Origin of the sequence: Nocardia beijingensis NBRC 16342, assembly GCF_001612785.1 — a bacterium.
Classification (GTDB): Bacteria; Actinomycetota; Actinomycetes; order Mycobacteriales; family Mycobacteriaceae; genus Nocardia; species Nocardia beijingensis.
In genome coordinates this window covers 1-57,671 of the sequence record NZ_BDBC01000062.1, presented here as the reverse complement: position 1 = coordinate 57,671, position 57,671 = coordinate 1, and the positions used below count along the sequence as shown (strand labels likewise).

Genomic DNA, 57,671 nt, shown 5'->3' with positions numbered 1-57,671 from the left:
CTCTCCCGCGGTGCGCTGGGCGCGGTGGTCCTCGTCGACACGCGGCGGCTGGCGGACTGCTTCGCCGCCGTGGACTATTTCGAGTCCCGCCGCATCCCGTTCGTGGTCGCGGTGAACTGCTTCGACGGGGCCGACCGGTACGCGCCCGCGGAGATCAGCGCTGCGCTGTCGTTGCCGCCGCACGTGCCGGTGCTGCTCTGCGACGCCCGCGACCGGCAGTCGTGCAAGGAGGTGCTGGTGTGCCTGTTCGAGTACATCGTCGCCGCCCGGCGCGGCAGGCCGAGCCCGGTCGGCTGAGGCCGAGGGAACCCGGGACGTGGAACCTGTTCGTCGGGCCGGGCACACCAAGCTGGCGGAAGAATATTTTATATAGTACACATTGTTGTGGCGTAGCCTGCGTCACAGCGTGAGAGGAACTTTCCATGACGAAGTCGGTCGAGATCGGGGTACTGCCCGCGCACCCGGAGGCGTCCTACATCGATGGCCGCTGGGTGCCGGTGTCGTCACCGCAGACCTTCGACGTGCTCAACTGCGGAACCGAAGAGGTCGTGACCACTGTCGGCGCCGCGAGCGCCGACGACGTGGACGCTGCGGTAGCCGCGGCGCGCGGGGCCTTCGACAGCGGTCCGTGGCCGCGGCTCTCGCCCGCCGAACGCGCGGGCTACCTGCGCGCGATCGCCGCCGAATTGACCCGCCGCGGCGACGATTTCGCGCGATTGTGGTCGATCGAGTCGGGCATCGTCTACTCGCTGGCCAAGACCCGGCTCCCGCTGTTCCTGTCCGGGGCGTTCAACGCCTACGCCGATATGGCCGAGACCTTCGCCTTCCGCGAGGAGCACACCCCCATGGCCGGCGGGACGGGTCTGCTGATCCGCGAGCCGGTGGGTGTCGTCGCGGCGATCGTGCCGTGGAACGGTCCCGCCGGGCTCATGGCCTACAAGTGCGCGCCCGCCCTGCTCGCCGGGTGCACGGTCGTGCTCAAGCCCCCGCAGGAGGCACCCACCTCGGCCTACCTGTTCGCCGAGATCTGCGACGCGGTCGGGTTGCCGCCGGGGGTGCTCAATGTGGTGACCGCCGATCGCCGGGTGTCGGAGTCGCTGGTACGCCACCCGGGCGTGGACAAGGTGACCTTCACCGGTTCGACGGCAGCGGGCCGGGCCATCGGCGCGATCTGCGCCGATCGTATGGCCCGCTGCACCCTCGAACTGGGGGGCAAGTCGCCCGCGCTGGTGCTCGACGACTACGACATCGGCGCCGCGGCCAAGGCGCTCGCGGGCGGCATCAGCTATCTGTCCGGGCAGGTCTGTCACAGCCTGACCCGCGTCATCGTCAGCGAGCACCGGCACGACGAACTCGCCGAGGCGCTGGGCGCTGCCATGTCCGCGGTGAAGGTCGGCGACCCGTTCGACGAGACCGTGCAGATGGGCCCGCTCGCCTCGGCCCGCCAGCGCGAACGCGTGGAGTACTACATCGCCGCCGGGACCGCGGGCGGCGCCAGGCTCGTCACCGGCGGCGGCCGCCCGGCCGGGCTGGAGCGCGGCTTCTTCGTCGAGCCCACCGTCTTCGCGAATGTCGACAATTCTTCGGTGATCGCGACCGAGGAGATCTTCGGCCCGGTGCTGGCCGTTGTCCCGGCCGAGAACGAGGACCACGCGGTGGCCCTGGCCAACGACAACCCCTACGGGCTCAACGCCGCGGTCTTCACCACCGACAGTGATCGCGCCTACCGCGTGGCCCGGTCCCTGCGCACCGGCACGGTGGGGCACAACGGCCCGCGCACCGACTTCTCCATCGCCTTCGGCGGTTTCAAGATGTCGGGTATCGGCCGGGAGGGCGGTTCCGAGGGCCTGCTGCCGTTCCTGGAGACCAAGACGCTGGTGCTCGACAGCGCCCCCAGCGACACCGCGGGATTCGGTAACTGATTCCCGCACAGAACTTTTTCATCACCGAGTAAGACAACAGGAGAGAGATCCATGGCTGGAATCGACGGGCGCTCGATCATTGTGACGGGCGGCGCGAGCGGTATCGGTGAGGCGGCCGCGCGCCTGTTCGCCGAGAACGGCGCGAAGGTCACCATCGCCGACGTCACCACCGGAGCGGGGGAGGCGCTGGCGGAGAAACTGACCGCCGAGGGCTACACCGCGCAATTCGTGACCGTCGACATCACCGACGAGGATCAGGTGAAGGCGATGGTCGATGCCGCGGTGTCGGCGTACGGCAGGCTCGACGGCGCCTTCAACAACGCCGGGGTGCCCAACAACGGCAAGAAACTGGCCGACATCAGCCGCGAGGAATTCGAGCGGGTGTTCCGGATCAATGTCACCGGTGCGTTCCTGTGCATGAAGCACGAGATCCCGGCCATGATCGAGGCCGGTGGCGGTTCGATCGTCAACACCGCTTCGGTCGGTTCGTTCATCTACATTCCGATGGCCGCCGAATACAGCGCCTCCAAGCACGCGCTGGCCGGTCTGACCAAGGCCGCGGCCGCGGAATACGGCGAGGTGGGCATCCGGGTCAACGGCATCGGCCCCTCGACCGCCAAGACGCCGATGTACCTCGAGTACCTGGAGAAGAATCCCTCCTACGCCGACACCGTCGCGGCCACGCACGCCCTGCGCCGTGCCAGCGAGCCGGTCGAGCACGCCGAAGCGGCCATGTGGCTGCTGTCGGACGCGGCCTCGTTCGTCACCGGCACGACCATTCCGGTCGACGGCGGGTACACGCTGTACTGAGCGAATTCCGAGAAGGCCTTCCCGATTACGGTCGGGAGGGCCTTTCTGCTGTCCGGATCGGCTCGCGAACAGGGTGCAGCCGAAATTTCTCGACTGTCCAGAATTCTGGACAGGGAAAGTACTGCGAGCTGCCTACCGTCACATCTGGAAATGGCGTCCAAGCATTCACGCCCATTTCCTTACCTGCGCATACCGCGCGCGTTCTATTCGGCTGGGGGCAGCGGTGCTCGCCGGTCGGTTGGAGGTAGTACAGATGTTCCGGACCACACGTCGTTCACGCCGGGCCGCCGCCGGGCTCGCAGCCGCGTTTCTCCTCGCCTCGGCGGGCTGGCTGAATACGCCCGTCTCGGGCGCCGACCCGGGTGCCAGGTTCTTGGTGATCGGCGGCGCGGGCTCGTCGAACATCAGTGTGCTCGGTCTCGATCGGGCGGGCGCCCTGTCTCGGGTGGCCGGGTCCCCGTTCCCCGCCGGGACCGGCGGCTTGTCGCTGTCGGTCACCTCCGACGGGCGGAAAGTGTATGCGACCAACACGGTTTCGGGCACCGTCGAGGGATACGCGCTCGCCGCGAACGGCACGCTCAGCCCGGTCCCCGGCGCGCACCTCGACCTCGGCGGGCCGGGCGTCGGAGTGCTGCCGTCGCCCGACGGCCGGACGCTGTTCGTCACCACCGGCACCGTGACCAACGAGATCCGCTCCTATCGCATCGCCGCGTCGGGCGCCCTGGAACCGACCGGCGCCGCTCCGGCGCGGATTCCGGGAGTGAGCGGACTCAGTATGCCCGCCATCACCCCCGACGGCCGGTTCCTGTTCGCGGTCGGCTGGCTCGAGGCGACCGTGTTCAGTTTCGCGGTCGGCCCGGACGGTGCGCTGACACTGGTGGATTCGGCAGCCGCGGGTCTCATGTCGACCATTCCCGGCGTCACCCCGGACGGTCGTTTCCTCTACACCAGCAATGAGGCCCAGGGCGACATCTCGGCCTTCGCGATCGGGGCCGATGGCCACCTGAATCCGGTCCCCGGGTCCCCCTTCCGCACCGGAGTGATGCCGCTGCCGCACGGCGCGATGTTCACCTCGGACGGCAGGCGGATGTACCTGGCCGAATCCATGGCAGGTGGCATCGCGGGCTTCTCGGTCGCCGGCGACGGCGCGCTGACACCGCTGCCCGGCTCGCCCTACCCGGCGCCGATGGGGGCAATGCCCGGCCGTGTCCTGGTGGACTCGGTGTCGCAGCGGGTCTTCCTCGTCGACGCGCTCACGGTCGCGGGAACGTCTCGCGTGCACACCTATGCGATGGCCGCCGACGGACGGTTGACCTCCGCCGGAGAGCCCGTGGACACGGGCCTTATCTTCTCGGACGGTCCGTCCGCGGGCATCGCTACGCAGGGTTGATACTTCATATATTATATTTTGTCGTACCGACAGGGCTGCTGCCAAGGGAGAACCACGATGAAACCGTACCGTTCGATGCTCTTCGTTCCCGGCCACAAGGCCGCCTGGGCCGACAAGGGGGTCGCCTCCGGCGCCGACGCGCTGATCCTCGATCTCGAGGACTCGGTGCCCGCCGCCGACAAGGCCGAGGCCCGCGGCATCGTCGCCGCCACCATCGATCGCCTCACGGCCGAAGGGGTGCGCCCCGATCTGTGGGTCCGAGCCAACCCGGAGGTCAGCGGGCTGCTCGGCGCCGACCTGGAAGCGATCGTGCGCCCGGGTCTGGCGGGCCTGTTCCTGGCCAAGGTGTTCACCGCCGCCGAGATCGTGCGTCTGGACGCGGTGCTCGGGCACATCGAACAGCGTGAGGGCATCGACGTCGGCACCGTCCGGCTGATCGTGTCCTACGAGACGGCGGTCTCGATGGCGCACTGCGAGGAGATCGCCGCGGCGAGTCCGCGGGTGGCGTCGCTCCTGGGCGCCACAGGGCCGAATGCCGACGTGGGCCGTGAACTCGGCTTCGAGTTCACCCCGGCCGGGCTCGAGACCCTGTATCTGCGCAGCCGGATCGTGTTGGCAGCGCGGTCCACCGGCCTGCACCACCCGCTGGCGGGCGTGTGGCAGGACATCAAAGATCTCGACGGCGCCCGCCGGTTCTGCCTCGACAACCGGCAGCTGGGCTACCGCGGGCTGGTCGCCATCCACCCCTCCCACGTGGCGATCGCCAACGAGGTGTTCTCCCCGTCACCCGACACGGTCGACTTCTACCGGCGCATGATCGAGGCGTTCCGGACGGCCGAAGCGGCCGGCAGCGCGGCAGTCGACTTCGAGGGCCAGCACATCGATCTCGCGCACGTCAAGACGGCGGAGGGCGTCATCGCCCTCGCCGACGCGCTGGCCGCCCATCGCTGAGCGGCCTCGGGTGGGTGTCCAGAAATCTGGACATCCGCCCGGCGAATGTCCGCGCAGCATGGGTGGCGCAGGACGCCTGCATACGTCAGGACAGAAAGGCAACGTTCACCGATGAGCAGCACACCGGACCAGGCCACCAGGGATCTCGCCGAGAACTGGGTCAAGGCCCTCACCGACATCGATCTCTTCATCGAGATCAGCCATGACGACTGCCTCGTCTGGCACAGCGCCGACGACAAATGGGTCACCGTCCGCGACGCCGTCGCCGCGGTGTACGAGCGCTCCGGTGACGGTGCGGTGCCGACCTTCGTGCCCGGCGGGATCACCTTCACCGAGCACGGCTTCTTCAACGAGTGCACGACGGAGGTCACCATCGGCGGTCAGGAGATGAAGCTGCACCTGCTGCAGATCGTCGACGTCCGCGACGGCAAGGCCGCCCGGGTGCGGGAGTACATCGGCCCGGAGATGGGCGTTCAGCCCTGATCCCGGCTCTGCCGGTCCATCGCTGTACCGCCCGGGAGCCGGGCACACAACCATCCGAAAGGTTCACCATGAGCGACCTGCTCGCCCTCGTCGAGACGCACTACGAGGGACTGGAAGCCGGCGATCTCGAGCGCGCCGCGAGCCCGTTCACCGACGATGTCGCGGCCGAGTTCCCGTCCGGCCCGATGTCCGGCATCGAAGCGCTGCGTGGCCTCATCGGCGCCTTCATCACCGCATTCCCCGGGATGAAGATCGAGCGCCGCAACATCTGGACCGACGGCGACACCGCCATCGCCGAACTCGTGTTCACCGGTGTCCAGACCGGGCCGCTCGCGACCGCCCAGGGCGAAGTCCCTCCGTCGGGCCGCACGGTCACCTTCCCGCTCATCGACACCTTCACCGTGCGCGACGGCAAGGTCGCCGAGCACCGGGTGTACTGGGACAACGTCAGCTTTCTGACCCAGCTGGGCCTGATGCCCGCCCAAGCCGACGCCTGAGCACCGCGCCGAGACCCGAACCCCTCCGGCCCGTGGCCGGAGGGGTTCGTGCTGTGTGCCGAGTTGCCGGAGGGGCTGCCCGGTGTGCAAATTGCTGGACATCCGCGCAGAGCGGGAAACCATAGCCTCCCAGACATGACCTTTGATTCGACGTCGACAGGTGGTCGGGGAGTGTGGCGCAGGCGGGTTCTGATTCCCGCACTCGCCGCGATCGTGCTGCCCGGCTTCACAGCGACAGCGCCGCCCGCCGCAGCTGACACCGCCGGCTATCACCTTTACGCTCACGGTTTCCTCAGTGCCGGCCTCGCGGGCTACAACGCGACCGACTCCGGGCAGCCGACACCCATCGCGGGCCGCCCGACACCCGGCGCGCTGAACTGGCCGCAGGCGGCCACCCCGGACGGTCGCTTCCTGTTCGCCGCTCCGGGCAGCGATCCGCGTCTGATCCCGTACGCGATCGGCGCCGACGGTGAGCTCACACCGGGGACGGCGCTGCCGCTGCCGGACGTGCCTGTCGATATCGCCTTGGCCCCGAACGGCCGGGACGGTTACGTATTGGTCGGGCTGCACAACGCGCGGATCGTCCCCGTGCGAATCGGCGCCGACGGCACGCCGGTCGCCAACGGTGCGCCCGTCCCGTTCGGTGACGCCGCCGACGGCGTCGCCTCGGGCGCCGTCTCTCCGGACGGCCGCCAGCTCTACGTCGCCAGCCTGCTATTGCGCCAGGTGCTGGTGTTCGACATCGGCGCCGACGGTTCCGTGTCGCCGGTGCGGCAGCGGGTCGGCACCGGCCTGAACCCGATCTTCCCGCGGGTGTCCCCGGACGGCAGGCACGTCTACGTGGTGAACGAGATCAGTGGTTCGGTCTCCGGCTACGCCCGCGCCGAGGACGGTACCCTCACCGAGATCGCCGGGTCGCCGTTCCCCACGGGTCTGCTGCCGCATGTCACCAGCATGACCCCCGACGGCCGGTTCCTGTACGTGCCGAATATGGGCTCGGGACACATCAGTTCGTTCGCGGTACAGCCCGACGGGGTCCTGATTCCCCTGCCCGATGTCGATTTCGCGCCCGGCAAGCCGGGGACGTGCGCCGAGGCCACGGTGCTCTCGCCCAGCGGCACGACGTTGTGGGCGCTCGGCACCGACCCTCTGCGCGGTGGTGAGGAGATCCTGCACCGCTTCCGGATCGGTCCCGACGGCGTCCTCGACCTGGACGAGTCGGTGGACAGCTACACCGGCACCTATGTCGCCGACGGCCGCACGCTGTCGCTGGCCGCTACTCGCTGACCGACGCGCACCGGCCCGCCGGGATCGATCGATCCCGGCGGGCCGGTGGTTGTCCGGTCAGCGACGAGACGCGCGGCGGCCTTTCCACGTTCGTCCTGGCTGCCGGCCGATGACACGTCCGCCCCATGTGCTCGGTGAAGGTCGGCGACTTCGCCGGTCGGCAGGTTCACAGCGGCCACTGCAGGTGCTTGACTTCGAAGAACTCGCGGAAGCCTTCTTCGCCGCCTTCTCTGCCGATGCCGCTGTGGCCGGGACCGCCCCAGGGGGCGTCGGCCCGCATGCCGCCGCCACCGTTGATGGTGACGGTGCCCGACCGCAGCCGCCGGGCGAATTCGATGGCCTCAGGGGTCGGCCCCCAGACATTGGCGTTGAGTGCGTATTTGACGTCGTTGGCGATGCGGACGGCATCATCGAGGTCCGTGTAGGGCATGATCACACCCACCGGTGCGAACAGTTCCTCTTGGGCGATCTCGGCTTCGTTGGGCACACCGGTCACCAGGGTCGCCTCGAGGAAGAATCCGTTGTCGAGGCCCGCAGGCCGGCCACCACCGACCGGGATATCGGCGCCGGCATCGCGGGCTCGGGCGAGAAAGCCTTCGACGTCGACGCGGTGTTCGCCGGTGATGAGTGGCCCCAGGACGGTGTCCGGCGCGAGCGGGTCACCGACGGTGAGGCTGCGCAGGAACGCGCCCGAACGTTCGACATACTCGTCGAAATCTCTCTGCGGCACCAAACTTCGCGTCGTCGCGCCGCACGCCTGGCCGCTGTTGCGAGTGAAACGCAACGCCGAGGCGGGAACGGCGCGTTCCAGATCGGTACCGGGCAGCACGATGTTGGGTGACTTGCCGCCGAGTTCGAGGACCACCTTCTTCAACGACGGCGCGGCCAGAGTGAGGATTCTGCTGCCGACGGCGGGGGAGCCGGTGAAGGTGACCATGTCGACTTCATATGCGGTGACGACCTGTTCGGTGACCGCGGGCGGGCCGAACACCAAATTGACCGCGCCCGCCGGGAATCCGGCTTCCTCGATCAGCTCGACGAACGCGGTGGTGAGCAGCACGGCCTTGGGCGAGGTGACCAGTATCGCCGAACAGCCTGCGGCGAGTGCCGCGCCGAGTTTATAGGCGCTCATCATGATCGGCACGTTGTAGGCGACGATCGCCGCGACCACGCCCGCGGGTTGGCGCAGCAGCATGCTGCTGGTGGTGATCGGATCGTGGTCGAGCGGCATCGGCTGTTCGTAGCCGTCGCGTGGTCCGCGAACGGCGGCGTCGGCGAACCAGCGGAAGAATTTGGCGGGCAGGTCGACGTGGAGGGTGGCGCCGCTGCCGACCGGGGTGCCGATCTCGGTGGCGGCGAGCCGGACCAGTGCTTCCCGGTTCGCCTGGAGGAGGTCGGCGAGGCGGTGCAGCAGAGCACCGCGTTCGGCGGGGCGGAGCCGGCTCCATGCCCCGTCGTCGAACGCGCGTCGAGCCGCCGACAGCGCCGCGGCCACCTGGACGGGACCGGTGGCGGGAGTGAGCGCCACCTGGAGACCGGTCGCGGGGTTGATCGTGGCGATCGGGTCGCCGTCGCCGCCGGTCCAGCGACCGTCGATGTAGCTGGAGGCCGCACGGATCGGAGTAGTCATGCGCGAATCCTTCGCGGGTAGAGATCGGATGGGGGAGAGCGCTCAGCCGACGCGGGAAGCGGGCCAGTCCCTGGCGGGAGAGCGCCAGGCGGGCCAATGGTCCTCGGGCTCCGGGCGGGTCACCGATACGTGGTGAAAGCACTGCTGGCATTTCACGACCATGCGCGGGCCGAGGAAGTTGGCGACGGGATAGCGGGCCAGCTTCGCCGCACCGCAGGCCGGGCATACGCCGTCCACGCGTATCCGTTCGACGTAGACGCGCTCGGCCTCGGGGCGGGGGAACAGGAGTCGATCGACTGACATGGGTTCGTCCTCGTCTTCAGAGTGTCCAGGTGCGGGGAGTGGCGACCGGCACCTGCCAGCGCCCTTGGGCGCGCTCGCTCGCCAGGCGCGCGCGCAGTGCCGTCGTGGCCGCTTCGTCCACTTCGCCGTCGTTGAACACGACGCCGTAACCGGCGGCGGCGAATTCGGTGCTCACCAGTCCCGCGCGCACGTCGGCCGCGACCCGGTCGGCCTCACGCTCGAGCGGATCGCCCCAGCCGCCGCCACCACCGATGACGAACCGCAGGGCGTCGCCGGCTCGCAGGAGCAGACCGGAGAACTTACCCGTCCGATAGCGCGCGCCCCGCCCGAATTCGCCGTGGTTCGGGTCGGGCCTGCCGTCGGCGTCGAACATGCCGAACAACGGCTCGATGCCGCGCAGATCCAGCGGATCGGCGTGCCGAGCGAGATCGAAATCCTCGATGTACCAACCGAATGCGGGAGCGCCCGCGCCGCCTCCGTTCGAGCCGGGCGCCCCGACGCGGATCCGGTCGGCGGTGACGGTGACCATCGTGTCGGACTCGGCGTAGATCGAATACACCGAGCCCGCGCCACCGCGATACCGACCGGCGCCTGCCGTATCGACCACCATTTCGTGCTGGACGACGACCAGCGGGCTCTCGATCTCGAGATGCTCCTGCACGGAGGTGCGGCAGTTGCCGATCGGGATCACGCAGAACGAGACACCGTCTTCCTTCCAGGTGCCGCCCCAGCCGCCGCCGGCGAGCGCGAACGCGCCCCACGGCGTCCCCTCGTGCCCGGCCCGGGTGTCGATGCCGCCGAGGCTGACGACCACCGCGGTGCCGGTGTCGCAGGCGAAGGCCTCGTCGGTGGCCCGGCTGAGCGCCTGGGTCACCACATTGATGCCGCGTGCGCCGATATCGGCGTGGTTGGAGCAACTCGACGGTGGCAGGACCTGCACCACACTGCCGGACGGCAGGATCGTCTCGATCGGACGCAAGGTGCCGCTGTTGACCGGCGTGGACGGGTCGACCATCAGCTTGACCGCCTCGATGCAGCGGCTGGCCTCGCACCAGGCGGTGCCGCAGTTGCCCAGCGGCTGACGGCCGGAACCGGAGAAGTCGATCTCCATCGAATCCCCGCGGACCTTCACCGTGACGTGCACGGGGATCGCTTCGCCGCTCACGCCGTCCTCGTCGAGGAAGTCCTCAGCGGTGTAATCGCCGTCCGGAATGCTGGCGATACCGCGGCGCATGCTCGCCTCCGTCGACTCGATGGCATATCGCCCAGCGGCCCGGATCCGGTCCAAACCGCTACGGGCGACGAGTTCCCGCAACTGCCGTTCGCCGACGACCAGGCAGCCGTGTAGTGCGCGCAGATCGCCGAGCACGAGCTGCGGCACCCGGTTGTTCTCCAGGAGGAAGTTGAAGGTCGGCCGCACCGGAACGTCGTTGGCGTACAACAATGTCGGCGGCAGCTTGAGCTGTTCCTCGAAGTGCGTCTGCGTGCCGTTGGAGAAGCCGCCGGGGATCGCCCCGCCGAGGTCGACCAGGTGCGAGGTCGAGTGCAGCAGGAACTCCACCCGGCCGTTCACGAATACCGGACGCAGCAGGTTCACGTCGGACTGGTGGATGGTGCCACGCCACGGGTCGTTGACGAAGATGACGTCGCCGGGCTGCATCGTGTCGATGTCCCAGTCGTCCATCACGAAATTCGCGATGTGCGGCGCGGTGAAGGCGTGCTGCATGCAACCCTCCCACAGCGCGACCGTCTCCCAGCCGTCGTCGGTGCGCATGTGGATGGCGCTGGTGCAGTCGAGGATGTCGCGGCAGACCGGCGAGAAGGCGCTGCGCATCAGGGAATCCAGCATCTCGCGGGCGACTTCGATGAGGCCGTAGCGCAGGATGTCGAGCTCGACGTCGACCGCGGGGCCGGGGGTATCGGTGGTGCTGGTCATGGTTGCTCCTCAGGCCTGCGGCTCGATGATGAGATTGGTGTCGTCGTCCACGTGGGCGGCGCGGCCGGGCAGCACCAGGGTGGTCGCGAACTTCTCGGCGATCAGGGCGGGCCCCGGCACCGGGCGATGCGGCGCGAGACGTTCACGGACGTGGATCGGCGCCTCGACGGGTTCGGTGGTGCCCGGCACGGTCAGCCGGGTGGTACGCAGGAAGGACCCGCCCTCGTCCGGTGTGCGGTCGGCGGCGCGGAGTTCGCGCGGGATCACCGCGGTCACCTCGACGGTGGACACGACCACGGGGATCTCGGGGGCCGCGAAACCGTAGGAGTCCTGGTAGAACTCGTGGAATCGAGGGATCAGCTCGCCGACCCGCTCGGGTGTGAGCGCGGCCGCCTCGATCGGCAGCCGGTTGTCCCAGGTCTGGCCCCGGTACATCGCGAACACGGCGCGTTCGAAGCGCAGGCGCGACACATCGATGCCCTGATCCCGCAGATCGGTTCTGATGCCGTCCTGCAACGCCGTGAACGCGGCTTCCACCGCCTCGGCGTGGTCGGGCGCCAGCGGAGTCATGATGGATCGCGCGCGCGTCACCATGAGGTCGCTGCGCAGCAGACCGAGAGCGGAGAACTGGCCGGGACTGCGCGGCACGATCACCTTGTCCACGCCGAGGATCTGACCGACCCGGTCGGCGAGCATCGGCCCCGCCGACCCGGACGGTTGCAGAGCGAACTCACGGATATCGAGGCCGCGGTACACCGAGATGCTGCGCACCTTCGCCGCGATGTCCTGGCAGGCGATCTCGTAAGCGGCCGAGGCGAGTTCGAGTGCCGACATGCCCCACTGCTTGCCGGTTGCGCGCAGCGCCTGGACCGCGGCGTCCACGTCGAGCCGGATGGCGCCGTTGGCGAACAGGTCGGGCGCCAGGATGCCGAGCGCGGCGCAGGCGTCGGTCAGTGTGGGCTCCACGCCGCCACGCTGGTAGCAGACCGGGCCGGGATTCGATCCGGCCGAGGCCGGGCCGACGGCGACGGTGCCGAGCGCGCTGGGGCGGATCAAGCTGCCCGCGCCGGAACCGATGCTTTCGACGTCGACCAGCGGCATGGTCAGCGTCAGCCCGGTCTCCAGGGTCCAGGTGTCGGTGAGTGGAGTCCTGCCGCCGCGGATCGCGGCCACGTCGGTGCTGGTGCCGCCCACATCAATGGTGAGCAGGTTCGGCACGCCGCTCTCGTCGGCGAGCTTGACGCTGCCGCTCACCCCGCCGACCGGGCCGGAGACGAGCTGGAACACCGGCGCCCGTCCGGCGTCGGCGAAGGTCGCCACCCCGCCGTTCATCATCATGATCCACAAGGTGCCCCGGTAATCCTGTTCGGCGAGCCGGGCCATCAAGCGCTGGAGATAACCGACGACGGCTGGACCCACATAGGCGTCCAGGGCCACGGTGGTGGTGCGCTCGTGCTCGCGCGTCACCGGATACAACGCCGAGGTCTGGATGTAGGCGCCGGGCAGTTCCTCGGCGACGATCTCGGCGGTGCGCTGCTCATGGGCGGGGTCGATGTAGGAATTCATCAGGCAGACCGCCACCGAGCGGGCGCCCTGCGCACCGAGTTCTCTGGCAGCGCGGCGCACGGCGTCCTCGTCGAGGGCGAGTATTTCGCTGCCGTCGTAGCGCAGCCGGCCGGGTACCCCGAAGCGCGACTCGCGCCGCACGATCGGGCGTTCCTGGTGGGGCCGCAGCCACGTCGGATCGTAGAAGCGGTCGCCGAATTCGCGGTGCATGCGCCCGATGTCGAGCAGATCGCGATGGCCGCCGGTGGCGATCAGACCGGTGTGCGCGCCCGTCCGGCTCAGCAGCGCGTTGATCCCCACGGTGTGTCCGTGCACGATCTCGGCGACCTCGGGCACGGCGACATCGATCGCCGCCAGCGACCGGAGGACGCCGACCTCCTGTTCCGTGGTGGACAGGACCTTGCCGTCGCGGACCTCGCCGGTGGCTTGGTTCAGCCCGATGATGTCGGTGAACGTGCCACCGACGTCGATGCCGACGATCCAGTCGGCCTTCCGTTCACTCTGTGTCATACCGCGCCTCCGGGCCCGTGTGCAGCGGCGATGGTGCCGCTCTATGTCGCAGGTCACTTTTCCGCTCGGCGGGCGCGAGGACATCCACCGCGGGTGAGAGATTCGTACGACCTTCGGCCGGTCCGATCGGATCAGGCGCGGATCGTCGTCGGGTCCGCGTTGCGCAACCAGATCGAAACCGCTTCGGCGCGATTGGCGGCGCCGAGTTTGCGCAGCACGCGGGTGATGTGGGTTTTGACGGTGCCCTCGGAGATGGTGAGCTTGCGGGCGATGCGCGCGTTGGAGTCGCCCGCGGCGAGCAGCCGGACGATCTGCACTTCACGTCGGGTGAGAATCGCGTCGTCGTACCGGCTCGCCGCGATCGATGCGGTGACAGCCGGTCGCGGTGCGGACCAGCGGCCCAACCCGTCGAGCTGAGCGCGCATCGCCGAGACGCCCTCGAGCACGGACACTTTCGCCAGCTGCTGGCTCAACCCCTGAGCGAAGGCGGACAGAAGCAGCTGATCGACCTCGTCGAGCGCCCGCTGCTGGTGGTAGCAATCGCCGTGCACGAGGCCGACCACGGCGCCGTCGACCACGATGGGTGCGATCCCGTAGGAGGAGGATTTGGTGATCGCCGCCAGCGGGCGGTTGACCCGGGGGTTGTCCTGCACCTCGTGCACCAGCACGGCGCGCGCGTCGACCACCGTGTCATTTTCGACCAAGCCGTTGTCGAGGATCGGTGGGTTCTCCCGTCCGACCGCGACGATGTCGGCCGCCCACTGGGGATCGCGGACGACGAACATCGTGTGCAGACGCCACGCTCCGTCGACGGTGGAGACCAGGGCCCGATCGAAACCGAGACTGCACGCCGCTTCCGGGACCCGGGCCAGCAGCGAGTCCACGGCGGTCTCGCCACTCATCTCGGCGAGTGCCGCGTGCACCCTGCTCAGCCGCCGCGTCCGGTTCGCGAGCCGGATCTGCGCCTGCATGGATTCCGCCGCCCTGATCCGGTCGAGCACACCGAGCAATGCGGCCAGCCGGGTGGGAGAGGGCGCGCCCGTGTCCGCTTCGCGCAAGGCGTGGGAGGTGACCATGTCCCAGAGTTCGCCCAGGTTCCATTCGTCGGTGGCGGCTCGATGTTCGGCCGGATCGCGATCGACCGCGGCGTGCGCCTGCGCGGCGATCTCGGCGATGGTGGCGTTCAGCTCAGCGACACTGCGCTGTCTCGATGAACTGGACATGCGCGACTCCTGTATCCGCTGTCTTCGACACGATCTGGTGGACCACGAGCCGAGGGCCGGACCACCGATGGATGCCCGGCTGTCGCCGGGAGCCGTGCGGGCCGGTCGGCGCTGCCTCATGGTGCGGAGGTGACATCGCCGCCGGCGCGACCGGCGGTCTCCGAGGGCAGTTCGCCGAACCGTTCGCGGTACTGATGCGCGAAGCGGCCGAGGTGGAAGAAGCCCCATTTCATCGCCGTGTCACTCACCGAAGTGGCTCGGCCGGAGGTCAATTCGGCACGTACCCGGTCGAGTCGCACCGAGCGGACGTAGGCGCTCGGTGACATCCCCACAGCGTCGCGGAAGCCCAGCTGTAGCGCCCGGGCGGTGACTCCTGCACGGGCGGCGAGTTCGGCGGTCGAGACGTCGGCGTCGGGGTTGGCGTGGATATAGGCGACGGCGTCCCGTACCCGAGCGTGGCCGATGTCCGGTGCCGAGCCGGTCAGCCTCGGGGTGAGCTGGCTCGGCGCGGTGAGCAGGATCTGTGTCATCAGTGTCGACTCGAGTTCGCGGCAGGCCAGCGGCATCGTCGACACCCCGCCTTCGCGGGCCAATTCGTCGTAGACGAATCGGGTCGAGGCCAAAAGGGCACGGCCGGTGGGGGAATCGATGGGGAAGGTGAGGTCGAACAGGACCGGTTCGGTCTCCCGGTGGCCGAGCAGCCTGGCCGCGTGACGTTCGAAGGCACCTCGGCGCAGATTGATGTGATAGTGCGCCGCGTCGGCGCTCCAGCGGATCGATACCGGAGCGTCGTGGACGAACGCCACTCCGGCCTCACCCGCGCCGAACGAGCGGCGCGTGCCGTGCTGCGCCACCGTGCTCTGTCCCGCGACGGCCAGGTTCACGTGATAGCACGTCTGCATCGCCGGCCCGTCGATGCGCGCGGCGGTGCCGTAGGCCATCCGGCCGACGGTCAGGCTCTCCGACCGCACTGTCTCCAGGGTGAAGTCGACGCCGCCACGCTCGTCGAGGGCGAGTTCGTGGTGGGCGAAGGTGGCGGCCACGTGGTCGTGGGCGGCGGCCGGATCTTCCGTGCGAAAGGCGCTCACGCACGCCGCGGGTGCTGACGGCAACGGCAGACCCTCCTTCCAGGCGTGAGGGGTGTCACATAGTCAATATAATATATCGTCCACTGGCGACATGACGGTTCGTTCGAAGGACAACGCGCCTTCGTCAGGCGGATTGTGACCCAGATCTCTCGACCCTACGGTCGTCCTCACGGCGCTCGCCGAAGAAAACCATTGCCGTAGGAGGACCGTCATGCCCGACGCACCGACACCGCTCGAGGTGACCCGCGAACCCCGCGACGGCACCTGCCCACGATGCGGCGCCGCCGAACTGCGCGCGTATCCCGTGGTCGCCGAGCGGGGCTGGGTGCGGGTGGTCAAGTGCCAGCATTGCCTGCATTCCGTGACGCGGGAGCCGTGGCACCGCCTCGGTCCCATCCAGCTGCTCGCCGACTTCGTCTGAGCACCGAACCACGACAGGAGACACCATGATCGCAGTCGATGTGGGCGGCACATTCACCGACGTCGTCGCCTGGCGCGACGGGCGGATCCACACCGCCAAGATCTCCACCGATTACGCCGAGGTCGCGGGGCCCGTATTGCGTGGCGCCGAGATCCTCGGCGTCGCGGACGCGGCGGTGTTCAACCACGCCAGCACGCACGGTCTCAACGCCGTGATCACCCGCCAGCTGCCCAAGATCGGCTTCCTGACCACCGAGGGGCACCGCGACATCCTCGACATGGGCCGCGTCTGGCGTCCGGCCGAGGCCATCCTCGACCCGCACTGGCGGCGCAGCTTCGGTGACGCGTCCAGGCCGCTGGTGCAGCGCTACCTGCGGCGCGGCATCCGCGAACGGATCACCGCCGACGGCGCGGTGCTCTTCGGGCTCGACGAGGATCAGGCCAGGACCGAGCTCGAGGTGCTGCGCCGGTGCGAGGTCGCCGGTGTCGCGATCTGCTTGCTCAACGCCTATGTCGAGCCCGCGCACGAGCTGCGGCTGCGCGAGCTGGTCGGCGAGGTGCTCGGCGACGTGCCGTGCTCCATCTCGAGCGAGGTGTCCCCGCTGGCGAAGGAATACGCGCGTGCCTCCACCACCGTGATCGACACGCTGATGAAGATCATCTACACCGACTACACGGCGAGCCTCGAGAAGGGGCTGAGCGAACTGGGTTTCGCCGGCCAGCTCAACTTCGCCGATTGCGCTGCGACCCTGGTGCCGTCGGCGCAGGCGATGGAGCAGCCGTTCCGGATCGTGTTCTCCGGTCCCGCCGCCGGAACCGTCGCCTGCGCCCACTTCGGCGCGCTGATCGACGAGAACGACCTGCTGTGTGCCGACGTGGGCGGCACGTCCTGTGACATCAGCGTGGTCAGCGCCGGGGAACCCTTCGTCGACACCACCTTCGAACTCGAGCACGACCTCGTGGTCAACGCCCTCGCCAACGACATCTCCAGCATCGGCGCGGGCGGCGGCAGCATCGTATCCCTCGGTGCCGCCGGAGAAATCCAGGTCGGGCCCGACAGCGCCAAGGCGCAGCCAGGCCCGGCGTGTTACGGCCGCGGTGGCACCCAGCCCACGACGACCGACACCTGCCTGCTGATCGGGATCCTCGGCACCGGCGACTTCGCCGGTGGGGAACTGCGACTCGACGCCGACGCGGCACGGCGGGCGTTCGAGTCCCTCGACACCGAACTCGACCTGGCCCATCGAGTCCGCTACGCCTACGAGATGGCGGTGAACAACATGGCCGAAGGCGTGTTCAACGTCGCCATCAAGAACGGCGTCGATCCCCGCGACTACAGCCTGGTCGCCTTCGGCGCCGCGGGCCCGATGTTGCTGCCGGCGGTCCTCGATACGGTGCAGTGCAAGCAGGTGATCGTGCCACCGAACCCGGGCCTGTTCTCCGCCGTCGGCCTGCTGTCCACCGACCAGGTGTTCACGGTCGACCGCAGTGCGTATCTCATGCTCACCGGCGAGGCCGCTCCCGCGATCGATGCGTTGTTCGCCGACATGGAGGAAAGGTTGCGGGCGCGGACCGGCGGCGGATCGGTGCGGATGCTGCGCAGCATGGACGCGCACCTGGCCGGACAGAGCTGGGAGACCCCGTTCGTGCCCGTGCCGAGCGGCACGATCGACGAAGCGGCGGTGGCCACCATGGTGTCCGCTTTCCACGACACCTACGAAGCACGCTCGGGCAACCGGTTCGAGACCATGCCTGTCGAGGGTGTGACGTTCCGGGTCCGCGCCGTGCTCGACACCCCCAAGGTCGAATACGCCGAACTCGCGGTCCGTTCCGAGGCGGACGGGCCGCTCACTCCGATCCGCACGGTCACTCTGCGCTATCTAGGTGACCTGGACGCGGATGGCGTCGGTGCCCAGCAGGCCCACGTCTACGACCGCGTGAGCTTGCGAGCCGGTGACGTGCTCGACGGCCCGGCGGTGGTCGAGGAAGAACTGTCCACCACCCATGTCGGCGCGGGGCAGCAGGCCACCGTCGGCCGGTACGGCGAAATCGTGATCCAGAGGAAGTGACATGTCCAGTCCCCCCATCCCCGCCGCCCCTCGGCTCCGAGACCTCTCCGAGGCGCAGTTCCACGATCGATACGGGTGCGACCGGTTCAGCGCGACCGTGATCACCAACCGGCTGCGCTACGCGGTCGAGCACATGTCCACCGGTTTCATGCGTGAGGCGTTCTCGCCCATCATCCGCGACTGGTACGACTTCGCCTGCACTATCAGCGGTCCCGCCGGCAAAGGCTATCCGATGGCCGTGGTCAGCAACAGCCTGGTCGTCTTCCTCGGCACCATGGGCGACGCCGTCCGAAACGCCGTGGAGGAGTACGGGTCCGAGAACCTGCGTCCCGGTGACGTGCTGATCTGCAACGACCCCTATCGCGGTGGCAGGCATGTCAACGATGTGGCGTTCACCCGTCCGGTGTTCGTCGACGGTGAGATCGTTTCCTTCGTCACCATGTGCGCGCATCAGCTCGACATGGGCGGCACAGTGCCCGGTGGTTTCTCGGCAACCAAGAGCAACGTCTTCGAGAACGGGCTGGTGATCCCGCCCATGTTGCTGTGGTCGCAGGACGAACCGGTGCGCTCCACCTTCAGCCTGATCTTCGACAACACCCGGTGGGGCGGCATGTTGCTGCCCGACTTCAAGAGCATCTTCCAGCAGTTGAAGCTGGGGGAGCGACTGGTACTGGAGAACATCGATCGGTACGGCCTCGCGGCGTACCTCGGCACGCTCGACTATGCCTGTGACACCTCCGCCGAACGGATGCGCGATGCGATCGCGCTGATACCCGACGGCGACTACGAGGGTTCGGCGCTGATCGACGCCGACGGTCTCGACGACACGATCGACTACACCGTGCGGGTGCTCGTGCGCAAACGCGGCGAGAACATGGAGATCGACCTGTCCGGCACCTCGCCCCAGGCGCGGACCTGCATCAACTGTGGTGTGCTCGACGCCAAAACCGCTGTGGGAGTGGCCCTCACGATGCTGCTGGATCCGAAGGTGCCGTTCACCTCGGGCACCTGGCGCAACGTCGACATCGCGGTGCCGCCGGGCACCATCGTCTCCTCTCTGCCGCCGGACGGCGGGATCATGATGTTCTGGGAGGCTTCCGGCGCCGTCGCGTCGGCGATCTTCGACGCGCTCAATCCCGTACTCGGCCGGTACGGTGTGGGTGGCGACTACGGCTCGACCAATACGCACAACGCGTCGGGACTGCGGGCAGACGGCACCGCGTGGACCTCGGCCACCCAATGCGGCGGCGAGCACGGCCCCTGGGGCGCCACCCACGTCGGCGACGGCGACAGCTACACGGTTCTGTTCACGCTCAACAACCTCGATCCCGCGACCGAGACGATCGAACGCGATTCGCCCGTGGTGCTGTTGCGCAAGGAACACGCCATCGACACCGGCGGCGCGGGAACGTTCCGCGGCGGCGCGGCCAATCTCAAGGACGCGCTGTGGCTCACCGCCGGAGCGCACTACCTGTCGCCGTTCCGCACCAAACAGCCGTCCGGTGTGGGCGCGAACGGCGGACAGGCCGGGCCAACCGGAGCGATGTGGCTGTTCCCGCCACGTGACGACAGCGCGACCCCGGGAATTCTGGGCACCGGCACGCAGGTCTACGCCGACAGCGTTCCCGTCGCCGGCGTGCTCGATCCCGAGACCAAGGCGCTGGACCCGATCGACGGCCGGTACCACTACTTCGCCGCCGAACAGGTGTGGGCCACCGAGCCGAACACCATCCTGCGTTGCCTCACCAATGGCGGTGGGGGCTGGGGCGATCCGTTGCGTCGCGATCCCGAGCGGGTGCTCGCCGACGTTCGCAACGAGTACGTGAGCATCGCGGGCGCAGCGCGCGACTACGGCGTGGTCGTTCATGGCGACCCGCGTCTGGATCCCGAGGGACTGCGCATCGATCGCGAGGCGACGGCGCGTCTGCGCGACGCCCGTCGGTCCGATCGCCCGCAAGAGACAGGAGACAACTGATGAAGGGGATCGTGTTCCCGGGAGACGGGACGACGGTGTTGAAGGACTTCCCCGAGCCCGAACCGGGATCCGGAGAGGTCGTGGTGAAGGTCCGCGCCTCGGGGATGTGTGGCTCGGATCTGCACTTCTACCACGGCGCTTTCGATTTCGACCACTCGGTGATCCAGGGTCACGAACCGTGTGGCGAGGTGTACGCGCTCGGCGACGGCGTCGACCCGGCCCGGTTCGCCGTCGGCGACCGCGTGATGATCCACCACTACTTCGGCTGCGGCACCTGCCGCCGCTGTCGCGCGGGCTGGCCGCAGATGTGTGAGACCGCGCCGGGTAAGACCATGGCGGTTCATGTCGACGGTGGCCACGCGCCGTTCGCCCTGGTGCCGGCCTCGGCGCTGCTGCCGATGCCGGAGGGACTGTCGTTCGAGGCAGGTGCAGCCATCGGGTGCGGCACCGGGACGGCGTGGGGCGCGATCAAGCGGCTCGGCGGTGTCTCGGATACGACCACGGTGGTGATCGGACAGGGCCCCGTGGGGCTTTCGGCGACGATGTTCGCGGCATCGATGGGCGCCCGGGTGATCGCGGTCGATGTCGATGACCGCAGGCTGGCCGAGAGTCGCCGGTTCGGTGCCGATCTGGTGGTGAACTCTCGCGAGCGGGACGTCGCGGCGGCGGTCGCCGAGTACACCGGTGGGCGGATGGCCGATGTCGTCATGGAGACCTCGGGGCGCGCCGGTGACGACGCGCTCGCTGTCCTCGGCACCTTCGGCCGGGCCGTGTTCATCGGCCTGCCCGGTCACGTCCAGTTCACGACCCAGGCGGTCTACAAGAAGCAATGGACGCTGATGACGTCCTGGACCATGTCTTCGATCGAGCAGGCGCGATGCGCAGATTACGTTGTCGCGCACAATCTTCCGGTCGATGACTTGTACTCGCACACCTGGACCATCGAGCAGGCCGACGAGGCCTACCGATGGTTCGACAAGCAGGACGCGGGCAAGGGCGTCTTCCTGTTCGGCTGACCGCCGCGCCTTTGTTGATTCGGAGACAACTATGACGATTACCGCTACCCATCCCGTGCCCGCGTTCGTCGGCAACGCGCAGCGCAACCTGATCGGCGGGCGCTGGGTGCCCGCCGCGTCGGGCGAGACCATCGACGTCGTGAATCCGGCCACGGGCGGCACCCTCGGCACCATCGCCGCGAGCGGCGCCGCCGACGTGGACGCCGCCGTCGCGGCCGCGCGCGCGGCCTTCGAAGGCCCTTGGCGCCGCTGGACGCCCCACCAGCGTCGCTCGTTGATCCTGCGCGTCCACGACCTGGTCCTCGACAATTTCGAGGAACTCGCCACCATCGAGACCCTCGACATGGGCGCCCCGCTGGCCCGGACCCGGGGCCTGCGGGAGTGGACCTCGCAGGTGCTGCAATTCTTCGCCTCGCAGGTCGACGCGGGCACGGCCACCACGCCGCCGAACTCGCTGCCCGGCGACTTCGTGACTTTGCGCTATCGCGAGCCGGTCGGCGCGGTCGGCGGGATCATTCCCTGGAACGGCCCGCTCATCGGCCTGTGGTGGATCTTCGGCCCGGCGCTGGCGACCGGTTGCACCGCCGTCCTCAAACCAGCCGAAGACGCATCGCTGTCGGTGCTGCGAGTGGCCGAGTTGCTCACCGAAGCCGGGGTGCCCGACGGCGTCGTCAACGTGGTCACCGGGTTCGGCAGAGATGCCGGCGCCGCGCTCGCCGAGCACCCCGGCGTCGACCGGATCGCGTTCACCGGCTCGGTCGGTACCGCGCGGACGATCGTGCGCGCCTCGGCCGGAAACATCAAACGGCTCCAGCTCGAACTCGGCGGCAAATCACCCGACATCGTCTTTGCCGACGCCGACTTGGACAAGGCAGTCCCCGGCGCGGCGATGGGCGTGTACACCAACAGCGGTCAGGTCTGTGTGGCCGGTACGCGGATCTTCGTCCAGCGCTCGATCCACGACGAATTCGTCTCGCGCATGGCGGAATTCACCAAGACGATTCGGGTGGGCGACGGTCTCGACCCGGACAGCCAGCTCGGCCCGCTGATCTCGCGACGTCAACTCGAACGGGTGCTGAACTACATCGACATCGGGAACAAGGAGGCCGAACTGGTCAGTGGCGGCAGGAGGCTGGACGGCGACCGGGCTTCGGGATTCTTCGTCGAACCCACGGTGTTCGCCTCCGCGACGAACGAGATGACCATCGCGCAGGAGGAGATCTTCGGCCCCGTGGCGACGGTGATCCCGTTCGACGACGCGGACGAGGCACTGCGCCTGGCCAACGCGACCCCCTACGGCTTGGCGGGCGGTGTCTGGACCAGAGATCTCGGCACCGCGCACCGGGTGTCGCGGGGTCTCACCGCGGGCACCGTCTGGGTCAACTGCTACGGCGTACTCGACCCGTCGGTGGGCTTCGGCGGAACGAAGATGAGCGGCTACGGCTGGAAGGGCGGCCGCGAGCACGTGGAGAGCTACCTCTACCCGAAGGCGGTCTATATGAATCTGGGCTGAAGCGCAGAGCGACTATCTTGTCTTCACCATGACCGGGCCGTCGGAAACGATGGTTCCGGTGTCGACCGTGGGCAGTGCGGAGGGGACCAGGCTGCCGTCGTCACGGACGTCATAGATGTGCACCTTGGTGGTGATTCCGGTGGTGAGGACATCGGCGGCATAGAGATGCTTCTGATCGTCGCTGAGCACGACCCAGCCGGGGCCCGAACCGAGCGGAGTGCTGTACGGGGAGCCGGGTAGGGGCGACAACGCACCGTCGGCACCGATGGCGAAACCGTTGACCTTGCCCGCGGCGACCGACGGGATGTAGACGCGGCGCCCGTCGGCGCTGACCTCGGCATTGTGCGGCATCGCCGGGACCGCGTAGGGCGAGCCAGGAGTGGGTGTGAGCCGGCCGTCTGCGCCGATCGCGTATCCCGAGACCGCGCCGCCCTGTTCGTGGCTGATGTAGACGAATCGTCCGTCCGGTGTGTACCCGGGATTGACCGGCAGCAGGCCGACCTGTGTCGAATCGCCGAGTGCGGCCAGGGACCCGTCGGCGTGAATGGCGAAACCGGCGACGTTGCCGTCGATCGCGCTCGCGAATCGCAGGAAGCGCCCGTCGGGGTCGATGGTCACCATGGGCAGCACGCCCGCGCCCGCGCCGGGCACGGGGATCGAGCCGGCCGGTGTCAACGCACCGGCGGCCGATACCGCGAACGCGTCGATGCGACCGGGGAACCCGCCGACCCCGACGAACAACCACTTGCCGTCCGGGGTGATCGCCGAGGTGATGGGCAGTCCGCCGTCGATCACCGCCTCGCCGCCCGCCACCGGCCGTAGCGCGCCCTGGTCGTCGACGTGATAGCCGGTGACCTTCTGGGAGGCCGCCTGCGTGGCATAGACGGTCCGGCCCTCGGGCGCGAGCGCCACCGAGAACAGGCCGAGATCCACATCGAACGGAGTGCCGGCGACCTTGGTCAGCGAACCGTCGGCGTTCATCCGCAGTACCGCGATACTGCCACTCGCGGTGCCGCCGACCAGCATGAACTGCGGCGACAGGGCGGCGGCGGCCTGCGGTGCGGGGGAGAGTGTCCAGCTCGCCGAGCTGAGCAGGACCGTGGCGACCGCGACGGCCGCCTTGTGGAATCCGCGGCGGCTGAAACCGGATCGGCGGGAGGGAGATGTCGTCATCGACGTACCTTTCGCAAACAGAGCATCGGCGCTCCTTGTTCTTCGCCCCTGGCCGCTCCGTATTCGGCGGCCGCTGCGATGCGGGGCGAAGTGAGCTAGACGGTAGGCAATCTCCGGTTCCGGAACTGTCCAGATATTCGGACACGATCACGGGATGTCCGGTGTGAAAGGGCAATGGTGCCAATCGATTCGACACGCAGCTTGTCGGCGCCACCGCGCCGCTTCTTCGACTGATCCGGAAAGTGTCCGAATCACAGGCAGTCGTGCCGTGGACCGCGCCCCATTGTTTTCCCTTCATGGCCTCTGATTCCATGACGACAGGTGGGGCGTTGGGCGCCGACCACACCCGAGGTGGCGAGGAGGTTCTGCGCCGATTCGCGATCGGCTCCGACGGAGCGCTCGACCTCGACGAGTCGACGATCATCTACCTCGCCGCTGATTTACGCGCGCGGGCCACGTGGATTCGGAAAGATCAGGCTGACAGAAAGGCCGCCGCGAGATCGGCGGATACGGCGGAACCGAGCATGAAGGTGTCCTCAGGAATCGGTGGGAAGACCGAGGGCGTCGGTGGTCTCCGCAGCGGACGTTGCGAGCAGGTGTTCGACGAGAAGCTCGGTGGAGGGACCGAGTTCGCGGCCTCGCGGCGTGGCCAGGTGGATCCGGCGCTCGGCCCACGGCTCATCGAGATCGAGGACGGCCACCCGGCCGGACCACTCGTGCCCGACCAGGCATTCGGGCTGCACGGTGACGCCGAGGCCGGCGTGCACGAGACTGATCGCCGTGCCGCCGCTGCGCAGGACGTGCGTGGGCTTGTACTCCTCGCCGGCCCGCTGGGCGGCGGCACGCAGCGCGGCGACGAGCGCCTGCGGCGCGATGAGGTTCTCCGGCAGCAGGTCCAGGATGGTGACCGCGTCCCGCTCGGCGAGGTGGTGGCCGCGCGGGGTGACCACGACCAGCCGGTCACGGCGGTACGGGGTGACATCGACACCGTCGAGGTCGAGGCCGTAGGCGGAGGCGAAGACGCCGAGATCGGCTTCGCCGCGGGCGATCTCCTTCACGATGTCGGAGTTCTCCACCTCGTGCACGATCAGGTCCACCAGCGGGAACTCCCGGCTGAACTCGCCGAGCTCGTGGGCGAGGAACGGCACGATCACCGAGCGGGCCGACACGACCCGTAGCTCGCCCCGCACGCCCTCTGTGAGCGAGGCGAACTCCGATCGCATGTCGTCGAGGCTGTCGAAGATCCTGCGGGCGTGGCGGGCCAGGATCGTGCCGGCGGCGCTGGGTACCACGCCCTTCGGGGTCCGGACGAGCAGTTCGACCCCGGCGATGTTCTCCAGCACTTGGATTCGTTTGGTGGCGGTGGACGCGGCGATGTTCTCGCGGATCGCGGCCAGCCCGATCTGCCGCTCTTCGATGGCCGAGAGGAACAGGCGCAGCGTGAACAGGTCGATCTGGCGAATCAGGTGCAGGCGGTTGAAAGTGGTCATCTCACCTTCGTGATCATGCAGCGGGCAGTGACCCTATCGTACCGTAGTATATATTGTATATAACTAGGGCGCGTGTATTCGCTGGTCAGGATCAGACGCGTTCGATCAATGCCACCTTCACGTGGTCGGGACGCTTCAGCGTTCCGTCGGGAACCAGGTCGACGATCGTTTTGACGTTGAGCGCCGAGCGCACCCGCTGTTCGATCGTGGTGCGCAGCTCGTCGCGCTGCTGCTCGCTCAGTTGCCGTCCGTACTCGACCACGAGCGGCAGCGGCTTCTGTGTGGAGTGACCCTCGAAGTCCGGCCGGATCCGCATCTCACCGGTCGTCGCGGGCGCGAGTTCCAGGACGAGTTCCTTGACCGCCGAGGGGAACAGGTTGATCCCGCGCACGATGAGCATGTCGTCGGTGCGGCCCACGCAGCGCACCTTGTAACCGGTTCGGCCGCAGGCGCAGTCGGTGCCGGTGACCACCACGTGGTCGCGGGTGCGGAAACGCAGCAGGGGGGAGGCCTGCCTGCGCAGCGCGGTGTAGACGAGTTCGCCCTGCGCGCCGGCGACCGGATCGACCTGCTCGCCGGTCTCCGGGTCGATCAGCTCGGCGATCATCAGGTCGGGAGAGAGGAAGTGCATGCCTTCACCCGCCTCGCACTCGCCCCAATAGGTGCAGGCGATATCGGTGCCGCCCAGCATCTCCCGTGACGTAGCGCCCCACAGTGCTTCGAGCTTCCCGCGGACGGCGGGCAGGCCGCCGCCGGGCTCGCCGCCGACGCTGATCGAGCGCACACCCAGCTCGTCGGCGGCGCGGCCGACGATGCGCGGTGCCTGCTCGGCCAGGTGGGTCAAGAAGTACGGCGTGCCGATGAGCCCCTCGGGCCGCTGATCGGCCTGCACCCGCAGCAGCCGCTCTGCGCCGGCCTCGGCGCCGATGGGGATGTCGACCACACCCATGTACTGCAGGATCTGGATGATCGGCAGTCCGCCCACGAAACCCTTGCTCATGCCGAAGCCGTGCAGCACGCGATCGCCGGGCCGGAAACCATTGGCATAGAGGGCGCGTGCGCCCAGCTCGCACCAGGTGCGGATGTCGGGCTCGGTCAGTCCGACATATGACGGCGAGCCGGTCGTTCCCGAGGACGCCTGCACCTGGACGATATCGGCCCCGTCGGCTGCGACGTGTGCGCCCAGCGGCGGATGGGCGGCGAGACTGTCGCGCAGTTCCTGCTTCTCGGTGAACGGCAGCCCCGCAAGGTCGGCGGTCGTGGCGACCCGGCTCACGTCGACCCCCTGCTCGGCGAACTTGGCCTGGTAGAACGCGCTGTTCCCGGCCAGGTAGGCGAGCTGCTCGCGCAGTCGTTCGTCCTGCACGCGACGGGCGTCCTCGGCGGGCAGGGACTCGACCGCGCTCCAGTGCCGCGCCGAGAACGGAATATTCCTCATCATCACTCCTGAATGGCCGATTCGCCGTCGCCGGGATAAATTGACGGTCCGGCGGAATTCTGTTCCGACCATAGATCGGTGATTCCGGCGGTTCAATTCGCAATCGGTGAAACGGCACTTCACGATTCATCACTTGCTATCGGCCGCACCGTCGTGCAGCCTCGGAATATCGCCGGTAATCCCGTCTCGGGAATCCGGAATCGTGCGAGGTCACCGCAGTGTTGCTTGCGCACCGCGCCCGACATCGGCATGCGGTCGTCGGGCCGACCGCCCCAGGCTCGGTACCTGCCATCCGCCGAATCGCGCGAAAAACAATCGCATCGCACAACGGAGTAAGAGAATGAATTCCAATTTTCTGGACGAGTCGCAGGCGGCCTGGCTCGACGTCGTGAACAAATTCATGGACGAGGAGATCACCGTCGAATACGTACGGCACTGCGATGTGAACCGGGAGTACCCCTACGAGGCGTACGAGAAGATCGCCGCGCAGGGCTGGCTGGGCATCCTCATCGACGAAGCGGACGGCGGCTCGGGTGGCGACATCTTCGACTACTCGCTGATGGCCGAGGGCCTGGGCAAGTTCGGCTTCGACTTCGCCTGCTCCGTGCTGGTGCCCACCTTCACCGCGATGAACATCCTGAAGTACGGCACCGCCGAGCAGAAGGCGCGCTACGTCAAGCCGTTCATCGACGGTTCCCTCCGCTTCTCGGTGTCGATCTCCGAGCCCGACGCCGGTTCGGACGCGTCCAACACCAAGACCCGTGCCCGCCGCGACGAGAACGGCGACTGGGTCGTCTCCGGCCAGAAACTGTGGTGCTCGGGCGCCGCCGCCAAGGACACCGTCATCGCCATGCTCGTGCGCACCGACACCGAGGACAAACACGGTGGCCTGTCGGTCCTGCTGATCCCCAACGACACTCCGGGCGTCGACATCCGCAAGCTGCCGACCCTGTCGCGGCACGCCACCGGCACCACCGAAATCTTCCTCGACGAGGTACGGGTCCCCGCCGACGCGCTGCTCGGCGAGGTCGGCCAGGGCTGGAAGATCATCACCGACCACCTCGAGCTGGAGCGCTGCGCGGTGGCCGCCGCCTACGTGGGCAACGCCCAGCAGGCGGTGCACGCGGCCAACAAGTACGCCCACGAGCGCATCCAGTTCGGCAAGCCGATCTACGAGTTCCAGGTGCTCAAGCACATGCTGGCCGAGAACCAGACGCGCGTGGACGCCGCCCGCCTGCTCTGCTACCGCGCCGCGAAGATGAAGGCCGCCGGCCTGCCCGCTCCGCGGGAGACCTCCATGGCCAAGCTGTACGGCTCGGAGACCCTCAAGCAGTGCGCCCTCGACGGCATGCAGATCCTCGGTGGCTACGCCAACCTGCCCGAGGCCGACATGGAGCGCTACCTGCGCGAGAGCGTGCAGTCCACCATCGGCGGCGGCACCTCGCAGATCCAGCGCACCATCATCGCCAAGTCGATGCGCCTGCCGTCCGGCGCGTAAGCCGCAGTCCCGCAGAAACTTCCAGGAGGAACACCGATGGCCACCATCAACAATCGCATCGATATGCCGCTCGACGAGATCGAGGTCGGCACCGTGTTCCGCTCCGGCGGGCGCACCATCACCGAAGCCGATGTGGTGAACTACTGCGCGCTGACCGGCAACTGGATCGAGATCCACTCCAACATCCACTACGCCGCGCGGACCCGCTTCGGCGAGCGCTTGGTGCAGGGCTCGCTGACCTACTCGCTGATGACCGGTCTGATCCAGTTCGGCCCGTCCATCCAGGCCAACTACGGCATCGACAACCTGCGCTATCTGAAGCCGGTGCTCATCAACGACACCATCTACGTCACCGCCGAGGTGACCGGCAAGAAGGACAAGGACGACAAGTTCGGCGTCGTCACCTTCCTGATGAAGGCGCTCAACCAGCACGGTGACGTGGTCCAGCGCAGCGAGTGGAGCCTGCTCATGCTGCGTAAGCGCTCCGATCTCGACGCCCTCGTCGGCGCATCGCTGCCGACCGAAAACGCGCGAGGCTGAGTCCATGACCGCCCAACCTGTCGCCGCGATCGTGGGCATGGGCGATGCCTATGCCACCCGCGCCGACCGCAAGGACCCGCTGCAACTGGCGGCCGAGGCCACCGTCGCCGCGCTGGCCGACGCGGGCATCACCAAGCACCAGGTGGATGCCCTGTTCACCGGTCGCTCGCCGTGGGCCGACAAGCGGTCGCAGTGGAGCAACATCTTCGCCTCCCACATGCAGATGCCCTTGACGTTCACCAGTGAGCTGACCCTGCACGGCGCCGGCCTCACCGCCACGCTCGCGCAGGCCTCGCAAATGATCGCCGCGGGCAAAGCCGAGTACGTGCTCTGCCTGCAGAGCGACGCGACGGAGTTGTTCGTCGACGCCGTGGCCATGGGCGCCGAGGCCGACGCGGATCCGCAGTACGAAGTGATCTACGGACCCACGATCCCGTCCCTCTACGCCCAGGCCGCGCGCCGGTACTTCCATGAATTCGGCATCACCGAAACCGATCTCGCCGAAGTCGCCGTCGCCAACCAGCGCTGGGGCGCGCACCACCCGCACGCGGCCAAGGCACGCCACGGCGAGATCGATGTCGCCACGGTGCTCGCCTCCCCGTATGTGGCCACCCCGCTGCGCCGGTGGATGTGTTCCACCTGGGGCGGCGGCACCGGTGGCGCCCTCGTGGTCACCGCGCCCGACAACGTGCGCCCGCACCAGAGTCCGGTCTACCTGCACGGCTACGGCTCGGCCACCACACACGAGTACCTGACCGACCGGATGAACATGCGCCAGTGCAAGTTCCCCGGCTTCGGCACCCTGCCCAACCTGACCCACACCGCGACCATCGAGGCCGCACGCCAGGCCTACACCATGGCCGACCTCGGCCCGTCCGACATCGACATGGTGCAACTGTCGGTCAACTTCGCCCACATGGGCCCGATCCTCCTGGAGGACCTGGGCTTCGCGAAGAAGGGCCACGGCATCGACGTCTACCGCGAAGGCCGCACCGGCATCGACGGTGACCTGCCCACCGACACCAACGGTGGCTGGCTGTCCTTCGGCCAGCCCGGCATCTCCTGCAACATGGACACCCTCGTCGAGGCCGTGCGCCAGCTGCGGGGCACGGCACACGGACTGGCGCCTGCCGTGCGGCCGGAAACCGCGCTGGTCCAGGGCGCGGGCGGCATGCTCGCGGCGGGCAGCGTCCTCGTACTGGCCTCGGCGGCCTGAGCGGATCGGAGACATCATGAGCGAGACCACCGCATCCGGCGGCTGGCCCCAGCCCTACCGGCTGCTCGACGCCGGCCCGTACTGGGCGGCACTCGACGATCAGCGCCTGACCTTCCAGCGTTGCGCCGACTGCACCGAGCCAGTGTGGCCTGCGCACTCGTACTGCCCGTACTGCAGCTCGGACCGGCTGGCCTGGGAGCAGTCCAGCGGCAACGGCACCCTCTACTCGTTCAGTACGGTCATGCGCGGCCCCACGCCCGTGTGGGCCTCGATCACTCCCTACACCGTGGGATTCGTCGAGATGGCCGAGGGCTACATGCTCTTCGGCCAGATCGAGGGCGATCCGGAATCCTTCGCCATCGACGCACCCGTCACCGTCCGGTTCGTCGAACGCGGCGCGCAGACGGTTCCCGTCTTCACCACCGCGACCACCAGGTAGAGGTGCACGATGACAGAACACTATCGGTCAGGAGCGGGCGATGCAGAATGAACTCCCCCTGGCGGGGATTGTGGTGGTGGAGCTGGGCGACAGCGCCTCGGCGCCGTTCGCCGGCAAGATCCTGGCAGAACTCGGCGCCGAGGTCTGGAAGGTCGAACGGCCGACCGGTGACTCCGCGCGCGGCTGGGGACCGAGCATGTGGAAGGGCAGCGGCGCTGCCTTCCATGCGCTCAACCGGGGCAAACGGTGCGTCAGCATCGACATCAAGGACCGCGACCAGCTCGCCGAACTGCACCGGCTCATCGCCGAGCGCGCCGATGTCTTCCTGCACAATCTGCGTCCTGGCTCGGCCGCGAAGTACGGGCTCGACGCCGAGAGCCTGCGGGTGACCAAACCCGAGCTCGTGCACTGCGCGGTCGGCGCGTTCGGGCATACCGGGCTGATGAATACCCTGCCCGGTTACGACCCGCTCATGCAGGCCTTCTCCGGGATCATGAGTATCACCGGCGAACCCGACCGACCGCCGGTGCGCGCCGGTGTCTCGATCATCGACTTCGGCACCGGCATGTGGGCCGCCATCGGAATCCTCGCCGCGCTGTACCGGCGGCAGTCCAAGCTGGACGGCGCAGCGGTGGACGCGTCGCTGCTCGAGACCGCCATCGCCTGGATGTCGATCGGCGTGGCCGGCTACAACACCGACGGCGCGCCCGGCGAACGGCGCGGATCGGGCGTGGCGTTCATCGTCCCGCACCGGGCATTCTCTGCCGCCGACGGCGATCTCATCGTGAGCTGCGGCAACGACGGGTTGTTCGCGCGCTTGAGTGCGGCACTGGACCGGCCGGAATGGGCCACCGACGAACGCTTCGCGACCAACCAGGCGCGGCTGGTGAACCGTGCCGAGATCGATCGCCTGATCGGAGAGCGGCTGGCAGGCGACACGCGCGAGTTCTGGCAGAACCGCTTGCGGGACTTCGGGGTTCCGTTCGCGCCGGTGCAGACCACCGCCGAGATGATCGCCCACGAGCAGACCAGCGCACTGGGTATCATCGGCGCACCCAGTGCCGACGAGATCGGGGTCGTCGGGCTGCCGCTGTCCTTCGACGGCAAGCGGCCGCCGCCGTTGGCCGCCGCCGAGGACATCGGCGCGAGTAACGGATTGCTGGCCCGATGAGCGGTCCGCTGTCGGGGGTGCGGGTGCTGGAGCTGGGCGGGGTCGGGCCGACCCCCTTTGCCGCCATGCTGCTGGCCGACCTCGGCGCCGACGTCCTGCGTCTGGACCGGCCACCCGGCTACGACGGCGGCGCCCCGGTCGACGCTCGCTTCGATCTGCTCAACCGGGGCAGGCGCAGCGCGGTGTTCGACCTGAAGAAGCCCTCGGCGGTCGCCGCGGTCCTGGCCCTGGCGCGCAGCGCCGACATCCTCATCGAGGGGTTCCGGCCCGGTGTCGCGGAGAAGCTGGGCGTGGGACCCGACGACTGTCTGGCGGTCAACCCGGCACTGGTCTACGGCCGGATGACCGGCTGGGGCCAGCACGGCCCACTGGCGTCGGCCCCCGGCCACGACATCAACTACATCTCACTCACCGGCGTCCTGCACTCGGTCGGCCGGGCCGGAGAACCGCCGGTCATCCCGCTGAATCTAGCGGGCGATTTCGGCGGTGGTTCGCTGTATCTGGCGTTCGGCGTCGTCTCGGCCCTGCTGGAGAGCCGCACCTCGGGCCGCGGCCAGGTTGTCGACGCGGCGATGGTCGACGGTTCGGCCTCGCTCATGACCCTGTTCTACGGGCTGCTCGCCGCCGGCTACTGGCACGACGAACGCGGCGTGAACCGCCTGGACTCGGGCGCGCCCTGGTACAACGTCTACGAGACCGCCGATTGCGGTTGGATCAGTGTGGGCGCCAACGAATCCCGGTTCTGGCGCAATCTGCTGGATGTGCTCGGCCTCGACGAGTCCGAACTTCCGGATCAGCACGACCGGAGCGGCTGGCCGCGGATGCGCGAGCGGCTGGCCGAGGTCTTCCGCACCAGGACCCGCGACGAATGGTGCGCCATGGCCGACGGCCGGGAGGCCTGCCTGTCCCCGGTCCTGTCGCTGACCGAGGCGCCCACGCACCCGCACTTGCGGGACCGCGGCACTTTCGTCGAGATCGAGGGCGTGGTCCAGCCCGCCCCCGCGCCGCGGTTCAGCCGCACCCCCGGCGCGATTCAGCGACCGCCGACCGAACCCGGCAGGCACACCGATGAAGTGCTGACGGACTGGGGCTTCACCGACAGTGATCTGTCGGCGCTGCGTGAAGCGGGCGCCATCGGATGACGACCTGCCCGGTGCGCTGCGCACCGGACCGGCTCCACCGCCGTCCGCGGTGATCAGAGGTGCTCGGCGAAGAACGGTTCGATCTTCTCGAACGCCTGGTCCACGTACTGCTTCTGCTCGTGAGAACGGTCCGTGGGGTGCGTCGAAAGCCGCCGACGGTGACAGCTGCTCGTGCAACTACCTGCTCGACATCATGTCCCCGTCGACCGAATCGCTCGAAGTCCCTCGCCCGCCGCGCCGCCGCCCGATCGGCGGGCTGACCTCCTGTTGTCGTCACGACCGCCGGGCGAGTGTTTCCGGAGTGTAGGCGGCGCCGTCGGCGACCAGCCGGTCGATCTCGTCGCCGGCGAACCCGTACTCGCGCAGCACCTGCACCGAGTTCTCCCCGAGCCGCGGTGCGGGATAACGGAATTCGGGAGTGTCCTCACTCCACCGCTGGGGTATGCCCAGTGATCGCAGCAGTCCCTCGGTCGGGTGCTCTTCCTCGATGAAGAACCCGACATCCTTCATGTGCGGATCGTCGAGCAGCGTTTCGGGGGTGTTCATCTCGATGGCGGGGATATCGGCTTCGTTGAGGAGCTGCACCCATTCCGCCGTCGTCCTGGTCTCGAGCACCTCGGCGAGGAAACCGTAGAGCAGGCCGATGTTCTCGGTGCGGCGGCCGATGTCGGCGAAGCGGGGATCTTCCGACATCTCGAGCCGACCGGCGAGGGCGAAGAAGCGGTGCCAGTGCTTGTCGGTGTAGACGTTCACGCCCAGGTAGCCGTCGCGGGTGCGGTAGGGGCGGCGATCGGAGTTCATCATCCGGGCGTAGCCGGAGGTGCCGGTCGAGGGGATGAAGGTGTGGCCGTAGAGATGGTCACCCAGAGCGAACTGGGCGAAGGTCTCGAACATCGGCACCTGCACCTCCTGCCCGTGACCGGTGCGCTCCCGGCGATACAGCGCGGTGGTGATGGCGTTGGCGGCCGCCATGCCCACCACCCGGTCGGCGATGGCGGTGGCGATATAGGTGGGCGGCCCCGATTTGCGGCTCTGCAGGACGGGCATGCCGACCGCCGCCTGGATCAGGTCGTCGTAGGCGGGGCGGTCGGCATACGGGCCGTTCTGGCCGAAACCGAAAGCGCCGCAGTAGATCAGCCGCGGATTGCGCTCATGGACCCGCTCGTAGGCCAGGCCGAGGCGCGCCATGCTCTTGGGACGCAGGCTGTAGAGCAGGACATCGGCCGAGCCGAGCATCCGCTGGAGTGCCGCATTGCCCTGCTCCGATTTCAGGTCGAGCACCAGACTGCGCTTGTTACGGTTGAGGTGCAGGAAGATCGCGCCCATGCCGGGGTTGCGCCGCGGACCCACTCTCCGGGTGGTGTCGCCCGCGGTGGATTCGACCTTCACCACATCGGCACCCATGTCGGCGAGCAACAATGTCGCGAACGGGCCCATGAAATCGGAGGTCAGGTCGAGAATACGCACGCCGTCGAGCGGTCCGGTCATGAATACATCCTTTTCGAATCATGCTGTATCGAGCGTAATTCCTTTCCGAAACGGAACCCAGTGACGAGTCGTCAAGCGCCGATTCGCCGGAGTTGAAGTGACCGCGGTCACCGGCGAGTTGTAATTGTTCCCGGTCGGAGGCGTTCCAGGGAAGGATCTTTCCCATTGTCGGCGGCAAAGTCCGGAGAAAAGGTTGTTGCATCGGCTTCGAGCCGCGAAATACTCGAAAGGACAGTGCCACCATGGCTACCAGTGTCAGCTTCCCGAGCAACGGCCTGCGTCTGGCCGGGCTCCTGTTCACCCCGGAGAACCGCACCGGCGAGTGCCTGCCCGCCGTCGTGGTCTCGCACCCCGGTGGTGGCGTCAAGGAGCAGACCGCGAGCATCTACGCCCAGCGCCTTGCCGACAAGGGCTACGCCGCGCTCGTCTTCGACGCCGCCTACCAGGGCGAGAGCGAAGGTGAGCCGCGTTTCCTGGAGGACCCCTTCCAACGTTCCGAGGACGTGAAGTCCGCGGTCACCTACCTGACCACCCGTGAGGACATCGACCCGAACCGGATCGGCGCGCTCGGCATCTGCGCCTCCGGCGGCTATGTGCCGTTCGCCGCGCAGACCGATCACCGCATCAAGGCCGTGGCCACCGTCTCCGGTCTCGACATCGGTGACTACCTCAGCAACGGCCTCGGCCGCACCCAGGATCCGTCGGTGCTGCAGGAGATGCTCGACGCCGCGGGCGCGCTGCGCACCGCCGAGGCCAAGGGCGCCGAACCGAACTACCAGATCTGGGCGCCGCCGACCGCCGAGGGTCTCGAGGGCGCGCCCGCGCTGTTCCGCGAGGCGCACGACTACTACCGCACCCCGCGCGCTCAGCACCCGCGCTCGGAGAACAAGTGGCCGCTGCAGAGCATCGACCGCATCGCCCAGTTCGACGCCTACGCCAAGGTCGCCATGATCTCGCCGCGTCCGCTGCTGATGATCGTCGGCTCCGAGGCCGACACCGCCTACTTCAGCGAGGAGGCCGTCGCGAAGGCCGCCGAGCCGAAGGAATTGTTCGTCATCGACGGCGCCAGCCACATCGACCTCTACGACGTGGACCAGTACGTGACCCCCGCCGTGGAGAAGCTCGACGAGTTCTTCGGCAAGGGTCTGGCCGGCTGATCCGGTCGCCCCATCACCGGCGATCCCTACAGACGTCTGCCCCGCACGGGTGATCCTCGTGCGGGGCAGACGTTTTCGTTTCGCCAGGCGCGACTACCGGTTCAGCTGCCCCGTCTGGCAGTCGCCGACGGGCTGGTCCCGAAGCGTTCCCGGTATGCCGGAACGGGTCAGCCGATCGGCAGTGCGATGGCGCCGGGATCGTCTGCGGAGCGCAGGCCCGTCGACGCAGGCCGGTGACCCGTGGACACCAGCCGCCGTCCCGCCCATGAGCAGGATCCGGGATTCGGCCGCGGGAGCGCCACCCGCGGTCGTCGCCGTCGCGCAGGTGCCGAGCACCACCACGCCGAGCGCGCCGGCGAACCGGCGCAGCGACGTGCTGGTCCGGGCAGGTCGTCGTGTCGTCATCACATACCCCGAACCGGATCAGACGCCGAGGAAATCGTGGTAGCGGAAGGTGATGTCGCCGTCGAGCAGCTCGAGCAGTTCGGCGATCACGCCCGACTCGTCGCGCCAGGCGAGGTAGGCCTCGAAGTTCGCCCTGGAGTCCCACTTCTCGACGAACAGGATCCGCGAGGGCTCGTCCTGGTTGCGCGCGACCTCGACGCTGATGTTGCCCGCGAAGCTGCGCGTGCCGGCGAGGTGGTCGACGAACCAGGTCCGCAGATCGTTGACGCGGCCTTCCTTGGCGGTCATGTCGATGGTCACCTGAATTGCCATGGGGATACTCCTGTGTATCGGGGGATGTCGTCGGCCGCAGAACGCGGATCGGTGCGACGACCGTAACCCCGGTCACATCCGAAGCCAATTGGCAAAAAGGAAACCGGCACTTCGCCGCCGGTGAAACGCCGGCGAAAGCCGATTCCCGCCGTTCGAATCCCTGTTTCGGAAATCGCCAATTGAATAGCCGGAATCGCTGGATATGATCGGTATCACCTTCCGGAGAGGCGAATTCCGGAAGACCTTCGCAGCGAGGCGAATTCGGCCGCCGGCCGTGGCCGCGCGATGAGCTGTATTCGTCCGGCGGGCGCCGGCCGGGGTCGGTGCCCGGGTGCCCGCGCCGAGGAGATCTTCCGTGATCATCAGACGCCGAAGCAAACCGCTCCGTGCACAGGCCGCGACGGCATTCGCACTCACATCCCTGTTGGCCCCGCCCTTCCTGTCCGCCTCCGCGACGGCCGCCCCGCCGGTCGCCGTCGACCATCTCTCCGTCACCGGCGGTGTATCCGATCAGCTGCTCGGATACACCGTCGGTGACGGGGTGGGACCCCAGCCGGTCGCCGGTGCGCCGTATCCGACCGGGTTCGGCACGCTGTCGAAGAGTTCCGCCGATCACCGGTTCCTGTCCGTGATCACGGTGACCCCGGTCGCCGCGATCCGCCCCTACGCGATCGGTGGCGACGGCGCCCTGACCCCGGTGCCCGGATCGCCCGTACCGGTGCCGGAAGCGCCGTTGGGCATGAACCTCTCACCCGATGGCAAGCATCTGGTGCTGACGACGGGTCCGAGCACCGACGGTGGCGCGCACCTGCGGGCCTACTCGATGGGACCCGACGGTGCACCGTCGCCGGGCGGTGAGGCCGTCGGTATCGGGCCGGCAGGCACGCTGTCCGGCGGGGGATCGGACGCAGCCCCGACGGCCACTACCTCTACACACCCAATGCCATGACCAACGATGTCAGTGGCTTCGAGGTCCTGCCCGGCGGCGCGCTGCGAACCCTGCCCGGTTCGCCGTATGTCGGCGGTGCGGCCGGGACGATGCCCGGTCAGGTGCTCGTCTCCGGCGACGGGCGCAGGCTCTACGCCGTCGACCTGTTCGGCGCCGAGCCGATCCCGGCGGTGACCCTGCGCAGCTACCGCATCGCGCCCGACGGTGTCCTGACTCCGGACGGGTCGACGCCGTCGGAACCGGACTGCTGTTCTCGGCCGCGTCATTGCTCGTCCCGGGCCGCTGACGTGTCCGGTGGAAGTGTCCGAAATTTGGACACCCCTGTGGTCTCGGTCTCTCTACTGTCGAAGACTGGCCACATTCCATTCCCTGCCCTCGCCGCTGTCACGGCGAATTCCCGAGAAATATCGAGGTGAAAAATGACTGCCGTTCTGCCCGAAACTCCCGCTGTCGACCGTGACGGTGTGCCGCATTACCGGTTGTTCATCGACGGTGCGTGGGTCGATACCGACACCAGCATTCCGGTGGTGAATCCGGCGACCGGGGAGACCGTGGTGACGGTGGCTGTCGCCGCTCCCGAACAGGTCGACGCGGCGGTCGCGGCCGCCAAGCGGACGCACGAGTCCGGCGTGTGGCGCAACACCCCGCCCGCCGAGCGCGCGGCGGTCATCGACCGGGTGATCGCGGCGCTGAGCGTGCGCATGGAGGAGCTCGCTGCCCTGAGCGCCCGGGAGACCGGTATGCCGGTGCGGCTGGCCGGCGCGATCGGGGTCGGCTTCCCGCTGATGCACCTGGGCCACTACGCCGAACTGACCCGCACCTACGAATGGGAGCGCTCCGGCCCGGTGACCGGCCAGGTGCTCTCGGCGAGTTTCATCCGCAAGGAGCCGGTCGGTGTGTGCGCGGGCATCGTCCCGTGGAACTTCCCGGCCGTCATCGCGGTGTGGAAGTCGATCCCGGCGCTGGCCGCGGGCAACACCGTCGTCCTCAAGACCGACGAGAAGACCCCCATCTTCGCCCTGGAACTCGGCGCGCTGCTCCGTGACGCCGGGCTGCCCGACGGCGCCTTCAACGTCGTGGTCGGCGACGGCCCGAACATCGGCGGCCGCCTGGTGAAGCACCCGGATGTGCGGCTGGTGTCGTTCACCGGTTCCACCGCGACCGGCCGTCAGGTGATGGCCGACGCGGCGGGCACGGTCAAGAAGGTGTTGCTCGAGCTCGGCGGCAAGGGCCCGAACATCGTCCTGGACGACGCCGATCTTGATGCGGCCGTGGACGGTTCGATCTACGCCTTCCTGCTGCACGCCGGCCAGGCCTGCGAGTCCGGCACCCGGCTGCTGCTGCCGTCGTCCATCCACGACGAGTTCGTCGCCCGGCTGGTGAAGCGGCTGCAGGCCCTGAAGCAGGGCAATCCGCTCGACCCGGCCACCGACATCGGCGCGGTCATGAACAAGACCCAGCAGGAGCGCATTCTCGGCTACATCGAGAAGGGCAAGGCCGAGGGCGCGACCGTCGTCATCGGCGGCGGCGTGCCGACCGGTCCGGAGTTCGAGCGTGGCTACTGGGTCGAGCCGACCGTGTTCACCAACGTCACCAACGACATGACCATCGCGCGCGAGGAGATTTTCGGCCCGGTGCTGTCGGTGCTGAAATACGAGTCCGAGGACGAGGCGATCGAGATCGCCAACGACACCGAATACGGCCTGTCCGCGGCCGTGTGGAGCCGCGACAACCAGCGCGCGCTCGAGGTCGCCCGGCAGCTCGAGGCGGGTTCGGTGTGGATCAACGACTTCCACAACATCTCCCAGTACCTGCCGTTCGGCGGCTTCAAGCAGTCCGGCACCGGTCGTGAGCTCGGCCCGGACGCGCTCGACGAGTTCACCCAGGACAAGAGCGTCACCATCGACCTGTCCGGTGATGTGAGCCGCCGCGCCTACGGCCTGGTCCTCGGCACCCCGCGCTCGGCCGAATAGCGCCCTCGCACACCCTCTCTCGCATACCGAAGTACTCGGAGAAGATCGATGATCAAAGGTGAGTTCACCAACTTCAAGCTGATCGTCCGCGACCTGGAACGGTCCCTGGCGTTCTACGCACTGTTCGATCAGAAGCCCGGTGCCGTCCTCGAATTCGTGGACCCCGAGATCACCGAGGTGATGCTGGAGGACTCTGCGGGCGTGCGCACCCTGGTGCTGCTCAACGGTGACATCATGCCCGCCCCCGCACCGGTTCCCGGCTACGCGCCGCTGGTACTGGTCGTCGAGGACGTGCACACCGCTGCGGCGGAGATCAAGGCCGCGGGCTATCGGATGAAGGTGGAACCGACCGACTTCGGGCCGGTCGGCCTGGCCATGGTCGCCGACCCGGACGGCTACCTGGTCGAACTGGTCGCCGGTGATCCGGACGCGGTGCGGAGCCCGCCCGCGGGCACCAAGATCCCGCATCCGGTTCCCCACATCCACGAGCACGCGTGAGTGTCGCGGTGACCTCCGTGGAGGCGGTGGTGGGGCGGCTGCTCATCGATGGTGAGTGGGTCCCCGCCGCCGGGGGTGGCATGTTCGAGGTGCTCGATCCGGGGACCGAAGAGGTGATCGGACAGATCGCCGACGCCTCGTCCGCCGACGTCGACAGCGCGGTCCTGGCCGCGCGGCAGGCATTCGACGACGAGCGCTGGCTGGGACTGTCGGGCGCCCAGCGGGGCGTGGTGCTCTGGCGGGTGGCCGATCTGCTGGCCGCCCGTACGGAGGAGTTCGCCCGGCTGGAGAGCCGCGATGTCGGCATGCCGGTCTCGCAGGCGGCGCTCATGGTGGCCGAGGCGGTCAACCAGTTCCGGTACTACGCCGGCTGGGCCGACAAGATCCACGGCAGCACCACCGATCTCGGTCCGGCCGAACGGCGGATGCTCGGCGCCACCTACAAGGAACCGGTCGGCGTGGTGGCGATGATCGTGCCGTGGAACGCGCCGCTCATCGCCATGTCCATGAAGATCGCGCCCGCGCTGGCGGCGGGTTGCACCTGTGTGCTCAAGCCGTCGGAGGAAGCGCCGCTCAGTGCCCTCGCGCTGGGCGCGCTGCTGCTGGAGGCCGGGGTGCCCGCCGGAGTGGTCAACGTCGTCACCGGGTTCGGTCCCACGGGGGCGGCGCTTGCCGAGCACCCCGCGGTCGACAAGATCAGCTTCACCGGTTCGACCGCGGTGGGTCGCAAGATCGTCGCCGCCGCGACCGGAAACCTGAAGCGGGTATCGCTCGAACTCGGGGGCAAGTCCCCGGTGATCGTGCTGCCAGACGCCGACATCGCCGCCGCGGCAGCCGGTATCGCGCTCGGTATCTTCTGGAACTCCGGACAGATCTGCACGTCGGGCACGCGGCTCTTCGCGCACGAGTCGATCCACGACGAACTGGTGGCCGCGATCGCCGAACAGGGCAGGGCCATGAAGGTCGGTTACGGCACCGATCCCGACGCCGTGCTCGGACCGCTCGTCTCGGCCCGGCAGCTCGAACGCGTCGCCGGATTCGTCGAGCGGGGGCGCGCCGCCGGGGCTCGGGTGGTGTGCGGCGGAGAACGGCTGGGCGAGCGTGGTTTCTACTACGCGCCCACCGTCGTCGCCGACGTCACCCCGGACATGGAGATCGTCCGTGAGGAGATCTTCGGACCGGTCTTGGCCGTGATGTCCTTCACTGACCTCGACGCGGCGATCGCCGCCGCCAACGACACCGAATACGGGCTCGCGGGCAGCGTGTGGACTCGCGACGTCGCCCTGGCACACCGGGTGGCCCGGCGGCTGCGGGCCGGCCGGATCGGCGTGAACATCCACCGCGCGGGCGGTGTGCAGATGCCCGTCGGCGGCTACAAGCAGTCGGGCTGGGGTCGGGAGAACGGGCCCGACGCCATCGAGGAATACCTCGAGACCAAATCGGTCGTCACCGTGCTCGACCGCTGACCCACACAATCGAACAGAACAGGACGAACACATGGACGCAGTGTCCGCAGCATCGATGGCGGTCGTGGACCGGCACATCGCCGCGATGGCCAGCCAGGACATCGACACCATCGCCGCCGACTACTCCGAGGACACCGTGATCATCACGACCCTCGCCCCGGCACCGTTGGTCGGCAAGCCCGCGATGAAGGAATTCCTTGCCACGATCCTGGCGGCCACCCCGGAGGGCATCGACACCGCCGCGACGCCGACCTTCACCCGGAAGGAAGCGGTCGGCGAATACGTCTACCTGGCCTTCGACCTCGGCAACGGACGCTCCGGCACCGAGACCTACCACGTGCGCGACGGCCTCGTGGTCTTCGAGACCGCCACCTTCTAGGCGACGGGCGACTCCAGAAAGGGACAGCGCATGACGAACGTAGCGCCCGATCTCGCCACGCGGACCCAGCGGCTGGTCGACATCGAGGAGATCAAGACGCTGATGGCGAAGTACTGCCACGGCATCGACAAGAAGGATCCCGACACCTTCCTGAGCATCTGGGCGGCCGACGCCGACTATCTGCTGCCCCGGGGCGAAGGGCACGGCATCGACGGAGTCCGCGAACTGGTCGAGAAGGTCTGGCGGCAGGTCCCGCAGTGCCACCATCACATCACCAACCCGGTGATCGAGGTGCAGGGTCGGAGCGCCACCGCGAAAACCGATGTCTTCTATTTCCGGCTGACCGCCGACGGCAGTCATCAATTGCTCTCGGGCGGTTACGACTTCGAATTCGTGGTCGAGGACGGGGCCTGGAAGATCCGGAAACTGGAATTCACCGGATTCGTCTCGGCCAGTCCGGTTTTCACGGAGAACGCCACGATCTGACCCGGTAGGCCCGCGAAACAACGCGGGGTATGCGAGTGGCAACACGTGTAATTGCGGGATATCGTGTTGCCCGGCAGAACGAACGTAACCTCGGCGACGCCGAAAGCCAATGGGCGATCGGGAAAGACGCGCTTCGGTGCGAATGAAGTGGTGGCGGCCGTCCCCGACGTTGGTGTCCAAGATGTTGGACACTGCTGTGCCCCACGTCTCTCTACTGTCGAATCCAGGTACGCGCCTCACGTGGATCCGCCGATGTCCGGAACCGCCTGCCCGATCCTTTCGCCGTGCCTGCGGCGAATTCTCGAAATCGAACCGAAGGAATCGTCATGGGAACACTCGACGGCAAAGTCGTCTTCATCACCGGAGCCGCACGCGGACAGGGCCGTTCGCACGCGGTGACCGCCGCGCGTGAGGGCGCCGACGTCGTCCTGTTCGACATCGCCGCACCGGTCCCCGGTATCAAGTACCCGCTGGCGACCGAAGACGATCTGGACAAGACCAGGAAACTCGTCGAGGAGCAGGGCCGCCGGGCGCTCACCGTGGTCGGTGACGTGCGCAGCCAGGACGACTTGGACTCGGCGGTGGCCCAGGCCGTGGACACCCTCGGCGGTATCGACGGTGTCGTCGCCAACGCCGGTGTCTGGGACCTCGGTCCCGCGGGCTGGCAGACCGGTGAGCAAGAGTTCCAGGTTGTCGTCGACACCGTCCTCGGCGGCGTATTCCGCACGATCAAAGCGGTCGCGCCGCACTTCGTCGAACGCAGGGCCGGAGCCATCGTGGCGATCGCGTCGGTGGGTGGCCTCGAGGCGACGGCCGGCTACACCTCCTACATCGCCGCCAAGCACGGCGTGATCGGCCTGCTCAAGAACACCGCCTTGGAGCTCGGCCCGCACAACGTACGCGCCAACACGGTGTGCCCGGGCGCGATCGACACCAAGATCTGGGACAACTCCATGGGCCACAAGCTGTTCGTCGCCCCGGGTGAACCGGTCGACCGCAAGATCGCCCTCGACGCCATCTACGGCTATGCCCCTCTTGCCGGCCGCACCGCGCTGCCGTCACAGGCCGTGAGCAACGCGGTGGTCTTCCTGCTCTCGGACCTGGCCGAGCAGATCACCGGTGTCGCGCTGCCCGTCGACGCGGGCCACCTGCTCCTGCCGGGTGCCAACTTCGCGCCGATCACGTCGGGCCCCGAGGCCGAGCGCCACCGCCCACCGGCCGTGTCGCCCGACGATCTGTAACCACACGCGGCCGCATATTGTCACGATGGCCGACCCGGCGTACCGGACCGGCCATCGCATTCACGGTCACAGGTGTGCGGAGAAGAACGACTTGATCCCGCCCACGACGAGCTGCGGCTGGGTCAGCAGTCGCTCGGCCACATGAATCGCATCGAAGCCGAATGCGGCGGCCGATCCGGAGGAGCGCAGGGTGCGTAACGGTCAGCCCTCGTGAATGATGATGCCGCGCAGATTGCGGCCCGACTTCATGTCCTCGAAGCCCTGATTGACGTCCTCGAGCGCGTAGCGGGTGGTGACGAGTTCTTCGAGTTTCAGTGTGCCCTGCTGGTACATCGCGAGCTGGGCGGGGATGTCGGCGGTCGGCGCGCAGGCGCCGAAAAGCGACCCCTGCAACCGCTTCTGGAACAGGATGAGCTGGTGCAGGTCGATGTCGCCGTCCTTGACGAAGGTGTCGCCAAGGCCGACGGCGACGCAGGTGCCCGCCTTGCGCACCGCCTGCAGCGCCTGGCCGATGTGCTTGCCGGTGGTCACGCCGACGCTGACGATCGCCGAGTCCGCGCCTTGGCCGTTGGTCATGGAGCGGGCGAGTTCCTCGGCCTCCTCGATGGAGGAGACAGCATGGGTGGCACCGAGTTTCCGCGCCGACTCGCGCTTGAAAGCGACGGGGTCGACCGCGATCACCGCGCTCGCGCCCGCCTGGGCGGCGCCCTGGACCGCGTTGATCCCGATGCCGCCGACACCCATCACGATGGTGACGTCTCCCGGGCGCACCTGCGCGGAATTGACGGCCGCGCCCCACCCGGTGCCGACACCGCAACCGGCGAGCACCGCGACGTCCAGGGGAATCGCGGGATCGATGCGGATGGCCGAGGACACCGACACGGTGACGTACTCGCAGAACGTGCCCAGCCCGGCGAGTTGCCCGACCGGCGCACCGCCCAGCGACAGCCGGAACGAGGTCGGGTCGTCGAAGCGGGCGCCGGTGGCCAGGAACGCGCCGAGGTCGCACAGGTTCTGTAACCCTTTCGCGCACCACCGGCAGCGGCCGCATACCGGCAGGAAGGAGAACACCACGTGATCGCCCTCGGCGAAGCCGGTCGTCCCTGGCCCGACCGCCTCCACGATGCCGGCGCCCTCGTGCCCGCCCGCGATGGGCAGAATGCCGGGAGTCTGGTCGCCGGTGGCGAAATGATCGTCGGAATGACACAGGCCGCTGGCCACCATCCTGACCCGGATTTCCCCGCGTCGCGGATCGTCGAGTTCCATTTCGACGATTTCGTAGATTCCCGGTGATTCGCGCAGCACCGCGCCCCGTGTCAACATCGATGACTCCCTCGGAGAATTCGCCCGGGCCAACCGGGTGACCCCTTGTGATACCTGATAAACGCATGCTCGCACCGGCTGCCGCAGCGGTCAATTCACGATTTTCGAACCCGGAATTCGGAAACATTCACTTGGTCCCGGTTGCGCGCACCGATAGTCTCCGATTCGCCTGTGAAAGGTGTCACATTCATTGACGACTGCGGGCTAGCGGCCCGGAAGGCGAAGGTCCCGGCCCGGCATGCCGGGACGAGCACTCGAATCGCCGTCACAACACGCAGCGGCCCGGTCGCGGGATCGGCCTTCGGCGACCACGCCAGTGCGGATCGGGCCATCCATCGGGTCTCGCCTGCAACCGATTTCGGTGGGCAGTGCTCGGGTGGGGCCGCCGAGCGCGGCCTGATTGCCGACGCTGACGAAGCAGCTGATGCCGGTGCCGCGTTCCCATGCCGACGACGCTCGCCGTGATCAGCGCCGGCTACTACACCAGGCCGAAGCAGGGCGTTGCACGGCGTCGCAGTCGGTGCTCGACGCTCTGTCGCAGTTCGGCGGCAGGAATGCACGACGGTCGATGCTCCACCCGCCAAATCGGAGCATCGACCCCCGGCTTCGGCAGGGCCGATCACTTCCCCGGCAGCGGTGAATTCACGGTAGACAGATATTGGATGACGGCGACGGCGGCGATGGGCGCCGTGACGAACAATTGTCCGGCGATGGTGCCCAGCGCGCCGACGGCGACGATCCCGCCGAGGCAGCCGACCGCGGCGGCGGGAATGAACGGGCCGAAGAGGCCGGCGATCGTGGCCGCGGCGATCGTCGCGCCGGCGATTCCGCCGAGCACACAGCCCACGGCGCCGCCGCCGAGGCCGCCGATGAGGGTGCCGAGCGTGGCGCCCATGGTGATGGTGCTGGTCATGCGGCTCCAAGCGGCCTGTTCACGGTCGTACTCGTTCTTCCACGGCGCTTTGTCCTCGTACGGCAGGGCGACCGGTGCGTACACCGCGTGCTCGAGATCGAACCGGGGTGTCAAGGTGGCGGTGCGACCGGCGACCTCCGCGCTGATGGGAAATTCGAACTCGTCGACCCGGAATCGCAACGGCGTCGCGGCGAGGACGGTTCCGTCGGCGGCCTTGACTTCGAACATGTCGTTGTCCACCGCAAGCGAGCCCGCGTCGGTCTCGATGACGCTTCGGTCGCCCACAGCGGTCGCTGTGAAACCGACGGCGTCCGGGCTGTCCGGAGTGGCGCCGGCGCTTCCGGCGACGACGGTGAATGCGACCGCCACGGTGGTGGCGACGACGACGGTGCTGATCCTCATCTGAACTTCCTTGTTCTTTCGGGTGGGGTGATGTTTCAGCGAACGGACCCCTGATGTCGGTCCGCTGCTGCTGTTCGAGTTCGACCTGGCCTTTCTGGCTACGATGTGATCGAGAACACTATGTTTTATATATTATGTTGTCAACCACCGTCGGTGGGCTGGGTCACAGCGCGCAGGCGCTGCTCGGGGGAGGGCATCGGCGCGGTTTCCGCGCCACCACGGCGATCGGCGCGATCAGCGGATTCGATACCTGGGAAGGATTCTTCCTATGCGCCGTTCCACCCTGCCCGAGCTGCGGAAACGCTCATAGATTCGTCTCTGTAGCGTCGAGAGCAGGAGAGGAATCATGGCAGAAAACATCAACACCGTGCCGGTCAAGGGCTGGGCCTGGGACATCGCGACCGATATCTACTTCCCACCGGGTTTCGACGAGTCGAAGGTGTATCCCACAATCGTCTCCGCCCACCCGACCGGCAGCTGCAAGGCGCAGACTTCGGGCAACGTCTACGGCAAGGCGCTGGCCGAGGCGGGCTTCGTGGTGGCCGCCTTCGATGCGAGCTTCCAGGGTGAAAGCGGTGGCGATCCGCGGTCGGTCGAGGATCCCGGTTTCCGGACCAGCGACTTCAGCTTTGTGATCGACTACCTCGTCACCCTGCCCTACGTCGACGCGGACAACATCGGTGTGCTCGCGATCTGCGGCGGAGCGGGTTACGCCGTGGCAGCCACCAAGATCGACCGCCGGATCAAGGCACTGGGCACCGTCGTCGGCAGCAACGTCGGCCGGCTGATGCGAGAGGGCTTCTCGGAGTACAACCCGATGGGGATGCTCGAGGCCATCGCCGCGCAGCGCACCGCGGAGGCTCGCGGGCAGGCCCAGGTGATCAACGATCTGCTGCCTCCGTCGGTCGACGCGGCGAAGCAGGCGGGTATCACGGATCTCGACGTCGTCGAGGCCACGGAGTACTACAAAACCGATCGCGGTCAAGCCCCTGGTGGTAAGACCAGCTTCAACTTCGGTCGTCAGGCTGCCTTGGCCGACTGGGATGCGTACGACCGCGTCGAGATCTTCCTGACCCAGCCGCTGTGCGTCGTGATCGGCGACAAGGTCGGCGCCTTCGGTTCGCAGCGGCTCAGCATGGAGCTGTACGGTCGAGCTGCGTCGAAGGACAAGCAACTCGTCGTGATCGAGGGCGCGTCGCACTACGACCTGTACGACAAGCCGGGCCCGACCGGTGTCGCGCTGGAGAACCTGGTGCCGTTCTTCCGCAAGCACCTGAGCTGATCGGCTCGGAACACGGAGCGAAGCGCCGCGGGCCCGCTCATCACCGCCGCGAGTATCGCTGCCATGCGAGCGGGTGGGCGGCGCGGTGTGCTTCCTGGCCGAAGCGGCGGTGCTCTTGTGCCGGCCCGGTAGACCGAACGAACGGTTTGTTCTGCGGTCGCGGGTGGTATCCGCTCCACGTATCGGTTCGACCGCGCGGGGCCGTGTCCTTCCGGTCGCCGATAAGCCGCTGCGGACACGCCGGGAGGTGAGTACACCCGCCATGGCAAGCACATCCGGCGTGCGAAGCTTCGAAGGCAGCTTGCCGCTGGAGTTGACCAGTTTCGTCGGTCGGCGCACCGAGGTGTCCGAGGTGCGGAATCTGCTGACGACGTCGCGGCTGGTGACGTTGACCGGAAGCGGGGGCGTCGGAAAGACGAGACTGGCCCTGCGCGCCGCCTCGAGTGCGCGGCGCGACTTCCGTGACGGGGTGTGGTCGGTCGAACTAGCCGACGTTTCCGATCCCGAGCTGCTGGTCGAAGTGGTGGCGGCGAGCCTGAATGTGCGGGACGATTCGGCGGAGGCGCTGCTCGAGACGCTTGTCCGGTCTCTGCGTTCGCGGGAACTGCTGCTGATACTGGACAACTGCGAGCAGCTGGTGGATGCGGTCGCCCAGCTGACCGAGACGTTCTTGCGCGCCTGTCCGGACCTGCGGATCCTGGTGACCAGCCGCGAGCCGCTGAATGCCGAGGGCGAGGCTGTGCTACGGGTGTCTCCGCTGACGGTTCCCGATCCGGACCGGGAACCGTCGCTGCGGGGGTTGCCGCGCTTCGACGCGGTGACGTTGTTCGCCGATCGCGCCGCCGCGGCGCTGCCCGGCTTCGAACTCGATGAGGACAACAAAACCGCGGTGGCCAGAATCTGTGCCCGGCTCGAGGGATTGCCGCTGGCGATCGAGTTGGCCGCGGCCCGGATACGCACGATGTCGCCGCAGCAGATCTTGCAACGGCTCGACGACCGCTACGCGTTTCTCACCCGGGGCAGCCGCACCGCACCGGCCCGGCAGCAGACGCTGCGCTGGTGTGTCGACTGGAGCTATGAGCTGTGCACCGCGGCGGAGCGGCGTTTCTGGGCGCGGCTGTCGGTGTTCGCGGGCACCTGCGAACTCGACGCCGCCGAGCGGGTATGCGGCTTCGACTTCGCGCCGCACGCCGTCTTGGACGTGCTGTCGTCCCTGGTGGACAAGTCGATCCTGATCCGCGAGGAATTCGACACCGTCGTGCGCTTCCGCATGCTCGAGACCTTGCGCGACTACGGCCGGGAGAAACTGCGGGTGTCCGGCGAGGAGGAGAACCTGCGCCGCAGGCACCGCCAGTGGTACCGGCAGCTGGCGCTGGACTGGGACGCGGAGTGGATCGGCGCACGCGCGCCGGACTGGGTCGCCCGGCTCGACCGCGAACAACCGAACATGCGTGAAGCGCTCGAATCGTTTCTCTCCGATGAGACCGGCGCGGCCGGAGACGGCGGGATGACCATGGCCGCGGCGATGTTCGATTTCTGGAACTTCCGCGGCATGTACGGGGAAGGCCGGTCCTGGCTGGACCGAGCCCTGGCCCACCCACTCGCCTCATCGATACCCGATCGCGTCAACGCTCTCCGTGCCGACAGCCAGTTGGCCGCCGCGCAAGGAGATTTCCAGGCGGCGACCGCTCTCTTGGAGGAGGGACGGGTGCTCGCCGAGCGATCGCCGAGCCCGTTGACCCTGGCGCGCATCGCTTACTCCGAGGGGGCCCTCGCACTCGCCCGGGGCGACGCCGCCCATGCGACTTCAGCCTTCGAGCGGTCGTTGCGGTCGCTCGGGCCGGGCAGCACCGAGAATCTGCGGCTCAACGCCCTGGCGTTGCTCGGCTGGGCATGCGAGCTGGGCGGCGACGTCGCCAAGGCAACGGATTGTTATCGGCAGATCCTCGCTGTGACGGAGACTTCCGGCGAACTACTCCATCGCGCGGCCGCATTGCGCGGTCTCGCCGTCGTCGCCTGGCAAGAAGGCGACCATCACCGCGCACGGGCATTGCTGGAGGACTCGCTGCGCGTCAACCAGCGCCTGGGCAACCCCTTCGTGGCCGCCTTCGCCCTCGAGGCACTGGCGTGGACTGTCGACCCGAGCGACGCGGAGCGCGCGGCCGTTCTGCTGGGAGCCGCCGAGACCGCGTGGCCGGCCGGAAGCAGCGCCACGAGTGTCTTCCCGAACATGCTGCGCTTCCACCGCGAATGCGAACAGCGGACGCGGCGGATGCTCGGAGAACGCCGATTCGACGCGGCCCGTCGGCGGGGGTTGGCGATGGAGATGGACGCCGCAGCGGCCTACGCGCTGGGTGAACAGCCCGTTGGCCCGAGTTCCGCCTCGGGAGCCGCGGAATTGACCAAGCGCGAGCATCAGGTCGCCGATCTCGTCTCCCGAGGCCTCACCAACAGGCAGATCGCCGCCGCACTGGTGATCTCCCAGCGAACCGCGCAAGGCCACGTCGAACACATCCTGACCAAACTCGGCTTCACCTCCCGTGCCCAGATCGCGGCCTGGGTGGTGGAGGACGCCAAGGGGGAGAGCCATTGATCGCAGGCGTTCGCCACCACCCGGCCGGTGCTGCGGGGGTGAGCTTCTACTTCATGTGCGAGTCGAACCAATCCAGCATCACTTCGGGGCGCTCGCCGAAATAGTTGTATCCGCGGAAGCGCTGGTCGGTCCCTTCGATCCAGTGCAGTTTCTTCTCGCGGGCGGCGATGTTGTCGTAGATCGCCTGCACATCGGACGGATAAGTCAACGTGTCGTCCCGTACCTGCGCCACCAGCGTCGGCATACGCACCGACGCGGCCCGTGGAATCGGCGATTGCTCGTCGACGTGGAAGCCGGTGCGGGCGTGCAACGCCTGGTCGAACAGCTCGACGCCGTTGTCGATGCCTGCGCCTTCGACGATCGTGCGCTCGACGAACGCGCGAGCCGAGATGGGTTGCAACGCGATCATCGCCTTGATGTGGGTGAATTCGCCGGGATGCTTGTCGATCGCCACGAAGGTCGAATCCGCCCCCAGACACACGCTCAGCAATCCGGTGGTCATGTTCGCGGTGTCGGGCCGGGACTTCGCGTAGCGGATCGAGCCGATCACATCACGGTATTCGAGCAGGCCGATACCGACGGTGCGGCCGTGGCCGTCGGGGCTGAGGCCGTGATTGCGGATGTCGTAGCACAGGATGTTGTAACCGGCATCGTGCAAAGCCCTGTACTCGGGCAGGAAACTCACCTCGAACCCGCCGAAGTCCTGTAAACCGTCGAGGTGGCCCGCGTAGCCATAGCGGTTGCCCGGCAGGAAGTGATTGTGGATGATCAACCGGTCGGAGTCGGCGGGGATGAACCAGCCCTCCAACGTCAGGCCGTCCATGGCGGGGAAGAACACGTCCTCGTATGCCAACCCCACCTCGTCAGGACGCCGATATACGGGAGTCCGTTTGCCGTGCGCCCAGAGTTCGACCATCGGTTCGATGATCTTCTTCGGCGCCACGGCCCCTATGGCCTTCGTGGCGACATCGGTCAGTGCGTCCTTCGCCTTGGCCGTCGTGTCCGTCATGCCGGTACGCCTCCTTTGTCAGTCGGATCTGTCTCCCCAGGAGACTTACCCGGCGACGGGCATCTGAAGCGGATTCAGCGCACAAAATTGGAAAGGTTACGTATCAAGCATTATGCATAATGTTTGCGGAGGGCCACTTCGCGGAGTTGTCGCGGTAGCTCGGGTCCGGTGGGCGGTTCGCGGCGGACCCGCTTCGGAGCGGCAGCGCGGTGCCTACGGGCGATCAAAGCCGATCGCAGATACCACAGCCCGGACGACTGGGTTGCGTCCAAGCCGATGATCTGGGCTATTCGTTTGAGCCGGTTGTCGACGGTGTTCGGATGCAGGTACAGCATCTGGGCGGTTCGTCTTCGATTCATACCGTTGGCGACGTGACACCGCAGGGTCTCGAGCAGTTCGGGCTCCTCGTCGAGGGGGTCGAGCAGGGCGCTGAGCCATTCGAGTCCAGGACCAGGACGCGTGAGCTGGTATTCCAGTGCCAGATCGGCGAAGCGGTGCAGCCCGTCTCGCAATCCGAGCCGGTGGACCAAGTCGAGCAGTTCATGGGCTTGGGCGGCGCAGGAGGGAATATCCGGCGTCGCCGCGCGGATGAGCGTCGCGGTGACCGGAACTTCGGCGATGCGGGCGATGGCGGCGATCCACTCGTCCAGTGTGCTGTCGTCGGCGAGTGCGGTGGGCAGCAGGATGGTGCCGCCGGTGGGCGAGAGGATCGACAGCGCGGCGCCCTGGGAACGGTGGGCGAGTTCGGCTCGGATGCGCCGGAGCGGACGTTCGGTGCGGACACGTGACTGGGCTGCGGCGCTGGCGGGCCGGGGGACGGCGACGGCCAGGATCCAGTACTCGTCGACGATCTCGATGCCGTTGTGGCGCGCCAATGTCGAGGTCGGCTGTCCCTCGAGCAGTGCGGAGGCAAGGGCGCGCGTGGCGGTGTGGTGCTGATGGGCCGCGGTGTGCAGCTGCCGTGTGTAGCCGCGGGCGACGGCGGCGGTGACGGTGCCGAGCAATTCCAGCACCCGGTCCGTATCAACGGCGCCGAGGTGGCCGGCCTCGGTCGACGCCCGGCCGCCGGCCAGTTCGATGCCGAGCCGGACGCCATCGTGGACGACGCGCAGGATGGTGACGATCGGGATGTCCGCGCATGCCCACCGCGCAGCCTCCTCTTCGAGCCTGCGGAGCTGCTCGGGCTGTGCGGGCCCGTCGAGCAGGCAGATCGATACTTCGAGACAATCCCGCACGGCGGCCAGCAAGTATCCGCTGGCATGCGCGGTGTCCTCCACCGCGGGCACCGGATAATCGATGGTGAGACCGGCCTGTGCCGGATAGCCCTTCGGCAACTCTCGCTCCCTGTCCTCGTGGCGCTTCGCCGAATAACGAGTGCTCTCGACACTAAAGGGAGTCCCGAGGGGGGAGTGTGCAAGAACTTGGACACGGTGTGCGTCGACATCCGCCCCTCTGAACTCGGTCGTGGCGGCTCGCGGAGGCGACAGCCGGCCACTACGACCGTCGGCGCCCTGTTCAGCCGGTGGGCCGGGGCGCTGTTCCGGCCGCCGAATCGACGGGTAGGCGGGACAGGCCCAGTCGGGCGGAATGCCGTGCCAGCGGTGCGAGCGTCTGCTCCGCTTCCTCGGACCGGCCGGTGAGCCGCAGCGCTACGCCGAGCAGGAAACCGGCGCGCAGTGCGGCGAGCGGTCTGCTCACCGCGTCGATGCCGGAGGTGAGGGTGCGCGCTCGCTCGACCGCCTCGCTACGGCGTTCGGCGTTCGCGTCGGCGAGCAGCAGCCGGATGGCGGAGTCTTCGTCGCATTCATCGATGAAAGTCGCTATCCCGTCCCTGCGCTGGGGCGCGCGTCGGCGCAGGATCGCCTCCGGTTCGCCGTGCTCGAGCTCGAACCCCAGTCGGACCCGCTCATTGCGCACCCGTGCGGCCAGGCGCGGCAGTGCCAGGCGTTCGGCGTGCGCCATGCCCTCGTCCAACAGTCCCCGCGCGGTGTCTTGGTCACCCAGCAGCGCCCGGACTCGCGCGCCCGTCGCGTAGGTGGCCATCATGAAGTCGACACCGCCTCCGCCTTCGGTGGCCAGCCCCCTGCTCTCTTCGAGCAGCTCGGCGGCTTCCTCGAGATCACCTGTCTCGTAACGTAAGTCGCCGAGCAGGGCGCTTGCGAGACGGGCCGCGTGCGAAGTGTTCCCCATGGTGGCGCGGGCGGTGTCGAGCGCTGTTCGGAACATCTCCTCGGCGGCCGGGAGGTCGAGCTGTTCCCTGGCTGCCATTCCGCCGAAGCAGCAGCCGTAGACTTTGGGAAACGGACCGGTCGCCTCGTGATACGGGGTGGCCCACTGCTGCCAGCGGCGGGCGGCGTCGAAATCGAAGCGCTGGATCGCGGCGTAGGTGGCGATATTGCCCGCCGCTCCCGCCACGAACGGCGAGAAGGCGTCCGGCCGCGCCAGCGCGTCGCCGATCAGCCGGTCCAGGTCGGCAACCCGGTCGGCGAACATCTCGCCGACGCTCGTCAGGACGTCGGCCTCGGTCCGCATCTGCGCGCGTTCACTCTCGGGCGGGGCCGCCTCGTCGAGGGCGGCATCGAATCGGGCCAGGGCCGCCGCGGTTGGCCCCGGTCGGCGCAGGACGAGGTTCACCCAGGTCGCGAGCAGCTGGAGCCGGGGTCGCGTGCGGCTTGCCCGCACGGGCAGCTTGGCGAGAATGCCTTGCAGCAGTGATATCCGCGATCGCTCCAGCAGGTATTGGCCATCTTGCTCGACGAGGTCGGCGGCTCGGTCCTCGTCCCCGGCCGCGAGCGCCTGATCGACCGCCTCGTTGAGCAGGTGATGCTCTGCGAACCAAGTCGACGCTCGAAGCCGCAGGGCGGGGATCTCGTCCGGACGCTCGGAGACCAACCGTCGCCGCAAGTACCCGGCGAACAGCTGGTGATAGCGGAACCATCGCCGCTCCGGGTCGGCCCGCTGCAGGAACATGCCTCGGTCTTCGATGTCCTCGAGCAGTTCCTGGGCGTGATCGTTTCCGGTGAGCGTGGCGGCGAGGTCGCCGCAGACGCGCTCACAGAGGGAGGTGAGCATGAGGAATTCGAGGGTGCCGGGGTCGAGCGCGCCGAGCACGTTCTCGGCCAGGAACTCGCCGATGTCGGGGTGCTCGGCGAGCCGTTCGAGCAGACGCGCGGGATCCTCGCCTGCGCGCAGCGACAGTACGGCGAGCTGAAGCGCGGCGATCCAGCCGTCGGTGACGCGCGCGAGGGTGTCGATATCGGCCCGGTTCAGCCGCAATCCACCCGCTTCCGCGAGAAACTCGCGCACTTCGTCGCTATCGAATCGCAACGCCGTCGCGTCGATCTCCACCAGATCGCCGTGCATGCGCAGTCTGCTCAACGGCAATCCGGACCTGGACGTGCTCGTCACCATGATCGGCAGATCATGGCAGCCGTGTTCGAGAAGGAATCGGACCGCGGCGACCGATGCCGGGGCGTTCACCCGTTGCCAGTCGTCGAGCACCAGGGTGAGCCGATCCTGCCGGGTATGCAGTGCGTCGACGAGCGCGGTCAGCATCGCGCGGGTGGGGTCGGGATGCGCGTCGAGAACATCGGCGAGTTCATCGGCGAGCCGCGGGTAGGCCGAGCGGAGCGCTTCCACCACGTGTGCGAGGAACCAGTCGACATTGTTGTCGTCCTCGTCGACGGTGAGCCAGGCTACCGCCGCGCCCTTACGTAGCAGCTCGTCGCGCCACTGCGCGGCCAGTGTCGTCTTGCCGAATCCGCTCGGTGCGTGGATCCAGGTGAGCCGGGTGTGTTCGTTCGACCGAAGCTGATCCAGCAGCCATTTCCTGGGGAGAGGCGTCCGAGGGAGGCCGGGCGGACGGTACTTCGTCGCGGGAGTCGGTGGGACAGCGTCTCTTTCCCGTCGACTGGACGACACCTCAGCGGGCGCGACCGACGGCCGGTGTGTGGGCGGCAGAACCAAGGAATCGACCGGACCGCCGGTACGCTCCTGGACCCGGCGCAGTTCCTGGCCGAGGCTCGCCGCGCCCGCGGGCCGGTCCGCAGGCTCCGTGGCCATCGCGTGTTCGATGGCCGCACGCACCTCTTCCGGCACGTCCCGTTCCCCGAGATCCGGGACGGGCTGCTCGGAGACCCGGAAGAATTGCGCCATCACCTGCTCGCCGACACGACGTTCGTAGGCCACGTGCCCGGTGAGGGAGCAGAACAGAGTGGCTCCCAGGCTGTACACGTCCGAGACCGGCGTCGGCGGCGAGCCGCGCAGTACCTCCGGCGCGGTGAACGCCGGCGAGGCAGTGATGATTCCGCTGGTCGTGCGGAAGCCTCCCGGTATTCGCGCGATGCCGAAATCCGTCAATTCCGGCTCCCCGTATTCGGTCAGCAAGATGTTGCCCGGTTTCACGTCGCGATGGAGGATCCCGGCGCGATGCGCGGTTTCCAGCGCGCCCGAGATCTTCACTCCCAGCCGCAGGACCGCAGCCCACCCGAGCGGTCCGTCGTCCCGGATGCGCTGCTCGAGCGAGCCGTGTGCGTGGTAAGGCATCACCAGGTAGGGGTGTCCGCCGCGCGTGGTGCCGACCTGGAACACCGCCACGATGTGGGGGTGCCCGGACAAGCGGCCCATGGCTTGCTGCTCGCGGACGAAACGCTGGAGTCCGTCCGGGTCGAGTTCCGCGGTGAGGATCTTCACCGCGACGACCCGATCCAAGTCGGGTTGCGTGCAGCGATACACCACGCCGAAGCCCCCGCGGCCGATCTCCTCGGCATCGTCGAAGCCTTCGGCGCTCAACTCCGCGACGATGCCCGAGGAGGGGCTGCGCTGGGTCGGCGGGATATCGCCCATCGTCGGCCTCGATTCGGGACGAACTCGCGGACGATCCGGCGGTGGGGTCGTCCTTCCCGAGGATAACTCCGTGCCTCGAGCAGCAGCAGTGGCCTGCCCTAGGGGCTCGCGGTGCTCGCCACCCGCAGGTCGGCGGGGGCGGGCGCGGTGATGGCCGTGACGGTCGACGAGCCGAAGGCGCCGAGCCGGTCGTAGAGCACGGCGGTGCCCACCGAGATGCCGTCGTACTCCTGTCGATCCGTCGCGGAGATTCCCATTTCGCCGCCGATGGGGAGGCGGCTGAACGCCACGGTGACGTCGGCGTTGATGTACTCGAGCCCATGCGTACCCAGGTTGGCGACGAGGTTGGAGACATCGGCGACGCCGCAGGCGAACTGGAACGGTGACGGTTCCTCCCCGGTGACAATGTCGATAGGCCCGTGCCACAAGCGGTTCCGGCTCCTGTTGTGGTGCTGGGCGGGATCGGCATCCCAGCCGGCGTCGTCGCTGTAATAGACGCGGGCACGGTCTTCGCTCCGTCGCCATGAGGCAGGCGGTGGCGGGAGTGCCTTGCCCGCCGACCAGCAGTCACCGGCTGGATCCGAGCCCGCTGCGAGGAACAGCGCCCTGGCCGCGGCTACGGGCTGCCCATCCTGGAGGAGGCGCGCGTCCACCAGACGCAGCCGCTTGCCCGCCCGCACGATCTCGGTCTCGACCGAACAGGGGCGCATGGCGACGGGGTGGAAGAGGTCCACAGTCCAGCGGGCGGGCCGAAGCCGGTCTGGACCGAGGTCGGCCAGGCGGCGCTCGACCCCGCGAGCAAGTACGGCGCTGACCGCCACCCCCCGCATCTGACCGCCGTTCCAGCCACTGCCGGCCGTGGGCAGAGGGGACAGGATCCGGTCGTCGGAGTCGGTGTCGAAGAACGCGGAGCGTCGCATCGAATTCCTTTCAGGGAACACTATTTCGCCAGGTGGGCAACGTGCTCGGCGCGGGAGGGATCGTCGAACGCCGGAAGCGCACGTCGCATGGCAGGCCGAGTCTTGGGAGCGAGCTACCCGGCGATCGCACACGACGCGAGCCCCAGTCGACTCTTCGGTATCGCACCTGAAGCATTATGTATTATATATGGGAGCCGCCGTGCACCGCACGGCGCAGGTGGAGGAGATGGATCGCCGGCGCCGTCGGACACCGCATCGCGGCCCGACAGCTCGCGGCGCGGGTCGGAAATAGGTATGCCCCCGGTCGATCGACCGTCGCCGCAATGCCCTGATCCGGAGACGCTGGAGCGGAACCAGCCGGCACCATCCCGCGGAGGCCTGTTATGCACGCGCACAATCCGAGGCACACATCGAACGGCATCAGCGCCCGCGATGCGCATTGTGTAGGTGACACGTTGATGATTTGCCGTTGCGCGGACTGTGACATGCTGCTCGCGCCGATGACCGCTGGATGTTCAGCCTGCGGATCCGATGATCTCGAGTGGATGCCGTCGTCGGGCGTGGGTTCGATCGTGTCTTGGCGCGCGATAGATCGCGCTCCGACGGATAGGCGGGGTGGGCTGGTCCCGCTGACGATCGCCATCGTCGAACTCGATGAAGGTCCATGGGTCTACACATCCATCGAAGGGGTAGTCCCCTCGCTTCCGCGCCGACCGGTACGCGTGCAGTTCCAGCCGCGTCCCTGGCACGACAGGTTTCCGGTCTTCGCGGTCAGCGCCGATCAGTGAAACACAGCCGGGGCGGCGGCAGGAGGCAGCGGCTACATCGCCCAGGGTGAGGGCGGAGATGGCCGAAGGGAGTAACAGCCTGCGATGTGGAGCGCCGCCACGGGCTCTCGATTGGAGGGAATCACGTCGGTCGGTAAGAAGCTAGCCCTTGTCGAAAATCGCGTGGACGCCTGTGAGTGGGTCGGTGGTTGGCTGTGAGCAATGTGAATTTCACGCGGATTGCTCGCCGCGCCCGTGCAGCGCCACCGTCCGTGTCCGCATATGCTCCGCCTTGGTCAGGAGGGCTGCCAAGGGGGCTATACGCCCGATGGAGTGGGTGACATCGAGCGAGATCGGCTCTGACCTGCACATTCGATCGGCTCGAGTTGGTCTCGGCCGCTCAACTCATTGATACCTCTTTCCGTGGTTGTCCTGGCTGGAACAAGGCCGACAGATAAATGTCAGTGTTCAAGTGTTGAATGCGGTGGCGCGGACGTTGTCGTTGGATGCGGCGGAGAAGGCGCATTTGTATCGGTTGGCGGATGTGTCGACAGTGCCTTCGGTGGA

Annotated in this window: 49 protein-coding genes (1 of these 49 running past the window's edge); 31 read left to right on the top strand and 18 right to left on the bottom strand. The window is 67.9% G+C overall.

The window, feature by feature from the left end; genetic code table 11:
* From NB3_RS29295 to NB3_RS29260, 8 genes are all read left to right on the top strand, one after another.
* On the top strand, positions 1–297 hold the end of the coding sequence (locus NB3_RS29295; protein ID WP_067809766.1) for a GTP-binding protein. It extends 306 nt beyond the left edge of the window; 297 of the gene's 603 nt are visible here — the last part of the coding sequence; its start codon lies beyond the left edge, outside the window; it ends in the stop codon at positions 295–297.
* 125 nt (positions 298–422) lie between these two features.
* Entirely contained in the window at positions 423–1,922 is a 1,500-nt protein-coding gene (locus NB3_RS29290; RefSeq protein WP_067809764.1) for an aldehyde dehydrogenase, read from the top strand.
* Between the two features lie 51 nt (positions 1,923–1,973).
* Positions 1,974–2,732: an SDR family NAD(P)-dependent oxidoreductase gene (locus NB3_RS29285; RefSeq protein ID WP_067809762.1), complete on the top strand. Its 759-nt coding sequence runs from the start codon at positions 1,974–1,976 to the stop codon at positions 2,730–2,732.
* Positions 2,733–2,985: 253 nt separating this feature from the next.
* Positions 2,986–4,122, top strand: coding sequence for a lactonase family protein (locus NB3_RS29280; protein ID WP_067809761.1), 1,137 nt, complete (start codon positions 2,986–2,988; stop codon positions 4,120–4,122).
* 57 nt (positions 4,123–4,179) lie between these two features.
* Positions 4,180–5,073, top strand: coding sequence for an HpcH/HpaI aldolase/citrate lyase family protein (locus NB3_RS29275; RefSeq protein WP_067809759.1), 894 nt, complete (start codon positions 4,180–4,182; stop codon positions 5,071–5,073).
* Between the two features lie 111 nt (positions 5,074–5,184).
* Positions 5,185–5,556, top strand: coding sequence for a nuclear transport factor 2 family protein (locus NB3_RS29270; RefSeq protein WP_067809757.1), 372 nt, complete (start codon positions 5,185–5,187; stop codon positions 5,554–5,556).
* 68 nt (positions 5,557–5,624) lie between these two features.
* The gene (locus NB3_RS29265) at positions 5,625–6,053 is read left to right on the top strand and encodes an ester cyclase (protein WP_067809755.1); all 429 of its coding nucleotides are present in this window, start codon (positions 5,625–5,627) and stop codon (positions 6,051–6,053) included.
* A gap of 135 nt (positions 6,054–6,188) precedes the next feature.
* Positions 6,189–7,340: a lactonase family protein gene (locus NB3_RS29260; RefSeq protein ID WP_084823775.1), complete on the top strand. Its 1,152-nt coding sequence runs from the start codon at positions 6,189–6,191 to the stop codon at positions 7,338–7,340.
* Positions 7,341–7,506: 166 nt separating this feature from the next.
* Here NB3_RS29260 and NB3_RS29255 read toward each other — a convergent pair whose 3' ends face one another.
* The 6 genes from NB3_RS29255 to NB3_RS29235 form a co-directional block, all read right to left on the bottom strand.
* Positions 7,507–8,970 carry an aldehyde dehydrogenase family protein gene (locus NB3_RS29255; protein WP_067809752.1) on the bottom strand — a complete coding sequence of 488 codons (1,464 nt, stop codon included), beginning with the start codon at positions 8,968–8,970 and terminating at the stop codon, positions 7,507–7,509.
* A gap of 42 nt (positions 8,971–9,012) precedes the next feature.
* On the bottom strand, positions 9,013–9,273 hold the full coding sequence (locus NB3_RS34575) for a hypothetical protein (protein ID WP_084823774.1): 261 nt from the start codon (positions 9,271–9,273) through the stop codon (positions 9,013–9,015).
* 16 nt (positions 9,274–9,289) lie between these two features.
* Entirely contained in the window at positions 9,290–11,209 is a 1,920-nt protein-coding gene (locus NB3_RS29250; protein ID WP_067809750.1) for a hydantoinase B/oxoprolinase family protein, read from the bottom strand.
* Between the two features lie 9 nt (positions 11,210–11,218).
* Positions 11,219–13,285, bottom strand: coding sequence for a hydantoinase/oxoprolinase family protein (locus NB3_RS29245; RefSeq protein WP_067809748.1), 2,067 nt, complete (start codon positions 13,283–13,285; stop codon positions 11,219–11,221).
* A gap of 131 nt (positions 13,286–13,416) precedes the next feature.
* The gene (locus NB3_RS29240) at positions 13,417–14,508 is read right to left on the bottom strand and encodes a LuxR C-terminal-related transcriptional regulator (RefSeq protein ID WP_067809747.1); all 1,092 of its coding nucleotides are present in this window, start codon (positions 14,506–14,508) and stop codon (positions 13,417–13,419) included.
* A 116-nt stretch (positions 14,509–14,624) separates the two neighbouring features.
* Positions 14,625–15,620 (bottom strand): AraC family transcriptional regulator, encoded by a 996-nt coding sequence (locus NB3_RS29235; RefSeq protein ID WP_244892133.1) that lies wholly within the window; start codon positions 15,618–15,620, stop codon positions 14,625–14,627.
* A gap of 187 nt (positions 15,621–15,807) precedes the next feature.
* Here NB3_RS29235 and NB3_RS29230 point away from each other — a divergent pair, with 187 nt between their 5' ends.
* The 5 genes from NB3_RS29230 to NB3_RS29210 are packed head-to-tail and all read left to right on the top strand — an operon-like array spanning position 15,808 to position 22,589.
* On the top strand, positions 15,808–16,017 hold the full coding sequence (locus NB3_RS29230; RefSeq protein ID WP_067809743.1) for a hypothetical protein: 210 nt from the start codon (positions 15,808–15,810) through the stop codon (positions 16,015–16,017).
* A gap of 25 nt (positions 16,018–16,042) precedes the next feature.
* The gene (locus tag NB3_RS29225) at positions 16,043–18,085 is read left to right on the top strand and encodes a hydantoinase/oxoprolinase family protein (protein ID WP_067809742.1); all 2,043 of its coding nucleotides are present in this window, start codon (positions 16,043–16,045) and stop codon (positions 18,083–18,085) included.
* Position 18,086: 1 nt separating this feature from the next.
* Positions 18,087–20,060: a hydantoinase B/oxoprolinase family protein gene (locus NB3_RS29220; protein ID WP_067809740.1), complete on the top strand. Its 1,974-nt coding sequence runs from the start codon at positions 18,087–18,089 to the stop codon at positions 20,058–20,060.
* Positions 20,060–21,076, top strand: a complete 1,017-nt coding sequence (locus tag NB3_RS29215) for an alcohol dehydrogenase catalytic domain-containing protein (protein WP_067809738.1) — start codon at positions 20,060–20,062, stop codon at positions 21,074–21,076. Before NB3_RS29220 ends, NB3_RS29215 begins: the two co-directional genes overlap by 1 nt.
* Positions 21,077–21,107: 31 nt before the next feature.
* Positions 21,108–22,589 carry an aldehyde dehydrogenase family protein gene (locus NB3_RS29210; RefSeq protein ID WP_067809737.1) on the top strand — a complete coding sequence of 494 codons (1,482 nt, stop codon included), beginning with the start codon at positions 21,108–21,110 and terminating at the stop codon, positions 22,587–22,589.
* 12 nt (positions 22,590–22,601) lie between these two features.
* On the opposite strand, the gene NB3_RS29205 is transcribed toward NB3_RS29210, so the two are convergent.
* The 3 genes from NB3_RS29205 to NB3_RS29195 form a co-directional block, all read right to left on the bottom strand.
* The gene (locus NB3_RS29205; protein WP_067809735.1) at positions 22,602–23,762 is read right to left on the bottom strand and encodes a lactonase family protein; all 1,161 of its coding nucleotides are present in this window, start codon (positions 23,760–23,762) and stop codon (positions 22,602–22,604) included.
* A 536-nt stretch (positions 23,763–24,298) separates the two neighbouring features.
* Positions 24,299–25,252, bottom strand: a complete 954-nt coding sequence (locus tag NB3_RS29200; protein WP_067809733.1) for a LysR family transcriptional regulator — start codon at positions 25,250–25,252, stop codon at positions 24,299–24,301.
* A 91-nt stretch (positions 25,253–25,343) separates the two neighbouring features.
* A complete protein-coding gene (locus NB3_RS29195) occupies positions 25,344–26,690 on the bottom strand; it encodes a phenylacetate--CoA ligase family protein (protein WP_067809794.1) in 1,347 nt (448 codons plus the stop codon).
* Positions 26,691–27,030: 340 nt separating this feature from the next.
* Between NB3_RS29195 and NB3_RS29190 the strand changes: the two genes are divergently transcribed.
* Genes NB3_RS29190 through NB3_RS29165 form a run of 6 tightly spaced genes read left to right on the top strand, consistent with a single transcriptional unit; the run spans position 27,031 to position 32,696 of the window.
* Positions 27,031–28,188 (top strand): acyl-CoA dehydrogenase family protein, encoded by a 1,158-nt coding sequence (locus tag NB3_RS29190; RefSeq protein WP_067809732.1) that lies wholly within the window; start codon positions 27,031–27,033, stop codon positions 28,186–28,188.
* 36 nt (positions 28,189–28,224) lie between these two features.
* Entirely contained in the window at positions 28,225–28,728 is a 504-nt protein-coding gene (locus tag NB3_RS29185; protein ID WP_067809730.1) for a MaoC family dehydratase, read from the top strand.
* A gap of 4 nt (positions 28,729–28,732) precedes the next feature.
* On the top strand, positions 28,733–29,944 hold the full coding sequence (locus NB3_RS29180) for a thiolase family protein (protein WP_067809728.1): 1,212 nt from the start codon (positions 28,733–28,735) through the stop codon (positions 29,942–29,944).
* Positions 29,945–29,960: 16 nt separating this feature from the next.
* Positions 29,961–30,383, top strand: a complete 423-nt coding sequence (locus tag NB3_RS29175; RefSeq protein WP_067809727.1) for a Zn-ribbon domain-containing OB-fold protein — start codon at positions 29,961–29,963, stop codon at positions 30,381–30,383.
* A 40-nt stretch (positions 30,384–30,423) separates the two neighbouring features.
* A complete protein-coding gene (locus NB3_RS29170) occupies positions 30,424–31,554 on the top strand; it encodes a CaiB/BaiF CoA transferase family protein (RefSeq protein ID WP_067809725.1) in 1,131 nt (376 codons plus the stop codon).
* Positions 31,551–32,696, top strand: coding sequence for a CaiB/BaiF CoA transferase family protein (locus NB3_RS29165; protein ID WP_067809724.1), 1,146 nt, complete (start codon positions 31,551–31,553; stop codon positions 32,694–32,696). The genes NB3_RS29170 and NB3_RS29165 overlap by 4 nt, the downstream gene beginning before the upstream one ends.
* A gap of 273 nt (positions 32,697–32,969) precedes the next feature.
* On the opposite strand, the gene NB3_RS29160 is transcribed toward NB3_RS29165, so the two are convergent.
* Positions 32,970–34,184: a CaiB/BaiF CoA transferase family protein gene (locus NB3_RS29160; RefSeq protein WP_067809722.1), complete on the bottom strand. Its 1,215-nt coding sequence runs from the start codon at positions 34,182–34,184 to the stop codon at positions 32,970–32,972.
* Between the two features lie 242 nt (positions 34,185–34,426).
* On the opposite strand from NB3_RS29160, the gene NB3_RS29155 reads away from it, so the two are divergent.
* Positions 34,427–35,341, top strand: a complete 915-nt coding sequence (locus NB3_RS29155) for an alpha/beta hydrolase (RefSeq protein WP_067809721.1) — start codon at positions 34,427–34,429, stop codon at positions 35,339–35,341.
* Between the two features lie 93 nt (positions 35,342–35,434).
* Here the strand turns inward: NB3_RS29155 and NB3_RS35355 are convergent, their stop codons facing one another.
* Positions 35,435–35,746, bottom strand: a complete 312-nt coding sequence (locus NB3_RS35355; protein ID WP_157112074.1) for a hypothetical protein — start codon at positions 35,744–35,746, stop codon at positions 35,435–35,437.
* Positions 35,747–35,764: 18 nt separating this feature from the next.
* A complete protein-coding gene (locus NB3_RS29150) occupies positions 35,765–36,058 on the bottom strand; it encodes a putative quinol monooxygenase (protein WP_067809719.1) in 294 nt (97 codons plus the stop codon).
* Positions 36,059–36,413: 355 nt separating this feature from the next.
* Here NB3_RS29150 and NB3_RS29145 point away from each other — a divergent pair, with 355 nt between their 5' ends.
* The 8 genes from NB3_RS29145 to NB3_RS29110 all read left to right on the top strand — a co-directional run bounded on the left by NB3_RS29145 (position 36,414) and on the right by NB3_RS29110 (position 43,050).
* Positions 36,414–37,007 carry a hypothetical protein gene (locus tag NB3_RS29145; protein WP_067809717.1) on the top strand — a complete coding sequence of 198 codons (594 nt, stop codon included), beginning with the start codon at positions 36,414–36,416 and terminating at the stop codon, positions 37,005–37,007.
* Positions 37,004–37,423: a lactonase family protein gene (locus tag NB3_RS29140; RefSeq protein WP_067809715.1), complete on the top strand. Its 420-nt coding sequence runs from the start codon at positions 37,004–37,006 to the stop codon at positions 37,421–37,423. The genes NB3_RS29145 and NB3_RS29140 overlap by 4 nt, the downstream gene beginning before the upstream one ends.
* Positions 37,424–37,426: 3 nt before the next feature.
* Positions 37,427–38,980, top strand: coding sequence for an aldehyde dehydrogenase family protein (locus NB3_RS29135; protein ID WP_067809713.1), 1,554 nt, complete (start codon positions 37,427–37,429; stop codon positions 38,978–38,980).
* A 48-nt stretch (positions 38,981–39,028) separates the two neighbouring features.
* Complete coding sequence (locus NB3_RS29130) at positions 39,029–39,478, top strand: VOC family protein (protein ID WP_067809711.1); 450 nt, start codon at positions 39,029–39,031, stop codon at positions 39,476–39,478.
* Positions 39,475–40,944 carry an aldehyde dehydrogenase family protein gene (locus NB3_RS29125; RefSeq protein WP_067809709.1) on the top strand — a complete coding sequence of 490 codons (1,470 nt, stop codon included), beginning with the start codon at positions 39,475–39,477 and terminating at the stop codon, positions 40,942–40,944. Before NB3_RS29130 ends, NB3_RS29125 begins: the two co-directional genes overlap by 4 nt.
* A 31-nt stretch (positions 40,945–40,975) precedes the next feature.
* Positions 40,976–41,323 (top strand): nuclear transport factor 2 family protein, encoded by a 348-nt coding sequence (locus NB3_RS29120; protein WP_067809708.1) that lies wholly within the window; start codon positions 40,976–40,978, stop codon positions 41,321–41,323.
* Positions 41,324–41,353: 30 nt separating this feature from the next.
* On the top strand, positions 41,354–41,809 hold the full coding sequence (locus NB3_RS29115) for a nuclear transport factor 2 family protein (RefSeq protein ID WP_067809706.1): 456 nt from the start codon (positions 41,354–41,356) through the stop codon (positions 41,807–41,809).
* Between the two features lie 326 nt (positions 41,810–42,135).
* The gene (locus NB3_RS29110) at positions 42,136–43,050 is read left to right on the top strand and encodes a mycofactocin-coupled SDR family oxidoreductase (RefSeq protein WP_067809704.1); all 915 of its coding nucleotides are present in this window, start codon (positions 42,136–42,138) and stop codon (positions 43,048–43,050) included.
* A 201-nt stretch (positions 43,051–43,251) separates the two neighbouring features.
* Here the strand turns inward: NB3_RS29110 and NB3_RS29105 are convergent, their stop codons facing one another.
* Both NB3_RS29105 and NB3_RS29100 read right to left on the bottom strand, forming a co-directional pair.
* Positions 43,252–44,373, bottom strand: a complete 1,122-nt coding sequence (locus tag NB3_RS29105; RefSeq protein ID WP_067809702.1) for an NDMA-dependent alcohol dehydrogenase — start codon at positions 44,371–44,373, stop codon at positions 43,252–43,254.
* A 619-nt stretch (positions 44,374–44,992) separates the two neighbouring features.
* Entirely contained in the window at positions 44,993–45,688 is a 696-nt protein-coding gene (locus tag NB3_RS29100; protein ID WP_067809701.1) for a DUF8020 domain-containing protein, read from the bottom strand.
* A gap of 346 nt (positions 45,689–46,034) precedes the next feature.
* Here NB3_RS29100 and NB3_RS29095 point away from each other — a divergent pair, with 346 nt between their 5' ends.
* Positions 46,035–46,970, top strand: a complete 936-nt coding sequence (locus NB3_RS29095; protein WP_067809699.1) for an alpha/beta hydrolase — start codon at positions 46,035–46,037, stop codon at positions 46,968–46,970.
* A gap of 262 nt (positions 46,971–47,232) precedes the next feature.
* Entirely contained in the window at positions 47,233–49,563 is a 2,331-nt protein-coding gene (locus tag NB3_RS29090) for an ATP-binding protein (RefSeq protein ID WP_084823773.1), read from the top strand.
* Positions 49,564–49,609: 46 nt separating this feature from the next.
* Here the strand turns inward: NB3_RS29090 and NB3_RS29085 are convergent, their stop codons facing one another.
* The 4 genes from NB3_RS29085 to NB3_RS29070 all read right to left on the bottom strand — a co-directional run bounded on the left by NB3_RS29085 (position 49,610) and on the right by NB3_RS29070 (position 56,337).
* Entirely contained in the window at positions 49,610–50,479 is an 870-nt protein-coding gene (locus tag NB3_RS29085) for an alpha/beta hydrolase family protein (protein ID WP_067809792.1), read from the bottom strand.
* A 203-nt stretch (positions 50,480–50,682) separates the two neighbouring features.
* A complete protein-coding gene (locus NB3_RS29080; protein WP_067809696.1) occupies positions 50,683–51,906 on the bottom strand; it encodes a PucR family transcriptional regulator in 1,224 nt (407 codons plus the stop codon).
* A gap of 181 nt (positions 51,907–52,087) precedes the next feature.
* Positions 52,088–55,417 carry a serine/threonine-protein kinase gene (locus NB3_RS29075; protein ID WP_067809694.1) on the bottom strand — a complete coding sequence of 1,110 codons (3,330 nt, stop codon included), beginning with the start codon at positions 55,415–55,417 and terminating at the stop codon, positions 52,088–52,090.
* A 98-nt stretch (positions 55,418–55,515) separates the two neighbouring features.
* Complete coding sequence (locus tag NB3_RS29070) at positions 55,516–56,337, bottom strand: acyl-CoA thioesterase domain-containing protein (RefSeq protein ID WP_067809693.1); 822 nt, start codon at positions 56,335–56,337, stop codon at positions 55,516–55,518.
* A gap of 383 nt (positions 56,338–56,720) precedes the next feature.
* Here NB3_RS29070 and NB3_RS36715 point away from each other — a divergent pair, with 383 nt between their 5' ends.
* Positions 56,721–57,125 carry a Zn-ribbon domain-containing OB-fold protein gene (locus NB3_RS36715; protein ID WP_084823772.1) on the top strand — a complete coding sequence of 135 codons (405 nt, stop codon included), beginning with the start codon at positions 56,721–56,723 and terminating at the stop codon, positions 57,123–57,125.
* Positions 57,126–57,671: the final 546 nt, after the last annotated feature.

Coding starts and splice junctions, on each gene's coding strand:
- NB3_RS29165 (WP_067809724.1), top strand. CDS start 31,551: ATGAGCGGTCCGCTGTCGGGGGTGCGGGTGCTGGAGCTGGGCGGGGTC.
- NB3_RS29185 (WP_067809730.1), top strand. CDS start 28,225: ATGGCCACCATCAACAATCGCATCGATATGCCGCTCGACGAGATCGAG.
- NB3_RS29275 (WP_067809759.1), top strand. CDS start 4,180: ATGAAACCGTACCGTTCGATGCTCTTCGTTCCCGGCCACAAGGCCGCC.
- NB3_RS29265 (WP_067809755.1), top strand. CDS start 5,625: ATGAGCGACCTGCTCGCCCTCGTCGAGACGCACTACGAGGGACTGGAA.
- NB3_RS29200 (WP_067809733.1), bottom strand. CDS start 25,252: ATGACCACTTTCAACCGCCTGCACCTGATTCGCCAGATCGACCTGTTC.
- NB3_RS29240 (WP_067809747.1), bottom strand. CDS start 14,508: ATGTCCAGTTCATCGAGACAGCGCAGTGTCGCTGAGCTGAACGCCACC.
- NB3_RS29180 (WP_067809728.1), top strand. CDS start 28,733: ATGACCGCCCAACCTGTCGCCGCGATCGTGGGCATGGGCGATGCCTAT.
- NB3_RS29150 (WP_067809719.1), bottom strand. CDS start 36,058: ATGGCAATTCAGGTGACCATCGACATGACCGCCAAGGAAGGCCGCGTC.
- NB3_RS29105 (WP_067809702.1), bottom strand. CDS start 44,373: ATGTTGACACGGGGCGCGGTGCTGCGCGAATCACCGGGAATCTACGAA.
- NB3_RS29270 (WP_067809757.1), top strand. CDS start 5,185: ATGAGCAGCACACCGGACCAGGCCACCAGGGATCTCGCCGAGAACTGG.
- NB3_RS29070 (WP_067809693.1), bottom strand. CDS start 56,337: ATGCGACGCTCCGCGTTCTTCGACACCGACTCCGACGACCGGATCCTG.
- NB3_RS29245 (WP_067809748.1), bottom strand. CDS start 13,285: ATGACACAGAGTGAACGGAAGGCCGACTGGATCGTCGGCATCGACGTC.
- NB3_RS29290 (WP_067809764.1), top strand. CDS start 423: ATGACGAAGTCGGTCGAGATCGGGGTACTGCCCGCGCACCCGGAGGCG.
- NB3_RS29210 (WP_067809737.1), top strand. CDS start 21,108: ATGACGATTACCGCTACCCATCCCGTGCCCGCGTTCGTCGGCAACGCG.
- NB3_RS29220 (WP_067809740.1), top strand. CDS start 18,087: ATGTCCAGTCCCCCCATCCCCGCCGCCCCTCGGCTCCGAGACCTCTCC.
- NB3_RS29135 (WP_067809713.1), top strand. CDS start 37,427: ATGACTGCCGTTCTGCCCGAAACTCCCGCTGTCGACCGTGACGGTGTG.
- NB3_RS29285 (WP_067809762.1), top strand. CDS start 1,974: ATGGCTGGAATCGACGGGCGCTCGATCATTGTGACGGGCGGCGCGAGC.
- NB3_RS29120 (WP_067809708.1), top strand. CDS start 40,976: ATGGACGCAGTGTCCGCAGCATCGATGGCGGTCGTGGACCGGCACATC.
- NB3_RS29155 (WP_067809721.1), top strand. CDS start 34,427: ATGGCTACCAGTGTCAGCTTCCCGAGCAACGGCCTGCGTCTGGCCGGG.
- NB3_RS34575 (WP_084823774.1), bottom strand. CDS start 9,273: ATGTCAGTCGATCGACTCCTGTTCCCCCGCCCCGAGGCCGAGCGCGTC.
- NB3_RS29250 (WP_067809750.1), bottom strand. CDS start 11,209: ATGACCAGCACCACCGATACCCCCGGCCCCGCGGTCGACGTCGAGCTC.
- NB3_RS29085 (WP_067809792.1), bottom strand. CDS start 50,479: ATGGTCGAACTCTGGGCGCACGGCAAACGGACTCCCGTATATCGGCGT.
- NB3_RS29115 (WP_067809706.1), top strand. CDS start 41,354: ATGACGAACGTAGCGCCCGATCTCGCCACGCGGACCCAGCGGCTGGTC.
- NB3_RS29190 (WP_067809732.1), top strand. CDS start 27,031: ATGAATTCCAATTTTCTGGACGAGTCGCAGGCGGCCTGGCTCGACGTC.
- NB3_RS29160 (WP_067809722.1), bottom strand. CDS start 34,184: ATGACCGGACCGCTCGACGGCGTGCGTATTCTCGACCTGACCTCCGAT.
- NB3_RS29205 (WP_067809735.1), bottom strand. CDS start 23,762: ATGACGACATCTCCCTCCCGCCGATCCGGTTTCAGCCGCCGCGGATTC.
- NB3_RS29195 (WP_067809794.1), bottom strand. CDS start 26,690: ATGAGGAATATTCCGTTCTCGGCGCGGCACTGGAGCGCGGTCGAGTCC.
- NB3_RS29075 (WP_067809694.1), bottom strand. CDS start 55,417: ATGGGCGATATCCCGCCGACCCAGCGCAGCCCCTCCTCGGGCATCGTC.
- NB3_RS29130 (WP_067809711.1), top strand. CDS start 39,029: ATGATCAAAGGTGAGTTCACCAACTTCAAGCTGATCGTCCGCGACCTG.
- NB3_RS35355 (WP_157112074.1), bottom strand. CDS start 35,746: ATGACGACACGACGACCTGCCCGGACCAGCACGTCGCTGCGCCGGTTC.
- NB3_RS29255 (WP_067809752.1), bottom strand. CDS start 8,970: ATGACTACTCCGATCCGTGCGGCCTCCAGCTACATCGACGGTCGCTGG.
- NB3_RS29170 (WP_067809725.1), top strand. CDS start 30,424: ATGCAGAATGAACTCCCCCTGGCGGGGATTGTGGTGGTGGAGCTGGGC.
- NB3_RS29110 (WP_067809704.1), top strand. CDS start 42,136: ATGGGAACACTCGACGGCAAAGTCGTCTTCATCACCGGAGCCGCACGC.
- NB3_RS29140 (WP_067809715.1), top strand. CDS start 37,004: ATGACCAACGATGTCAGTGGCTTCGAGGTCCTGCCCGGCGGCGCGCTG.
- NB3_RS29260 (WP_084823775.1), top strand. CDS start 6,189: ATGACCTTTGATTCGACGTCGACAGGTGGTCGGGGAGTGTGGCGCAGG.
- NB3_RS29215 (WP_067809738.1), top strand. CDS start 20,060: ATGAAGGGGATCGTGTTCCCGGGAGACGGGACGACGGTGTTGAAGGAC.
- NB3_RS29095 (WP_067809699.1), top strand. CDS start 46,035: ATGGCAGAAAACATCAACACCGTGCCGGTCAAGGGCTGGGCCTGGGAC.
- NB3_RS29230 (WP_067809743.1), top strand. CDS start 15,808: ATGCCCGACGCACCGACACCGCTCGAGGTGACCCGCGAACCCCGCGAC.
- NB3_RS29100 (WP_067809701.1), bottom strand. CDS start 45,688: ATGAGGATCAGCACCGTCGTCGTCGCCACCACCGTGGCGGTCGCATTC.
- NB3_RS36715 (WP_084823772.1), top strand. CDS start 56,721: ATGCACGCGCACAATCCGAGGCACACATCGAACGGCATCAGCGCCCGC.
- NB3_RS29090 (WP_084823773.1), top strand. CDS start 47,233: ATGGCAAGCACATCCGGCGTGCGAAGCTTCGAAGGCAGCTTGCCGCTG.
- NB3_RS29175 (WP_067809727.1), top strand. CDS start 29,961: ATGAGCGAGACCACCGCATCCGGCGGCTGGCCCCAGCCCTACCGGCTG.
- NB3_RS29225 (WP_067809742.1), top strand. CDS start 16,043: ATGATCGCAGTCGATGTGGGCGGCACATTCACCGACGTCGTCGCCTGG.
- NB3_RS29280 (WP_067809761.1), top strand. CDS start 2,986: ATGTTCCGGACCACACGTCGTTCACGCCGGGCCGCCGCCGGGCTCGCA.